58 protein-coding genes, 1 tRNA gene and 3 pseudogenes (1 of these 62 running past the window's edge) are annotated in these 54,752 nt (G+C 72.5%); 20 read left to right on the top strand and 42 right to left on the bottom strand.

The features are described 5' to 3' along the window. The 3 genes from QRN56_RS25635 to QRN56_RS25625 form a co-directional block, all read right to left on the bottom strand. Positions 1-516, bottom strand: partial view of a hypothetical protein gene (locus QRN56_RS25635; RefSeq protein WP_285108078.1) — the 5' portion only. Its footprint begins 387 nt before the window's first position; the window shows 516 of its 903 coding nt (coding positions 1-516); it begins with the start codon at positions 514-516; the stop codon falls past the left edge of the window. 55 nt (positions 517-571) lie between these two features. After that, positions 572-1,114 (bottom strand): RNA polymerase sigma factor, encoded by a 543-nt coding sequence (locus tag QRN56_RS25630; RefSeq protein WP_285108075.1) that lies wholly within the window; start codon positions 1,112-1,114, stop codon positions 572-574. A gap of 125 nt (positions 1,115-1,239) precedes the next feature. Beyond that, positions 1,240-2,850 (bottom strand): glycosyl hydrolase family 18 protein, encoded by a 1,611-nt coding sequence (locus QRN56_RS25625; RefSeq protein ID WP_285108073.1) that lies wholly within the window; start codon positions 2,848-2,850, stop codon positions 1,240-1,242. Positions 2,851-3,362: 512 nt separating this feature from the next. On the opposite strand from QRN56_RS25625, the gene QRN56_RS25620 reads away from it, so the two are divergent. Continuing rightward, a complete protein-coding gene (locus QRN56_RS25620) occupies positions 3,363-5,471 on the top strand; it encodes a helix-turn-helix transcriptional regulator (protein WP_285108072.1) in 2,109 nt (702 codons plus the stop codon). 3 nt (positions 5,472-5,474) lie between these two features. Here QRN56_RS25620 and dtd read toward each other — a convergent pair whose 3' ends face one another. The 8 genes from dtd to QRN56_RS25580 all read right to left on the bottom strand — a co-directional run bounded on the left by dtd (position 5,475) and on the right by QRN56_RS25580 (position 11,645). Beyond that, positions 5,475-5,900 carry a D-aminoacyl-tRNA deacylase gene (gene dtd / locus QRN56_RS25615; protein ID WP_285108070.1) on the bottom strand — a complete coding sequence of 142 codons (426 nt, stop codon included), beginning with the start codon at positions 5,898-5,900 and terminating at the stop codon, positions 5,475-5,477. Next, positions 5,897-6,952, bottom strand: a complete 1,056-nt coding sequence (locus tag QRN56_RS25610; protein ID WP_285108068.1) for an asparaginase — start codon at positions 6,950-6,952, stop codon at positions 5,897-5,899. Before QRN56_RS25610 ends, dtd begins: the two co-directional genes overlap by 4 nt. 8 nt (positions 6,953-6,960) lie before the next feature. Next, the gene (locus QRN56_RS25605; protein ID WP_285108066.1) at positions 6,961-7,287 is read right to left on the bottom strand and encodes a DUF2516 family protein; all 327 of its coding nucleotides are present in this window, start codon (positions 7,285-7,287) and stop codon (positions 6,961-6,963) included. 49 nt (positions 7,288-7,336) lie between these two features. Further along, positions 7,337-8,263: a permease prefix domain 1-containing protein gene (locus QRN56_RS25600; RefSeq protein ID WP_285108065.1), complete on the bottom strand. Its 927-nt coding sequence runs from the start codon at positions 8,261-8,263 to the stop codon at positions 7,337-7,339. Further along, complete coding sequence (locus QRN56_RS25595) at positions 8,263-8,604, bottom strand: PadR family transcriptional regulator (RefSeq protein ID WP_285108063.1); 342 nt, start codon at positions 8,602-8,604, stop codon at positions 8,263-8,265. The genes QRN56_RS25600 and QRN56_RS25595 overlap by 1 nt, the downstream gene beginning before the upstream one ends. Positions 8,605-8,671: 67 nt before the next feature. Beyond that, positions 8,672-9,787, bottom strand: coding sequence for an FUSC family protein (locus QRN56_RS25590; protein ID WP_350224611.1), 1,116 nt, complete (start codon positions 9,785-9,787; stop codon positions 8,672-8,674). A 33-nt stretch (positions 9,788-9,820) separates the two neighbouring features. Beyond that, complete coding sequence (ygfZ, locus tag QRN56_RS25585) at positions 9,821-10,972, bottom strand: CAF17-like 4Fe-4S cluster assembly/insertion protein YgfZ (protein ID WP_285108061.1); 1,152 nt, start codon at positions 10,970-10,972, stop codon at positions 9,821-9,823. 52 nt (positions 10,973-11,024) lie between these two features. Next, entirely contained in the window at positions 11,025-11,645 is a 621-nt protein-coding gene (locus QRN56_RS25580; RefSeq protein ID WP_285108059.1) for a heme-binding beta-barrel domain-containing protein, read from the bottom strand. A gap of 150 nt (positions 11,646-11,795) precedes the next feature. Here QRN56_RS25580 and QRN56_RS25575 point away from each other — a divergent pair, with 150 nt between their 5' ends. Next, complete coding sequence (locus tag QRN56_RS25575) at positions 11,796-12,155, top strand: DsrE family protein (RefSeq protein WP_285108057.1); 360 nt, start codon at positions 11,796-11,798, stop codon at positions 12,153-12,155. Between the two features lie 16 nt (positions 12,156-12,171). Here QRN56_RS25575 and QRN56_RS25570 read toward each other — a convergent pair whose 3' ends face one another. Together QRN56_RS25570 and QRN56_RS25565 are read right to left on the bottom strand one after the other, a co-directional pair. Beyond that, complete coding sequence (locus QRN56_RS25570) at positions 12,172-12,612, bottom strand: DUF4395 domain-containing protein (RefSeq protein ID WP_285108055.1); 441 nt, start codon at positions 12,610-12,612, stop codon at positions 12,172-12,174. Beyond that, entirely contained in the window at positions 12,609-13,058 is a 450-nt protein-coding gene (locus QRN56_RS25565) for a TlpA family protein disulfide reductase (RefSeq protein WP_285108054.1), read from the bottom strand. Before QRN56_RS25565 ends, QRN56_RS25570 begins: the two co-directional genes overlap by 4 nt. A gap of 232 nt (positions 13,059-13,290) precedes the next feature. On the opposite strand from QRN56_RS25565, the gene QRN56_RS25560 reads away from it, so the two are divergent. Beyond that, positions 13,291-13,950 carry a YceI family protein gene (locus QRN56_RS25560; protein ID WP_285108052.1) on the top strand — a complete coding sequence of 220 codons (660 nt, stop codon included), beginning with the start codon at positions 13,291-13,293 and terminating at the stop codon, positions 13,948-13,950. Positions 13,951-13,973: 23 nt separating this feature from the next. Here QRN56_RS25560 and QRN56_RS25555 read toward each other — a convergent pair whose 3' ends face one another. Then, positions 13,974-14,714: a hypothetical protein gene (locus QRN56_RS25555; RefSeq protein ID WP_285108050.1), complete on the bottom strand. Its 741-nt coding sequence runs from the start codon at positions 14,712-14,714 to the stop codon at positions 13,974-13,976. Between the two features lie 309 nt (positions 14,715-15,023). On the opposite strand from QRN56_RS25555, the gene QRN56_RS25550 reads away from it, so the two are divergent. Continuing rightward, the gene (locus QRN56_RS25550; protein WP_285108048.1) at positions 15,024-15,818 is read left to right on the top strand and encodes a winged helix-turn-helix transcriptional regulator; all 795 of its coding nucleotides are present in this window, start codon (positions 15,024-15,026) and stop codon (positions 15,816-15,818) included. Positions 15,819-15,871: 53 nt separating this feature from the next. After that, positions 15,872-16,819: an alpha/beta fold hydrolase gene (locus QRN56_RS25545; protein ID WP_285108046.1), complete on the top strand. Its 948-nt coding sequence runs from the start codon at positions 15,872-15,874 to the stop codon at positions 16,817-16,819. On the opposite strand, the gene nth is transcribed toward QRN56_RS25545, so the two are convergent. Continuing rightward, on the bottom strand, positions 16,820-17,587 hold the full coding sequence (gene nth, locus QRN56_RS25540; RefSeq protein ID WP_285108045.1) for an endonuclease III: 768 nt from the start codon (positions 17,585-17,587) through the stop codon (positions 16,820-16,822). A 218-nt stretch (positions 17,588-17,805) separates the two neighbouring features. On the opposite strand from nth, the gene QRN56_RS25535 reads away from it, so the two are divergent. The 4 genes from QRN56_RS25535 (at position 17,806) to QRN56_RS25520 (ending at position 22,304) form a co-directional block, all read left to right on the top strand. Continuing rightward, entirely contained in the window at positions 17,806-19,338 is a 1,533-nt protein-coding gene (locus QRN56_RS25535; protein ID WP_285108043.1) for an MmgE/PrpD family protein, read from the top strand. After that, complete coding sequence (prpB, locus tag QRN56_RS25530) at positions 19,338-20,243, top strand: methylisocitrate lyase (RefSeq protein WP_285108042.1); 906 nt, start codon at positions 19,338-19,340, stop codon at positions 20,241-20,243. The genes QRN56_RS25535 and prpB overlap by 1 nt, the downstream gene beginning before the upstream one ends. A gap of 26 nt (positions 20,244-20,269) precedes the next feature. Next, on the top strand, positions 20,270-21,385 hold the full coding sequence (locus QRN56_RS25525) for a bifunctional 2-methylcitrate synthase/citrate synthase (protein WP_285108040.1): 1,116 nt from the start codon (positions 20,270-20,272) through the stop codon (positions 21,383-21,385). A 241-nt stretch (positions 21,386-21,626) separates the two neighbouring features. Further along, the gene (locus QRN56_RS25520) at positions 21,627-22,304 is read left to right on the top strand and encodes a Crp/Fnr family transcriptional regulator (protein ID WP_108493397.1); all 678 of its coding nucleotides are present in this window, start codon (positions 21,627-21,629) and stop codon (positions 22,302-22,304) included. Between the two features lie 28 nt (positions 22,305-22,332). On the opposite strand, the gene QRN56_RS25515 is transcribed toward QRN56_RS25520, so the two are convergent. Continuing rightward, on the bottom strand, positions 22,333-23,271 hold the full coding sequence (locus QRN56_RS25515; protein ID WP_285108039.1) for a metallophosphoesterase: 939 nt from the start codon (positions 23,269-23,271) through the stop codon (positions 22,333-22,335). Positions 23,272-23,276: 5 nt separating this feature from the next. Continuing rightward, complete coding sequence (locus QRN56_RS25510; RefSeq protein WP_285108038.1) at positions 23,277-25,676, bottom strand: transglycosylase domain-containing protein; 2,400 nt, start codon at positions 25,674-25,676, stop codon at positions 23,277-23,279. Between the two features lie 109 nt (positions 25,677-25,785). Here QRN56_RS25510 and sp36 point away from each other — a divergent pair, with 109 nt between their 5' ends. From sp36 to QRN56_RS25495, 3 genes are all read left to right on the top strand, one after another. Then, positions 25,786-25,953, top strand: coding sequence for a Sp36 family protein (gene sp36 / locus QRN56_RS25505; protein WP_020017885.1), 168 nt, complete (start codon positions 25,786-25,788; stop codon positions 25,951-25,953). Further along, complete coding sequence (locus QRN56_RS25500; protein WP_285108037.1) at positions 25,950-26,417, top strand: RidA family protein; 468 nt, start codon at positions 25,950-25,952, stop codon at positions 26,415-26,417. The genes sp36 and QRN56_RS25500 overlap by 4 nt, the downstream gene beginning before the upstream one ends. 132 nt (positions 26,418-26,549) lie before the next feature. Continuing rightward, positions 26,550-26,626, top strand: a tRNA-Pro gene (locus QRN56_RS25495). Between the two features lie 105 nt (positions 26,627-26,731). Here QRN56_RS25495 and QRN56_RS25490 read toward each other — a convergent pair. Further along, positions 26,732-27,046 (bottom strand): annotated as a pseudogene (locus tag QRN56_RS25490) (tyrosine-type recombinase/integrase); the annotation flags it as partial. Between the two features lie 201 nt (positions 27,047-27,247). On the opposite strand from QRN56_RS25490, the gene QRN56_RS25485 reads away from it, so the two are divergent. The 5 genes from QRN56_RS25485 to QRN56_RS25465 all read left to right on the top strand — a co-directional run bounded on the left by QRN56_RS25485 (position 27,248) and on the right by QRN56_RS25465 (position 32,849). Next, on the top strand, positions 27,248-27,475 hold the full coding sequence (locus QRN56_RS25485) for a hypothetical protein (RefSeq protein ID WP_285108036.1): 228 nt from the start codon (positions 27,248-27,250) through the stop codon (positions 27,473-27,475). 396 nt (positions 27,476-27,871) lie between these two features. Continuing rightward, positions 27,872-28,219 carry a DUF4333 domain-containing protein gene (locus QRN56_RS25480; protein WP_285108034.1) on the top strand — a complete coding sequence of 116 codons (348 nt, stop codon included), beginning with the start codon at positions 27,872-27,874 and terminating at the stop codon, positions 28,217-28,219. 255 nt (positions 28,220-28,474) lie between these two features. Further along, on the top strand, positions 28,475-30,127 hold the full coding sequence (locus QRN56_RS25475) for an HNH endonuclease (RefSeq protein WP_285108094.1): 1,653 nt from the start codon (positions 28,475-28,477) through the stop codon (positions 30,125-30,127). A gap of 108 nt (positions 30,128-30,235) precedes the next feature. After that, positions 30,236-31,471, top strand: a complete 1,236-nt coding sequence (locus tag QRN56_RS25470) for an NAD(P)/FAD-dependent oxidoreductase (protein WP_285108032.1) — start codon at positions 30,236-30,238, stop codon at positions 31,469-31,471. 22 nt (positions 31,472-31,493) lie between these two features. Next, entirely contained in the window at positions 31,494-32,849 is a 1,356-nt protein-coding gene (locus QRN56_RS25465) for a DUF4232 domain-containing protein (RefSeq protein WP_285108030.1), read from the top strand. Here QRN56_RS25465 and QRN56_RS25460 read toward each other — a convergent pair. The 15 genes from QRN56_RS25460 to QRN56_RS25390 all read right to left on the bottom strand — a co-directional run bounded on the left by QRN56_RS25460 (position 32,846) and on the right by QRN56_RS25390 (position 46,456). Continuing rightward, entirely contained in the window at positions 32,846-33,478 is a 633-nt protein-coding gene (locus tag QRN56_RS25460; protein ID WP_285108028.1) for a hypothetical protein, read from the bottom strand. The two genes, QRN56_RS25465 and QRN56_RS25460, sit on opposite strands and share 4 nt — an antisense overlap. A gap of 47 nt (positions 33,479-33,525) precedes the next feature. Beyond that, positions 33,526-34,149: a hypothetical protein gene (locus QRN56_RS25455; RefSeq protein WP_285108026.1), complete on the bottom strand. Its 624-nt coding sequence runs from the start codon at positions 34,147-34,149 to the stop codon at positions 33,526-33,528. Between the two features lie 65 nt (positions 34,150-34,214). Beyond that, the gene (locus tag QRN56_RS25450; protein ID WP_285108024.1) at positions 34,215-35,327 is read right to left on the bottom strand and encodes a 3-deoxy-7-phosphoheptulonate synthase; all 1,113 of its coding nucleotides are present in this window, start codon (positions 35,325-35,327) and stop codon (positions 34,215-34,217) included. Between the two features lie 285 nt (positions 35,328-35,612). Beyond that, positions 35,613-36,344, bottom strand: a complete 732-nt coding sequence (locus QRN56_RS25445; protein ID WP_285108022.1) for a glutamine amidotransferase — start codon at positions 36,342-36,344, stop codon at positions 35,613-35,615. 31 nt (positions 36,345-36,375) lie between these two features. Then, complete coding sequence (locus tag QRN56_RS25440; protein WP_285108021.1) at positions 36,376-37,179, bottom strand: ABC transporter permease; 804 nt, start codon at positions 37,177-37,179, stop codon at positions 36,376-36,378. Beyond that, positions 37,176-38,159, bottom strand: coding sequence for an ABC transporter ATP-binding protein (locus QRN56_RS25435; RefSeq protein WP_285108018.1), 984 nt, complete (start codon positions 38,157-38,159; stop codon positions 37,176-37,178). Before QRN56_RS25435 ends, QRN56_RS25440 begins: the two co-directional genes overlap by 4 nt. Before the next feature lie 28 nt (positions 38,160-38,187). Beyond that, a complete protein-coding gene (locus QRN56_RS25430; protein ID WP_285108016.1) occupies positions 38,188-38,994 on the bottom strand; it encodes a hypothetical protein in 807 nt (268 codons plus the stop codon). Positions 38,995-39,005: 11 nt separating this feature from the next. Next, positions 39,006-39,791 (bottom strand): hypothetical protein, encoded by a 786-nt coding sequence (locus QRN56_RS25425; protein WP_285108014.1) that lies wholly within the window; start codon positions 39,789-39,791, stop codon positions 39,006-39,008. Further along, positions 39,788-40,729, bottom strand: coding sequence for an ATP-binding cassette domain-containing protein (locus QRN56_RS25420; protein ID WP_285108012.1), 942 nt, complete (start codon positions 40,727-40,729; stop codon positions 39,788-39,790). The genes QRN56_RS25425 and QRN56_RS25420 overlap by 4 nt, the downstream gene beginning before the upstream one ends. Beyond that, positions 40,726-41,100 (bottom strand): GntR family transcriptional regulator, encoded by a 375-nt coding sequence (locus QRN56_RS25415; protein WP_285108010.1) that lies wholly within the window; start codon positions 41,098-41,100, stop codon positions 40,726-40,728. Before QRN56_RS25415 ends, QRN56_RS25420 begins: the two co-directional genes overlap by 4 nt. A 155-nt stretch (positions 41,101-41,255) precedes the next feature. Beyond that, complete coding sequence (locus QRN56_RS25410; RefSeq protein WP_285108008.1) at positions 41,256-42,362, bottom strand: aspartate-semialdehyde dehydrogenase; 1,107 nt, start codon at positions 42,360-42,362, stop codon at positions 41,256-41,258. Position 42,363: 1 nt separating this feature from the next. After that, positions 42,364-43,641 carry an aspartate kinase gene (locus QRN56_RS25405; protein ID WP_285108006.1) on the bottom strand — a complete coding sequence of 426 codons (1,278 nt, stop codon included), beginning with the start codon at positions 43,639-43,641 and terminating at the stop codon, positions 42,364-42,366. Positions 43,642-43,768: 127 nt separating this feature from the next. Continuing rightward, entirely contained in the window at positions 43,769-44,542 is a 774-nt protein-coding gene (locus tag QRN56_RS25400) for a TSUP family transporter (protein ID WP_285108004.1), read from the bottom strand. 76 nt (positions 44,543-44,618) lie between these two features. After that, positions 44,619-45,533, bottom strand: coding sequence for an RNA polymerase sigma-70 factor (locus tag QRN56_RS25395; protein WP_285108003.1), 915 nt, complete (start codon positions 45,531-45,533; stop codon positions 44,619-44,621). Continuing rightward, entirely contained in the window at positions 45,530-46,456 is a 927-nt protein-coding gene (locus tag QRN56_RS25390) for an NAD-dependent epimerase/dehydratase family protein (RefSeq protein ID WP_285108001.1), read from the bottom strand. The genes QRN56_RS25395 and QRN56_RS25390 overlap by 4 nt, the downstream gene beginning before the upstream one ends. 101 nt (positions 46,457-46,557) lie before the next feature. Between QRN56_RS25390 and recR the strand changes: the two genes are divergently transcribed. Next, positions 46,558-47,163: a recombination mediator RecR gene (gene recR / locus QRN56_RS25385; RefSeq protein WP_285108000.1), complete on the top strand. Its 606-nt coding sequence runs from the start codon at positions 46,558-46,560 to the stop codon at positions 47,161-47,163. Positions 47,164-47,175: 12 nt separating this feature from the next. Then, complete coding sequence (locus tag QRN56_RS25380; protein WP_285107999.1) at positions 47,176-47,745, top strand: DUF5063 domain-containing protein; 570 nt, start codon at positions 47,176-47,178, stop codon at positions 47,743-47,745. A 3-nt stretch (positions 47,746-47,748) separates the two neighbouring features. Here the strand turns inward: QRN56_RS25380 and QRN56_RS25375 are convergent, their stop codons facing one another. The 7 genes and pseudogenes from QRN56_RS25375 to QRN56_RS25345 form a co-directional block, all read right to left on the bottom strand. Next, a complete protein-coding gene (locus QRN56_RS25375) occupies positions 47,749-48,900 on the bottom strand; it encodes an ABC transporter permease (protein WP_285107998.1) in 1,152 nt (383 codons plus the stop codon). Next, positions 48,897-49,817 carry an ABC transporter ATP-binding protein gene (locus QRN56_RS25370; RefSeq protein ID WP_285107996.1) on the bottom strand — a complete coding sequence of 307 codons (921 nt, stop codon included), beginning with the start codon at positions 49,815-49,817 and terminating at the stop codon, positions 48,897-48,899. The genes QRN56_RS25375 and QRN56_RS25370 overlap by 4 nt, the downstream gene beginning before the upstream one ends. A gap of 84 nt (positions 49,818-49,901) precedes the next feature. Beyond that, a complete protein-coding gene (locus tag QRN56_RS25365; RefSeq protein WP_285107994.1) occupies positions 49,902-51,338 on the bottom strand; it encodes a serine hydrolase domain-containing protein in 1,437 nt (478 codons plus the stop codon). Between the two features lie 90 nt (positions 51,339-51,428). Then, a pseudogene (locus QRN56_RS25360) lies at positions 51,429-52,030 on the bottom strand (nucleotidyltransferase domain-containing protein). 49 nt (positions 52,031-52,079) lie between these two features. Further along, entirely contained in the window at positions 52,080-52,538 is a 459-nt protein-coding gene (ybiA, locus tag QRN56_RS25355; RefSeq protein WP_285107992.1) for a riboflavin biosynthesis intermediates N-glycosidase, read from the bottom strand. A 91-nt stretch (positions 52,539-52,629) separates the two neighbouring features. Continuing rightward, positions 52,630-53,022, bottom strand: a complete 393-nt coding sequence (locus tag QRN56_RS25350) for a VOC family protein (protein ID WP_285107991.1) — start codon at positions 53,020-53,022, stop codon at positions 52,630-52,632. Further along, the gene (locus tag QRN56_RS25345) at positions 53,019-53,483 is read right to left on the bottom strand and encodes a MarR family winged helix-turn-helix transcriptional regulator (protein WP_285107990.1); all 465 of its coding nucleotides are present in this window, start codon (positions 53,481-53,483) and stop codon (positions 53,019-53,021) included. The genes QRN56_RS25350 and QRN56_RS25345 overlap by 4 nt, the downstream gene beginning before the upstream one ends. Before the next feature lie 77 nt (positions 53,484-53,560). Here QRN56_RS25345 and QRN56_RS25340 point away from each other — a divergent pair, with 77 nt between their 5' ends. Beyond that, a complete protein-coding gene (locus QRN56_RS25340) occupies positions 53,561-53,737 on the top strand; it encodes a hypothetical protein (protein ID WP_285107989.1) in 177 nt (58 codons plus the stop codon). 7 nt (positions 53,738-53,744) lie between these two features. Here QRN56_RS25340 and QRN56_RS25335 read toward each other — a convergent pair whose 3' ends face one another. After that, positions 53,745-54,161, bottom strand: a complete 417-nt coding sequence (locus tag QRN56_RS25335) for an NUDIX hydrolase (RefSeq protein ID WP_285107987.1) — start codon at positions 54,159-54,161, stop codon at positions 53,745-53,747. Further along, positions 54,158-54,752, bottom strand: a pseudogene (locus tag QRN56_RS25330) (DNA polymerase III subunit gamma and tau); the annotation flags it as partial. The gene QRN56_RS25335 and the pseudogene QRN56_RS25330, both read right to left, overlap by 4 nt.

Raw genomic sequence — 54,752 nt, 5'->3', positions numbered from 1 at the left:
GAGCCTCGTCGCGGAAGCCAGGTCGCCGCCCGCGTCGAGCGGCTGCACCCCCTCGGTCGCGGGCTCCTCGGGCGCCCCCAGGACCGAGGTCGGCTCGTCGTCCGTCCGGGACTCCGCCTCGCCGGACCCGGAGTCGGAGTCGGGCGCGGACTCGGCCGCCGCGCCGACGTCCTTCGCCGTGGTGGCCGTCTCCGGCCCGGACCCGCCCGCCAGGTAACCGCCGCCGCCCGCCGCGACGATGCCCGCCACGGCGGCGGCGACCAGCCACGGCGTCCGACGGCGGTGCCGCCGCACGGCGACCTCGTCCACGCGCGTCGTCCCGACGGGCTCTCGACCGGCGGTCTCCCGCCCCGACCCGGGCCCAGCCCCGGACCCCGACCCCGACCCCGACCCCGAGATCAGCGCGTCGACCTTGGCCCGGAGCACGCCCTCGACCGGTTCGGGCGCACGCTTCGCGGGGTCAGCCGCCGTCAGGCGATCGAACGCCGGGTCCTCCGGTCGCTGGTGCTCGTTCATCGCTGTCCCTCCGTGCCGTGCCCGGCTCCGCGCCGTCCACACCCTCTACATGTGCTCATGCGTCCACCGCTTGCTCGTGCGCGTCCCACGCGTCGCGCAGGCGGGCCCGGGCACGGGACAGCGCGGCGTCTGCGCCGCCGCGGGAGATGCCCAGCACCTGGGCGAGGTCGTCGCCCGACAGCCCGTCCCAGGCGACGAGCAGGAGGATGCGCCGGTCGCGCGCGGACAGCCGGGACAGGACCTGGCGCACGGCGTCGTCGTCGACGGCGAGCGTCGCGGGGTCCACGTCGTCGGGCTCGTCGGGAACGATCGCGACCGGCAGGGCGCGCATCTTGCGCCGGTGGTTCGCCAGCACGTAGCCAGCGGTGCGGTAGAGCCAGGGCAGCGCCGCGGCGTCGGGCACGTCGTCGCGCCGGCGCCACGCGGTGGCGAGCACCTCGGCGGCGAGGTCCTCGGCGTCGGAGGCGCGGCCGCCGTCGGGCAGCCGGCGCACGAAGTAGGAGTAGAGGGCGCGCGAGTGCGCGTCGAAGAGCGCGCCGAACCAGGCTTCGTCGTGCTGCGGCGGTTCGTCGTGCGGGGCGCCGGGGCTGTCGTCCACGACCTCACTCTGTCGCGGGTGCCGGGATCCTTGCACCCCCGGACACAGGAGAACCCTGTCGGGACTGGTCCGTCCCGCCGGGGTTCTCCGTCAGCGTGCCTCAGGGCACCTCGGTGCGCCTCGGGTCAGCAGGCGCCCAGGTCCTGCCACACGCCCCACTCGCCCGTGGTCCCGGGCGTCTCGCCCTGGGTCCACCACTTGGCGCGCCACTCGTGGCCGCCGTGCGAGACGGTGTTGCCGCCCACGTAGACGGAGGACGCGGCCCAGGCGGCCGAGGTGCAGGCGTCACCCGGCGGGTCGGTCGGCGGGTCCGTGGGATCCGTCGGCGGGTCGGTCGGGTCGGTCGGACCGCCGCCGCCCTCCACGGGACCCGGGGTGCCGGAACCGAGCACGTTCCACAGCGCGCCGGTCAGCGCGCCGGAGCGGTCACCCGAGAGGTCCCACCACATGGCGCCGCCGAGCCCCTCGGACCGGATGTACTGCGCCTTCTTGGCGACCGACTGGTCGTTGTCGTAGGACCACCACGTGTTGCCGTCGTGCCGCCAGGCGGCGCCGAGGTTCGCGTCGTAGTACCCCGTGCCCACGTTCTTGATCACGTCGTAGTCGTTGATGCCGGCCTCCCACTGGCCGGGAGCGGCACCGGTCGCGGTGCCCCACGCCGCGGACGACGTCGCACCGGTCCAGCCGCGGCCGTACATCGCGAGGCCGAGGCCGAGCTGCGCGGGGTCGATCCCGGCGTCGGTGTAGGTCCGCACGGCGAGGTCCGCGCTGAACTGCCGGGCCTCCTCCCGCGGGTCGGCGGGGTCGTGGTAGAGGTTGCCCTGGTGGCCGGTGAGCGCCGGGTCCCACGCGCCGTGCAGGTCGTAGCCCTGGACGTTGCCGAAGTCGAGGTAGTCGAAGATCGCCGGGTCGTTCCAGCCGCCGTCCTCGATGTCGGCCGGGTTGGCGGGCAGGAACGCGGAGAGCTCGTAGTCCTTGCCCGTCGTCGCGCCGAGGGCGTCGAGCTGCTCCCGGAACTCGGCGAGCAGCAGCTTGAAGTTGCGCGCGTCGTTGACCTCGTCGACGTGGTTGCCCACGTTGCCGTTCTGCGAGCCGGGCCACTCCCAGTCGATGTCGAACCCGTCGAAGACGCCGGCGGCGGCGCCGGTGCCACCGCGGCCGTCGATCACCGGCAGGTTGCCCTTGATGAACATGTTCACGCAGCTCGACACGAACTTCTCGCGCGAGGCGTCCGTCGCGGCCGCCAGCGAGAAGTTCTTGGACCAGGTCCAGCCGCCGATCGACATCAGGACCTTGAGGTCCGGGTGCTTGGCCTTGAGCTGCTTGAGCTGGTTGAACGACCCGGCCAGGGGCTGGTCCCAGGTGTCGGCGGCGCCGGACACCGAGTTGGCCGCCGTGTAGCCCATGCCGTAGTCGGCCCAGGCGTCGCCCGCGCCGTCGGACCCGTTGGGCCCCTCGCCCTGCGCCTTGTTGGCCTCGAAGCACTCGAGGTTCTGGTGGTGGATGTTGGCGAACGCGTAGTTGATGTGGGTCAGCTCGTCGGCCACGCCGGACGTGTCGATCTGCTTGACCTGGTAGCCGCGCCCGTACACGCCCCACTGCGTGAAGTAGCCGACGCTGCGGAAGCCGTTGATGGCCGAGGTGCTCGCACCGGCGGCCTCGGCCTCGGCCGCGTTCGCGTCCCGCAGGCCCACGCCCGCCACGGCGGCGGAAGCTGCCACCGCGAGGGCGGCCACCCCCGCGAGTATTCGTCGGGTGGTCTTACTGGCACCTGATAGCGGTTGGTACGTCGAGTCCATCGTCTTCCCTCTCTGGTCCGGTCGTCGATCCGGCAACGGTGGTCGCGCTGGTCACGCTCCGTTAAAAGTAAGGAAACCTGCGTTAACGGGAAATAAGGGGATTCCACACGGTGGGACTACGTAGTGATACGGGACGGTCGACGCCGGGTTGTTTCGGTGTGAAACCTTCGCCACCGAAACAACTTCGTGCGGTATCAGGTACCCGGGCGGCACGAGGAGGGGCAGGATCCCAGGACCGGGGCCACATCGCAGCAAAAGTCGCACGCTCAGGTTGATGCGGGTGAAACGTGTGGAGGTCATACTTGCGAGCACCGTGAACGAATCCGGGAGGCTCGACGATGACCGCGCTGCCGCAGCAAGTCGTTTTTCCGCTCCCCCTCGGTGACCGCACCGTGGCCCCTCACGTCGCGTGCGAGCTCACGCGCGTGGTGGGTGACGAACCTGGATGTGTGGACCAGACAGCACGGATGCTCGACGAGGAGCATCTGGTGGGTACGGCGCTGATGCCGGACCCGCTGCCTGCCGCACGCGCGGTCCGCGAGGCCGTAGGCCCGCTCGGCCTCGACGACGACGCACGCCGTGTGCTGCTCGTCGCCGCAGTCGCCGTGGTGGACCGCACCGAGCTGTTGCTCGCCGCGTCGGGCACAGACATCGACACCCTCATGGCCGGCCCAGCCGGCCGCCACCTCCATCTCGTGGGCGGCCGGTTCCGCTTCCACCATCCGCGCGTCCGGTCGGTGGTGCACGACGACGCCGACCTCGCCTCCCGCACCGCCGCGCACGTCGCGCTCGCCGAGGTGCACCGCAAGGCCGACGAGCCGCTCATCGCGATGTGGCACACGGCCCTGAGCACGCTCGCGGGCGACCCGCTGCTCGCGGACGGCCTGGTCGAGCTCGCCGAGCAGCACCTCGCGCGCGGCGACGTCCACCGCGCGCACGAGGTGGCGCGCGAGGCCGCGAGCCACGGCACCGACCGGGTGCGGTCACGCGCCTTCGCGGTGGCCGGGCGGGCGGCGCTGTGGGCGGGCCACGTGCACGACGCCGTCGTGTACCTCCGCCGCGCGACCAGCCCCTCGGACGCCGGCTCGTCCGCGGCCGGCGCGCCCGACGCCGCCCGCTCGCTCGGCATCGCGCTGGCCCTCCTGGACGGCCGGCCCGACGCCGTCGTCCCCGAGGACGCCGCCGGACCCGACCGCGCCGCGATCGCCGCCGCCCGCAAGACGATCCGCCTGCTCGACGGCGCGCCCGGCGAGGCCGCCGCGATCCTGTCGGAGGTGGCCGAGCTGGCCCCGGCACGCCAGCCGGGGTGGTGGTTCGACGGTCCGGACGAGGCCCTGACGCCGCTCGCCGAGGCGCACCTCCGGGTGGCGCAGTCGTACCTGGCGCTGCGGCTCGGCAACATCACCGAGGCGGCCTCGGTGCTCGACGACGCCGTCGAGCGCCTGCCCGTGGCCCTCGCCTTCGGCGGCCTCGGGATCGCGCTCGCACGCCGCCTCGACCTGGTCCGGGACGGACACCTGCGCCGGGCGACCACCGCGCTGGAGGCGTCGGTGCCCGGCCAGGTCGCGCCGGTGGTGCGGGCGGCCACCCTCGGCGACCGGGCCCAGACCGCCGTCTTCGACGGGCGCTGGGTGGAGGCCGCGACCCTGCTCGGGCTCGCGGCCGAGCGCGGCGGCGACGAGCTGCGCCGCCTCTGGCTGCCCACGCCCGACCCGGTGGAGCTGCTGGTGCTCGCCGGGCAGGACCGGGCCGCGCGCCGTTCGCACGAACGCCTGCGGCTCCGCGTGCTGCCGTCCGTGGGCTCCGACCCGGGCGGCGGCTATCCGACCGGGGCCGGCCACACCGGGACCGGGCACGCCGGCCACACCGGTCCCGGGCTCGCCGGGCCCGGCATGTCGGGCGGCGGCTTCTCGGGCGGCCCCATGCGGCGCCGCCGGCTCGACCTGGCGCGCGCCGAGCTCGCGCTCGCCGACGCGTCCGGCGTGAACCGGGCGCGCGAGCGCGCCGTGGAGGCGTCGCTGCGCGTGGGCTCCACCTTCGAGCGGGGTCTCACCGAGCTGGTCGCCGCCCGCTCCTTCGCGCGGCTCGGCCTGCCCGGCGACGCCGCCGCGCACCTGCTCGGCGCCCACGAGCTGTTCGAGGAGTCCGGCGCCAAGGCGTGGGAGCACATCGCCGAGCAGGCGCTCACCACGCCGGGGTTCGTCCGCGAGGCGCCGGGCCAGGCAGGCTCGGCGCCCGGCGACGGTCGCGCCGCCGAGGCTCCCCCACGGCCCGACGTCGGCCGGCCGCGGCGGGAACCGGCGGGGCCGGTGCCGACCGAGGCACCGGGCGAGCCGGTCGTCGACGCCGGGGAGGAGCTGTGCGGGCAGTGGACCGACCTGCTCACCGAGCGGGAGCTGGACGTCGCGCGGCTCGTGGTGCAGGGCCGGACCAACCGGCAGGTCGCCGCGAACCTCTACGTGTCGGTCCGCACCGTTGAGGTGCACCTGGGGCGGGTCTTCCGCAAGCTCGGGGTGCGCTCCCGCACGGAGCTGGCGGTGCTGGCTCTGCGCGGGTAGGCCTCAGGCCTCCAGGAGGACGGTCACCGGACCGTCGTTGACCAGCTCCACCTGCATGTCGGCGCCGAACCGGCCGGTCTCGACCGTCAGGCCGCGCTCCCGCAGCGCGGCCACGACGGCGTCCACGAGCGGTTCGGCGACCGGCCCGGGCGCCGCCTGGTTCCACGTGGGGCGGCGCCCCTTGCGGGCGTCGCCGTACAGCGTGAACTGGCTGACCACGAGCACCGGCGCGCCGATGTCGGCCACCGACTGCTCGTCCTGGAGGATGCGCAGGTCGGCGATCTTGCGGGCGATGGTCTCGACCTGGGCCGGGCCGTCGTCGTGCGTGACGCCGACCAGGGCCAGGATGCCGGGCTTGTCGATGGCGCCCACCACCTCGCCGTCGACCACCACGGACGCGCGGGTGACGCGCTGGAGCACCGCCCTCACCGGCGGCCCTCCGCGTACTGGTCGGCGAAGACGGCCCGGACCTCGCCGACCGGCCGGCCGCCGCCGAGCACCGGCACGCGGCCGAGCCCGTCCAGACCGCCGGGGTACACCCCGGGCAGGCCCGCGGCGCCCGCGGCGCGCAGCGCGGCCGCGAGGATCGCGGGACGCGCCCGGGCGGAGCCGTCGAGCACCTTGAACGCGATCGCGGAGCCGTCGGGCAGCCCGGCGGCGTAGACGCCCTCGGCGCCGTCCTTGGCGACCAGGCCCGGCACGGCCTGCATGGCGAGCGTGACGTCGCGGCCCGTGCCGCCCACCATGTCGGGGTGCGCGGAGATCGCGCGGGCGGCCCGCGCCTCGTGCGAGCGGACGTCCTCCGTCGGCGCGGCGCCCAGGGTCGAGAAGGCGCGCGCCAGGCCGAGCAGCGTCGTGGAGAACAGGGGCGCCCCGCAGCCGTCGACGGTGGTGTGCATGACGAGCTCGGCGTCGCCGGTCATCTCGAGGATGGTGCTGCGCACGGCCCGCTGCAGCGGGTGCTCGGGCGACAGGTACGTCTCGATGTCCCAGCCCTGCGTCAGGCAGGTCGCGAGCATCGCCGCGTGCTTGCCGGAGCAGTTCTGCGCGAGCGGCGCCGGGCCCGGCCCGCCGTTGTGGGGCGCGACGTGCCACTCGAGCGCGGCCGGCGGGTAGAGCGGCAGGTCGGGCGTGTTCTGGAGCGCGCCCGAGCCCAGGCCCACGGAGCCCAGGATCTGGAGCACGCCCTCCAGGTGGAACTGCTCGCCGTTGTGGCTCGCCGAAGCCAGCGCGAGCAGACGGTCCGGCAGCTCCAGGCCCGCGCGCAGCATCGCGAGGAGCTGCAGCGGCTTGAGCGACGACCGCGGCCAGACCGGCGTGGTCGGGTTGCCTACCTGGAGCACCGGCCGCCCGGACGGGTCGAGCACCACGAGGTGCCCCAGGTGCACCGACTCCACGAGGTCGCCGCGGATCACCTCGGCCAGCGGCGCGGCGTCGTCGAGCACCGCGCCCGACGTCGACGCCGCACGGCCGACCGCCATGGGCGCCGTCACCATCCGCCCTGCGGACCGCGCGGCTTGTTGCCCGTGCCGTACGGCTGCAGGCGGGGGCGCACGTCGGCCCAGTAGACGATGGCCGGGACCACCGCGATCACGTTCAGGAAGGAGCTGGCCGTGATGAAGCTCGGCGGCAGCCCCAGGAGTCCGAAGACGGCGGCCACGCCGAGGATCGCGAGCCAGATCGGCTTCGAGAGCTTGCCCTCGGACGTGTAGGCGTGGGCGGGACGACGGATCGCGTCGACCAGGGCGATGACCTGGGCCGCGAAGACGATGACGCCCAGCACGATGAAGACGAACGTTTGGAGAGCTCCGAACACAGGACGAGCCTACGGCAACCGGGGCGGCGTCTCGCCTGGTCCGGACGACTCAGCCGGCCTGGCGCGCGTCGTCCTCGTGCCTGGCCCCGAACAGCATGGTGGCGAGCATCAGCATGAACACCACCCAGCCGAGCACGCCGGGCAGCCAGACCCAGGACCAGCTCACAGTGGTGCCCACGACGAGCGCGGCGACGCCGGTCAGGCTCCATACCACGACGGTGTAGATGCCGAACCGCGCGGCGGCCGCTGGGTCGCGGTCGAACCGGGTGCCGGCCTGCGCGTGCACGGACTCCTCCGCGAGCGCCCACTGCTTCTTCCGGTTGGTGGTCGTCGCGGCAAGCCACGAGAGCAGCACCACGCCCGCCACAAGCACGAGCCCGTCCAGGACGAGCCACCCGTTCGTCCCGCCGAACAGGTGCACCAGGGCGAGCAGCGCCCCTACCAGCACCAACCCCCAGCCGACGCCGAACAGCGCGGCACGCCGGCGGGGCACCGGGTGGCTGGCCGTTGTCTCCTGGCTCAGCGAGCCGCCCACGATCCAGCCGAGCGCGCACCCGGCGACGAGCGCGAGCACCGTGGGCAGCAGGGGCCCGAGGTCCCGGTGCGCGTAGCCGACGGCGGCGAACACGGTGCCCACCACGCTCGCCGCCAGCACGATCGACATCAGCACCACCGCCGCGACGAACGCCCCGGACGCCGGCACCCGGTTCCGAGTCATCAGCTCGAACGCGGACGGCGCTGGCCGCTCCGCCGCGCGCGGGCCCGCGTCCGCCTCGTCGACCAGCGCGCGCACGTCGCCGAGCTCGGCGACCGCGCGCCGCGCGGCGTCGTCGGGTGCCACGCCGCCGGCGGTCAGCTCGGCCACGCGGTCCAGGAGGTTCGCGCGGATCTCCTCCTTGAGGTCCTGCACGTCGGGGGTCGTCGGGATGCCCGCGAAGGCTTCGTCCAGCAGGCGGTGCACCGAGGTGTTCGTCATCAGGAACCTTTCAGGTCGAGGAGGGAGTCGATGGTGCGTCGCGTGGCCACCCACGCGTCCACGTTGCGCCGGTACACGGCACGCCCCGCGTCGGTGATGCGGTAGTACTTGCGGCGTCCGCCCTGGGACTCGTCGCCCCAGTAGGCCTCGACCAGGCCGTCCTTCACGAGCCGCCGGTAGGCCGCGTAGAGCGTGGCCTCCTTGATCTCGTGGTCGCCGCCGGTCGCGTCGCGGATCTGCTTGTAGATCTCGAAGCCGTAGCGATCCCGGACGCGCAGCACGCCGAGCACGATCGTGTCGGTGTGCCCGCGCAGGAGGTCGGCGGCGAAGGGGTCTATCACGCCAACTACTGTATCTGATCAAGTACCTGACGACAACAAGTTCTGTGCACAACCTGTGGACAGGCGCCTACAGCTCGGGCAGCGCCGCGCGCGCCTCGCCCGGGGTAGCCCCCGTGGCCTCCAGCGTGTCGACCACGGGCGAGCGCAGCAGCATCACGAGGGACTGCACCTGCCAGTCGCCCTCGCCCACGGTCCGCGGGTCCACCTGGGCGGCCACGGTGGTCAGCACCTCGCGCGCCCGTGCGGCGTCGCCCCCGGAACCGACGTCGGAGGCGAGGAGCCGCACACCCGACGCGAAGCCCTCGACCAGCCCGGCGACCGGCCGCACGTCGTGCTCCCCCTCGACCACCGGGAGCACACGGCGGGCCAGCACGCGCACCGACCGCATCGTCCGGTCCACGAGCACCGCCTGGTCCTCCAGGCGGGCGAGCTCGCCGCGGTGGATCCGCCCCACGGAGATCCGCGCCAGCTCGCGCGCGTCGCGCGCGGCCTCCTGCCACTCCGCGAGCACCGGCTCCGAGGCGCGCCCGCGCACGAGGGCCGCCCGGACGTCGTCCGCGTCGTCCGAGCGCAGGCCACGGGCGAGCGTCTCCAGGGTCTCTGCGAGCTCGGTCACCGCCTGCTCGGCGAGCGCCCGCGGACGCCGCCGGGTGTCGCCAGGCGTGAGCAGCGCGACCATGAGCGCGACGGCGCCGCCGACCAGGGCGTCGGTCCACCGGCCGAGCGGCCCGCCGGAGACCTGGGGCAGGCCCACCACGATGATCGCCTGGACGCCGGCCTGCGTGACCAGGAGCGCGCCCCGGTCGATGAACCGCGCGGCGACGGCTGAGATGAACAGCACCAGGCTGAGCTGCCACCAGCCCGAGCCGATCAGGTGCACGATCAGGTCGCCCATGGCGACGCCGACCGCCACGCCCACGGCCATCTCGGAGACCCGGCGCACGTCCCGCTGCGCGGTGAACCCGAGGAGCACCCACGCCGCGACCGGCGCGAAGAACGGCTGCTCGTGCCCCAGCACGTACCGCGCGATCAGGTACGCGACACCGGCGGCGAGCGACGCCTGCGCGATCGGGATGAGGCTCGCCCGCGCACGGGTCCAGCCCTGCCGCAGCCGGGTGCGCAGCATGAGCGTGCGCATGGCCTTGCGCCACATCTCGTCGGCAGGGCCGGGCAGTGAGGTCACGGTGGCATCCTGCCATCCGCCCTCACGCGTGCGTCAGATGAGGCTGGCCGGGCCGCGCAGGCCCGGGGTGAGCGGGCCGTGGGACTCCGGGCGGTCCACCGACATGCCGTCGCCGGGCACCACGATCTCCTGCGCCGCCGACACCTCGATGCCCTGCCCCGAGACCTCGCCGGACACGATGAGCTCGGTGTCCTCCGGGACGTTCCGCTTGAGCACGGCCAGGCCGATCGGGCCCAGCTCGTGGTGGCGCGCCATCGAGGTCAGCGTCCCCACGACCTTGCCCGGTGCGCCGTCCGACGCCGGCAGGCGCACCTCGGCGCCGGCCTCCGGGAGCAGGTGCTGCGAACCGTCGAGGTGCAGCATGACGAGCCGGCGCGGCGGGCGGCCGAGGTTGTGCACGCGCGCGACCGTCTCCTGGCCGCGGTAGCAGCCCTTGTTGATGTGGACGGCGGTACGCAGCCAGTCGAGCTCGTGCGGGATGGTGCGGCCGTCGACCTCGCGGGCGAGCCGCGGACGCCAGGCCTCGACCCGCAGGGCCTCGGTGGCCCAGGTGCCGGCCAGCGGCCAGCCCGCGGCCTCGCGGGCGGCGACCTGGGCCTCCAGCTCGGCGCGCGGCACCAGCACGAGCCGCCAGGGCCGCATCGCGCCGGGGTGCTCGCTCTCGGCCGGACCGTAGCGCGTGCCGCCGCCCACGACGTTCGGCCAGGCGTCGTGCCAGGTCACCGGCTCGCCCTCGGCGCCCTCCGCGGCCACGGGCTCGCCGATCGCCGCCCACTCGTCGGTGGCGTCCGTGATCTCGACGCGGAGCATGAACTTCATGCGGTCGAGCCAGCCGGCCAGGGCGGGCGCCGACTCGCGCTCGGTGATCAGCCAGGTGGCCTCGCCGTCGTCCACCACGCCCGCGGCGTGCTCGACGTGGCCCTGCGGCGACAGCACCAGGAGCTCGGTGCTGGTCCGGGGCGCCAGGCCGTCGAGCTGCTGGGACGTGATCGAGTGCAGCCAGCTCAGCCGGTCGGGGCCGGCGACGCGGACGATCCCGAGGTGGGACTGGTCGACCACGGCGCCGCCGCGCGACAGCGCGCGCTGCTCCGCCGTCGGGTCGCCGTAGTGCCAGGCGACCCCGGCGTCGGGCCCGGCGGCGGCGACCGCGCCGCGCCGGCTCAGCAGGGGGCTCTCGTAATCCATGCTCACCTCAGGTGCAGCGTCGTGGACGGGCGGGGCATTCCCGCTCGCGTGATTACTGCCGGTCCAGCTCCGCCGACGCGTACGAGCGCAGCGGCTCGCCGAACGCGGCGAGCTCCTCCACCCACAGCAGGCGGCCCTGGACCAGGCCGTACAGCCGCTTCGACGCCCGCACCTCGGACGCCGTCGACGTCCGCGCGATCGCGTCCGAGGCCAGGTCGATCCGCCCGTTGCCCACGGCGCCGATGTAGACGGTGATGCGCCCGGAGGCGTCGGCCGCGAGCACCTCGAGCGCGTGCTTGTTCTCCTCGAGGCCGTCGGGCCGGTCCGAGGACACGCGCCAGTAGCCGGTCTCCGTGGACCACACCGTGCCGGCCTCGGCCACCTCGGCCTCCGGCGCGTCCGCCTCGGTCGGGTCGCCCTCCGTCGGGTCCGGCACGGGGGCGGGCCACTCGCCGTCGGCGGGCAGCTTGTCGGGGACGACGCTCTCCAGCACCCGCAGCGTGGACTCGAACCGCAGGTACGGGCCGCCGTCGTGGTCGAAGACCAGGTCCTGCACGAAGGTCTTCTTGCCGATGCCGGGGTAGTCGATCACACCCTCGCCGCGCCAGCGGCCGACCAGCCAGGCCAGCGGGTACACCTCGGGCGAGAGCCCGTCGGGAAAGGTGAACGTCATCAGCGCTGGCCGGTGTACAGCTTGTAGACGACGTAGCCGGCGAACCAGGCGACCGCGACTGCGACCGCCACGATGAGGCCGGTGAAGATGAGCTCAAGGGCGTGGATCGACATGGTGCCGATCCTAACGTCCACGGCCTACAGTCGGCCCATGCGCCCGCTCGTGATCAAGACCACCTCAGGCCTGGACCGGCCCGAGGCCACCAACCAGGCCTTCACCGTCGCCGCGGCGGCCGTCGCGTCCGGTGCGGAGGTGAGTCTCTGGCTCACCGGTGAGTCGGCCTGGCTCGCCCTGCCCGGCCGCGCGGCCGCGCTCGAGCTCGAGCACGCGACGCCCCTGCCCCAGCTCATCGAGGTGGTCCTGGGCGCGGGCACGGTCACGGTGTGCACGCAGTGCGCGGCGCGCCGGGACATCACCGAGGCCGACGTGCTGCCCGGCATCCGGATCGCGGGCTCGGCGCTGTTCACCGAGGAGATCCTGCGGGACGACGCCCAGGCGCTGGTCTACTGACCGTCCTGGACCGCGCTCAGGCGCGGACCAGGCCCGACCGGCGCAGCAGCAGGTAGAGCTCGCACCCGAGGCACAGCCCGACGACAGCGTTGAGCGCCGCCGCGACGAACGCCGCCGCGGCCGCGATCGGCACGGCCGGGAGCACCCCGAGGAAGCCGAGGATCACGCCCACGCCGGTGACGAAGAGGCCCACGCCCTGCGCGAAGCGCGGCGGGCGGCGGTCCTCCATCTCCGTGGGCGGGCTGAGCCGCGGCCGCACGAACCGCTTGTAGAGCAGGCCCTGCCACGAGCCCTCGGCGCCGCGGATCGTGCCGAGCAGGAAGCTCAGCATGATGAACGTCAGCAGCCACAGCCCCGCGGTGCTCGCGCCCAGCAGCACGACGGCGGCCAGCAGCACCGCGGTGATGCTCGCCCCGACGCGCGGCCCTCGCGGGTCGATCCCCTTGCTCACGCTCATGACTGCCCTTCCCCGTCTGCCTGGACCGCCGCCGCCGGAACCCGGCTCAGCGCCTGTCGCGCCTGCGTGTCGGACACCACGCCGCTCATCCGCGCCACCTCGCGCCCGCCGCCGTCGACCACGAGCACCGTGGGCGTGCGGAGCACGCCGAGGGTGCGCACCAGGTCGAGGTGGTCGTCCACGAGCACCTCACGGTGCCCGACGCCGGGGCTCGCCCCGGTCAGACCGCCCAGGACCCGGGAGGTGGACCGGCACGCGGCACACACCTCGGCCGAGAACTGCACGAAGGTCACCCGGTCCGCGAGCGCGATCCCCGAGGAGGCCCAGTCGATCCCGACGGGCGTCTCGCGGGGCGCGCGTACGGCGCCCTGACGTGCCGACCACCACACGCCGAGCGCGGCGGTACCGAGCACCAGGACGACGAGCGCGATCACCTGTCCCAACATTCGCCCCACCCTGCCGTGCCTCGCTCGTCCAGACAAGTCCTCGTCCGCGATATGGATCCACCATGAGGCCGGTCACAGTGCGGGCCTCTGACCTTCTCGGGTGCCCGCCCACATGATTCCCTGGTCTGCACAACCAGTCGGAGCAGTATTTCTCGTGCCGAAATGCCACCCGAGCCGGCGACCCCCCGGTGGTAGCGTGCATGCATCCGCATATATAGGAGAATTGTCTAGGATGGAAGTTTTGCCAACTCGTACGTGGAATGGTCTGACCATCCCGGCGGCCGGGGTGTACCAGATCGACCAGAACCACAAGCGGCTCGGCTTCCTCGCCATGCACATGATGGTCAGTCCCGTCCGCGGCGAGTTCGCCGAGGGCGAGGCGACGGTCACCGTCGGCGAGGACCCGCTCGCCTCCCAGGTCACGTGCACCATCCAGGCGGCGTCGGTCGACACGCACGTGGACGAGCGCGACACCCACCTGCGCAGCGCCGACTTCCTGGACGTCGAGAACCACCCGACCATCGAGTTCCGCAGCACCGGGTTCCGGATGCGGACGCAGGTGGACCCGATCTTCTCGTGGGCCCGGCTCAAGGCGGGCACCGCCGGCCGGCGGCCGCACGACCCGATGCAGGCGGACGGCTCGTTCACCAAGTTCGTCATGGACGGCCTGCTCACCGTGCGCGGCGTGACGCGCCCGGTCACCCTGGAGTGCGAGTTCGGCGGCGTGGGGCACGACCCCTACGGCCAGGACATCTTCGGCTTCCACGGGAGCTGCGAGATCGAGCGCGAGGAGTGGGGCCTGCTCTGGAACGTCGCGCTCGAGGCCGGCGGCGTGCTGGTGGCCAAGAAGGTCCGCATCGAGATCGCCGGCGAGATGATCCGCCAGTCCTGACCGCGGCCCGCCCGGGGGTCACCTCAGAGGATGACCATCCGGCCCACGACGAACACGAAGATGCCGCACACCGCGACGGGCAGCGCGCTCGCCGAGAGCCCGGCCAGCCGCGCGCCGCGGGCGGGCAGCCGCTCCAGCAGCAGGTGCAGCGCCCCGACGACGACTCCCGCGACCAGACCGCACCACAGCCCGCTCACGGTGTCGATGTTGGGCAGCAGCGTCCCGGCCGCGCCGCCCACCAGCACGGCGGCGACGGCGGAGATGCCAAGCGCCACCCAGCCGCGCACCGGCAGCGCCGCCACGGCGGCGGCCACCGCGAGCGCCACCGCGCTCGTGACGACGAGCGCCGCCCCGGCGTCGGATCGCGCGGCGGCGATCCAGCCCGAGGCGGCGATCGCCGCGACGACGCCGGCCACGGTGCCCGACACGGACTCGGTGAGCTGGGGGCGTCCGTCACGGCGCAGCATCTGCGCGATGAAGGCGAGCACCACCGCGCCCGCCAGCACCATCGGCAGGTGGCGCAGCACGGGCTCGCCCTGGGTGAGATAGGTCGCGGCCGCTCCCCCGACGCCGCAGAGCGCCACGACCACCCTCGTGCTCCCCGAGGCGGGCAGGCGCAGCAGCGACGGCCAGCCCAGCGCGACGAGGACCGCCAGGACCACGGCCGCGCCCACGAGGGGCAGGGGCCGGGGCTGGACGTAGGACGCGGCGGCGACGAGGGCCGCGAGCGCGGCGGTCGTCACGGCGCGGGTGGAGACGGACACGGCTCAGAGTTTTCCAGAGACTTACCGAGTTGCCTCAATCGCGGCCCGGGGTGCCGCCGTTCCGGGCCCGCACAGGCCTGTTCCCGGGCCTTCTCCCGGGCCTGAGCGAGACGAGCAACACCCGCGTCATGCGAACGTCACGGGTCCTGACCAGCATGGTGGTGTCCAGGAAAAGGGCGTGTAACATGCACGCAACAAGCAACAGGGCAGACTTCCGCAGAGCCAGTTGGACGCGACGGGACGTCTCGCTTCAGCGAGACCCGAGCCAGGGACGGTAGCAGGACGCCGGTTCCGAGAGGAGGTGCGTCAATGGCAGAGCTGTTGATCCTCACGCCCGCCACCGGCGGGTCGGCCGAGGTACTGCCCGCACTGGGACTGCTGTCCCATCGGGTGCGGGTGCTCCCGATGGAGCCCTCCGCGCTCGTCGACGCCCCCGACGCGGACGTCGTGCTGCTGGACGCCCGCCGCGACCTCGTCGCGGCCCGCACCACGTGCCGCCTGCTGCACGCCACCGGCCTGACGGTGCCGCTCGTGCTGATCCTCACCGAGGGCGGCCTCACGGTCGTGACCCACGAGTGGGGAGCCGATGACCTCCTGCTGGAGTCCGCCTCGCCCGCCGAGGTCGAGGCCCGGCTGCGCCTGGTGGTCGAGCGTTCGGCGCGCGGCCCGGCCGAGGAGTCGCAGCAGGAGATCTCCGCGGGCGAGCTCGCGATCGACGCCGGCGGGTACACCGCCCGGCTGCGCGGCCGCCCGATCGACCTGACCTACAAGGAGTTCGAGCTCCTCAAGTACCTGGTGCAGCACCCGGGCCGCGTGTTCACGCGGGCCCAGCTGCTGCAGGAGGTCTGGGGCTACGACTACTACGGGGGCACGCGCACGGTCGACGTCCACGTGCGGCGCCTGCGCGCCAAGCTGGGCCCCGAGCACGAGCAGCTCATCGGCACGGTGCGCAACGTCGGCTACCGGTTCGACCCGCCCAAGGAGCGTCCGGTCGAGGACGTGCCGGCGCCGGAGGCGACCACCGCCCCGTCGTCCGACGCCAAGCCGGCCGACGACCAGAACGGCGGCTCCGCGGGGAAGCGCGTGGCGCAGACCGGCCACTGAGCCGGGCACGGGGTGCCGCGCAGACCGGGCACCGAGCGCGTAGGTTCATACCTGTGACCGCACTCTCGGCCAGACCGGCCGTCCGCTCGGCAGCCACCAGCGACTACACGTGCGCCCTCGTCGAAGGGCCGTGGCGGCACGAGTTCGTCTCCTCGGGCGGTTCGCGCTTCCACGTCGCGACCGCGGGCCCGGAGAGCCGCTCCGCGCCCCTGGTGCTCCTGCTGCACGGCTACCCCCAGTTCTGGTGGTCCTGGCGTGCGCAGATCCCCGCCCTGGCGGACGCCGGCTACCGCGTCGCGGCGATGGACGTCCGTGGTGTGGGCGGCTCGGACAAGCCGCCGTCGGGCTACGCGCTGACGGCGCGGGCGGCCGACGTCGCCGGCGTCGTGCGCTCGCTCGGGCGGGAGGAGGCAGTCGTGGTGGGGCACGGTACGGGCGGCACGCTCGCGTGGGCGGTCGCGGCGCTCCACCCGGGCACGACGTCGGCCGTCGCCGCGCTGGCCAGCCCGCACCCGGCCCGGGTGCGCCTGCGCAGCACCGCCGCGTTCACGCCGGCCGCGCTGCGCGAGCTGGCGTACCTCCAGGTCCCCACGCTGCCGGAACGGGCGCTCATCCAGGGCGACCTGGTGCGGCGCACGCTCGACCTGGGCGCGGCCGCTCCGCTGCCCGACGACGTCGTTGACCGGTACCGGGCCGTCATGCGCATCCCGTTCGCGGCGCACTCGGCCGCCGAGGCGCTGCGCTGGGTGGTCCGGTCGACGCCCCGGATGGACGGGCGCCGGTTCGGTACCGCGCTGCGCCGCCCGCTGGACGTGCCGGCGCTGCAGCTCCAGGGCGCCCGGGACGGGTTCCTGCGGCACGAGCGCGCCGACGTGGACGCCAACGCCGTCGTGTCCGACCTGCGCTACGAGCTGCTGCCCGGGGCCGGCCACTTCCTCCCGGAGGAGGCGCCGGAGCGGGTGAACGAGATCCTGCTGGGCTGGCTCGCCCGGGTGGCCTAGCTACTTCAGCGGCAGGCCTGCCAGCGGCGAGCGCTCCGGCGCCGGGCGCACGAGCTTCGCCGCCTTGTCGGGGTCGGTCTCGCCCGCGCCGTACGACGGGCACAGGTGCTTGATGCTGCACGCCCCGCACGCCGGGGTGCGCGCGAGGCAGACGCGCCGCCCGTGCCACACGAGGTGGTGGCTGAGCATGGTCCATTCCTTCTTCGGGAAGAGCTCACCCACCTCGGCCTCGACCTTGACCGGGTCCTCCTCTGCGGTCAGGCCCAGGCGCCGCGCCAGCCGCCCGAAGTGCGTGTCCACGGTGATGCCGGGCACGCCGAACGCGTTGCCGAGCACCACGTTCGCCGTCTTGCGGCCCACGCCGGGCAGCGTCACCAGGTCCTTCAGCCGTCCCGGGACCTCGCCGTCGAACCGCTCGACGAGCGCCTTGCCCAGGCCGATCACGGCCCTGGCCTTGGCCCGGAAGAAGCCGAGCGGACGCAGGATCTCCTCCAGCTCCTCCGGGTTGGCCTCCGCGTAGGCCTGCGCGTCCGGGTACATCACGAACAGCTCGGGCGTGGTCTGGTTGACCCGGACGTCGGTGGTCTGCGCGCTCAGCACCGTCGCGACCAGCAGCTCCAGCGGCGTCCGGAAATCCAGCTCGGCGCGGGCGTCCGGGTAGGTCTCCCCGAGCACGCGGTTGATGCGCCGCGCCCGGCGCACGAGCGCCAGCCTGGTCTCCGGCGCATCCTTGGACTGACGTTCGGGCTCGTGCTCGCTGACGGTCACGTCGCCACAGTAACGACCCCCACTGACATCCGGCCCGGGAACTCCGTCAGCGGGAACCTGGCGCGGGGTTGGCCCGTGTACCTAGGACGCGGAGTATGAGAAGGTCAAGGGCGCACCCGCCGTCCACCAGCCGAGCGGTCGCGACCCGATGCCCGCCCTCCGGTCCGGGCAGCGCCCCGGACCCCACGACGGTCCACGTGAATCGAGGAAGAGTCACCATGCCGTACACGCACCACCTACGCGTCTACCCGTCCGCCGAGCCGCTCAAGCGCACCGACCAGCTCGCCTGGAAGCTCGCGGAGCTCGCCACCGACACCGTCGAGCCCACGGCCGAGGTCACCGACATGGTGATCAACCGCGTGATCGACAACGCCTCGGTCGCGGCGGCCAGCCTGACGCGTGGCCCCGCCGTCGCCGCCCGCTCGCAGGCGCAGGCGCACCCCTACACCCCCGGCTCCACGGTCTTCGGCCTGGACGCGGAGGCCACCAGCAGCCCCGAGTGGGCGGCGTGGGCCAACGGCGTCGCCGTCCGCGAGCTCGACTTCCACGACACGTTCCTCGCCGCCGAGTACTCGCACCCCGGCGACAACATCCCGCCGATCCTGGCCGTGGCCCAGCACGCCGGCCGCTCGGGCCGGGACCTGGTCCGCGGCATCGTGACCGGCTACGAGATCCAGGTGGACCTGGTCCGCGCGATCAGCCTGCACAAGCACAAGATCGACCACGTGGCGCACCTCGGCCCGTCGGCGGCGGCCGGCATCGGCACGCTGCTGGGACTGGACACCGAGACGGTGTTCCAGGCGGTCGGCCAGGCCCTGCACACCACCACGGCCACGCGGCAGAGCCGCAAGGGCCAGATCTCCACCTGGAAGGCGCACGCCCCGGCCTTCGCGGGCAAGCTCGCGGTCGAGGCCGTGGACCGCGCCATGCGCGGCCAGACCTCCCCCGAGCCCATCTACGAGGGTGAGGACGGCGTCGTCGCGTGGCTCCTGGACGGGCCCGGTGCCGCCTACGACGTGGTGCTGCCCGAGCCCGGCGAGGCGCGGACCGGCATCCTCGACACGTACACCAAGGAGCACTCCGCGGAGTACCAGGCGCAGGCGATCATCGACATGGCCCGCGCGCTGGGCAACGAGCGCCCCGAGCTGCGGGACCCCGCGAACGTCGCCTCGATCGTGCTGCACACCAGCCACCACACCCACCACGTGATCGGCTCGGGCGCGAACGACCCGCAGAAGTACGACCCGACGGCGTCGCGCGAGACGCTCGACCACTCGGTCCCGTACATCTTCACGGTCGCGCTGCAGGACGGCGGCTGGCACCACGTCGGCTCCTACGCCCCCGAGCGCGCGCAGCGGCCCGAGACGGTCGAGCTGTGGCGCAAGGTCACCACCGCCGAGGACCCGGAGTGGACGCGCCGCTACCACTCGACCGACCCCGCCGAGAAGGCGTTCGGCGGCCGCGTCGAGATCACGCTCACCTCGGGCGAGGTGGTCACGCGCGAGATCGCCGTGGCCGACGCCCACCCCCTGGGCGCCCGCCCGTTCGCCCGCGCGAACTACGTGGCCAAGTTCCGCACGCTGGCCGCGGGCATCCTGTCCGACGCCGAGATCGACCGGTTCCTCGACCTGGCCGAGCGCCTGCCGGAGCTCACGCCCGCCGAGGTCCGCGAGCTCACGATCGTCGCCGCTCCCGGCGTTCTGGACGCCGTCCAGGCCCCGACCGGCCTCTTCGAGCTGGGCAGGCACTGATGCTCTACTCGCACCTCACCGCCGCGGCCAAGCGCCGGGCCTTCCGCGAGGCCCTCGCCGGGCCCGAGATCCTGCGGCTGCCGGGCGCGTTCAACCCGCTGAGCGCCAAGCTGATCCAGGACAAGGGGTTCGACGGCGTCTACGTCTCCGGCGCCGTGCTGTCGGCCGACCTCGGCCTGCCCGACATCGGCCTCACCACGCTCACCGAGGTGGCCGGCCGGGCCGGGCAGATCGCCCGGGTCACCGACCTGCCCGTGCTCGCCGACGCCGACACCGGGTTCGGCGAGCCCATGAACGTGGCCCGCACGGTCCAGACCATGGAGGACGCCGGCGTGGCCGGCATCCACATCGAGGACCAGGTCAACCCCAAGCGCTGCGGCCACCTCGACGGCAAGGAGGTGGTCGGGCTCGGCGACGCCGTCCGGCGCATCCGGGCCGCCGTCGACGGCCGCCGCGACCCCGACTTCCTCATCATGGCGCGCACCGACGTGCGCGGCACCGAGCCGGGCGAGCGCGGGCTGAAGCTCGCGATCGACCGGGCGAAGGCCCTGGCCGACGCCGGGGCGGACGCGATCTTCCCCGAGGCGATGAAGGACCTGAAGGAGTTCGAGGCGGTGGCCTCGGCCCTCGACGTACCCGTGCTCGCCAACATGACCGAGTTCGGGAAGTCCGAGCTCTTCACGGCCGAGGAGCTGCACAACGCCGGGGCGCGGCTCGTCATCTATCCCGTCACCCTGCTGCGCATCGCGATGGGTGCCGCGGAACGGGCGCTGGACCAGATCTCGGCGTCGGGCACCCAGGCGGACCTGGTGCCGCAGATGCAGACCCGGGCCCGGCTCTACGAGCTGACGGACTACGCGGCCTACAACCACTTCGACTCGAACGTCTTCACCTACCAGCCCTGACTTAGTCTCGACACGAAGGAGTGCGCATGACCGAGACCACGGAGATCCGCAAGGGTCTGGCCGGCGTCGTCGCCGACACGTCGGCGATCTCGAAGGTCAACCCGGAGACCAACTCGCTGCTGTACCGGGGCTACCCGGTGCAGGAGCTGGCCGCGAAGAAGTCCTTCGAGGAGGTCGCCTACCTGCTGTGGCACGGCGAGCTGCCGACACCCGCGCAGCTCACCGAGCAGACGGCGGCCGAGCGCGTCCACCGCGAGCTGCCGGACAACATCCGGGACGCGATCCTGGAGCTGCCCACCGACTGCCACCCCATGGACGTGTGCCGCACCGCGGTGTCGATCCTGGGCGCGCACGACCCGCAGGCCGAGGACTCCTCGGTCGAGGCGGAGCTCGCCAAGGCGCTGCGGCTGTGGGCGGTCCTGCCCGCTGTCGTCGCGCTGGACCAGCGCCGCCGGCGCGGCCAGGAGATCGTGCACCCGCGCGAGGACCTGGGCTACTCCGCGAACTTCCTGTGGATGACGTTCGGGGAGGAGGCCGAGCCCGCCGTCGTGCAGGCGTTCGAGGCCTCGATGGTGCTGTACGCGGAGCACTCGTTCAACGCGTCCACGTTCACCGCGCGCGTCATCACCTCCACGCTCGCCGACCTGCACTCGGCCGTGACGGGCGCCATCGGCGCCCTCAAGGGCCCGCTGCACGGCGGCGCGAACGAGGCCGTGCAGGCCACGTTCGAGGAGATCGGCTCGGCCGACCGGGCCGAGGCCTGGCTCGACGACGCGCTGGCGCAGAAGAAGAAGATCATGGGGTTCGGCCACCGGGTCTACAAGAGCGGCGACTCGCGCGTGCCGACCATGCGCGCGGTGCTCGGCGACCTCGCCGCGCACTACGGCAAGACCGAGGTGCTCGACCTGTACGAGACCCTCGAGAACGCCATGGTCAGCCGCAAGAACATCAAGCCGAACCTGGACTACCCCGCCGGTCCGGCCTACCACCTGATCGGGTTCGACACGAACATCTTCACGCCGCTGTTCGTGGCCTCCCGGATCACCGGGTGGACGGCGCACGTCATGGAGCAGCGGGCCGCCAACTCGCTCATCCGGCCGGTGTGCGAGTACGTGGGGCCGGAGCAGCGCGAGGTGCCCTGACGACGTTCCCAGGACGCCCGTTCCGAACTCCCAGGTGACACCCCTAGGATTTATGGACGGGCGTCCTACTTCGTGCTGGGCAAAGCCGACATCCCGCATGAGGCGGACGATCGCGTCGGGCTGCACGCCACGCGGACGCCACGAGAGACACCGATGACCCGGCAATCTCGTGACATTGAGGCAGACTGAGAGGTGGAAAAGACTGATGGACGAAAGTCCCCGACACGTGAGGACACCACTGGTGGACGACGAAGTCGTACTCTCTGCCCCCCTCTTCGCGGACATGGAAGGCGAGGAGACGCGCGCGCTCTTCGAGTCCATGGTGCCCGTGGAGCTGGTCCGGGGTGACGTGCTCTTCCGCGAGGGCGAGCCGGGCGACCGGCTCTATGTCATCGCGCAGGGCAAGATCAAGCTGGGCCGCCGGTCGAGCGACGGCCGCGAGAACCTGCTGTCGATCCTGGGCCCGGGCGAGATGTTCGGTGAGCTGTCCCTGTTCGACCCGGGTCCCCGCACGGCGTCGGCCTCGTCCGTCTCGGACTCCGTGGTCTACGAGCTGCGTCACGACTCGCTCGTGAAGTGGATCGCGGACCACCCCGGAGTCGCGACCCAGCTCCTGGGTGCCCTGGCGCGCCGGCTGCGGCGCACGAACGAGACGCTCGCCGACCTCGTGTTCTCCGACGTCCCCGGCCGTGTCGCCAAGGCGCTGCTGGACCTGTCGACCCGGTTCGGCGAGCCCAACGACGACGGCATCCGCGTGGCGCACGACCTCACGCAGGAGGAGCTGGCACAGCTCGTCGGCGCCTCGCGCGAGACCGTGAACAAGGCCCTGGCCGACTTCGCGACCCGCGGCTGGGTACGCCGCGAGGGCCGGGCCGTGGTCCTGCTGGACCTCGACCGCCTGGAGCGCCGCGCCCGCTGACCCGTTCGCCGGGGTAGAACCGCTGGTTCTACCTCGGCGCCGCCGTCAGCGTCATCAGCGTCGCCTCCGGGCGGCACGCGAAGCGCACCTGGGCGTACGGCGACGTGCCGGCGCCCGCAGAGACGTGCAGCCACGTCGAGTCCTCGCCGCCCTCGCGGTCGGGGCGCGGGCCGGGCCAGCCGTGCAGGCCGGACGCCCGGCCGCGGTCCAGGTCGCAGTTGGTCACCAGCGCGCCGTAGTACGGCAGGCAGAGCTGCCCGCCGTGGGTGTGGCCCGCGATGATCGCGTCAACGCCGTCGTCCTTGAGCTGGTTCAGGACCCGCTGGTACGGGGCGTGCACGACGCCGAGGCGCAGCACCGCGTCCTCCTCACCGGGCACGCGGCCCGGCTCCGGCATGACGTCGAGGTCGAGGTGCGGGTCGTCCATGCCGACCAGCCCGATGGTCCGCCCGTCGCGGAGCTCCACGAGCCCGCGCCGGTTGTCCAGGTCCACCCAGCCGGCGTCGGTGAACGCCTTCCGGAGCGACTCGGTGGGCAGCGGGATCTTCTCGCCGCCCTCGATCCGGGCGTCCGGCAGCAGGTACCGGGCGGGGTTCTTGAACGACGGCGCGTAGTAGTCGTTCGACCCCATGACGAACGCGCCGGGCACGTCCATGAGCTGGCCCAGGACGTCGAGCAGCGGGGCGAGCGACTGCTGGTGGCCGAAGTTGTCGCCCGTGTTGATCACCAGGTCGGGCTCGAGCGCGGCCAGCGACCGGACCCAGGCCTGCTTGGTGCGTTGGCTCGGCGTCAGGTGCAGGTCGGCGGCCTGCAGGATCCGGACGGGCCGCTGCCCCGGGGGCAGCACCGGCACGGTCACCCGGCGCACGCGGAAGAGCTTGGTCTCCACGTGCGCGTAGGCGATTCCCGCGACGGCGATGCCCCCGACGATCCCGAGCGCCCTGCCGACGTTACCCAGCGTCCCCATGCGGATCAGTCGTTCCCGCCGGGGCCGCCGCCACCACCGTTGTCGCCGCCGCCGGGGCCTGCGTCGCCGCCGCCACCGCCGGTTCCGGCGTCGCCGCCGGTGTCACCGCCGCCGGTGCCGTCGCCGCCCTCGTCCGAGCCCGCGTCGCCCTCGTCGCCGTCGTTGCTCTCCTCCGTCTTCGGCGGGGCCGGAGCCTTGCCGACGAGCGCGGGGGCGGGAGCGGGGAACGCCGTCGGGGGCAGGTCGGCCATCGCCTGGTCCATGTACCGGCGCCACGTCGGCGCGGCGATCGTGCCGCCATACATCGGGCCGGCCTTGGCCGACGTGCTGTACCAGGACATCGACGGCAGGTACACGCTCATGTGCGGCACGTTGCCGCTGGCCTCGCCCACCCAGACCGAGGTGGAGAGCTCGGGGGTGTAGCCGGTGAACCAGCTCTGCATCGCCTCGTTGGTCGTGCCGGTCTTGCCCGCCACCGGACGGCCGTCGGCGAGGCCGGGGGCGATGTCCCAGGCCGTACCGAACGGACTGGTCTGGAAGACCTTGGTCATGGCGTAGGCCACCGTGTTGGCGACCTCGGGCTCGAGCGTCTGCTTGCAGTCGGCCGACGGGACCGGGACGTCCTTGCCGTCGTGGTCCTTGACCTCCAGGATCGCGACCGGGTTGCAGTAGGTGCCGCCCGATGCGAACGTCGCGAAGGCGGACGCCTGGTTGATCGGCGTCGAGGCCTGCGTACCGAGCGTCATCGACGCCAGCACGTCGATGTCCGCCTGCTGCGGGTTGTCGATCGTCCGGAAGGTCGGTGCGCCGTCGCGCGTCAGGCCCGACGTCATCGGCCGGAAGCCGACGTCCCAGGCCGTCTTCTGCACGTTGCACAGGTCGAGCTGCTGCGACATCCGGGCGTAGACCGTGTTCAGCGACTGGAAGGTGCCCTGGAGCACGCTCACCGAGCCGCTGGCGGACCCGTCGACGTTCGACACGTTCCAGGGCTGGTGCGTGAAGGCGTGCACGCAGCCGTTGGCCTGGAACGCCGTCTCGTAGGCGGAGAAGGCGTTGGCGCTGACGCGGTCCTGGAGCGTGCGGCCGCTGCGCAGCCACTCCGCCAGGACGAACGGCTTGAAGTTGGAGCCCACCTGGAACCCGCGCGAGTTGCCGTGGTTGTAGTCGGCCGAGTAGTTCTGCGCCGTCGTGCGCGCCGCAGGTTCGGCCCGCGCGTCGTACGGCACGTTCTGCGCCATGGCCTTGATCTGCCCGGTGCCCGGCTCGACCGACGTGACGGCCGCCTCGAGGTCGTAGGCGTTGTCGGCCGGGACCGCCTGGCTGATCGTCTCCTCGGCGGCCTTCTGCATCTTGAGGTCCAGCGTGGTGACGATCCGCAGGCCGCCGCGGTACAGGAGGTCGTACCGGTCGTCCCTGGTCTCCCCGAACTCGGGGTTGGCCATGATCTCCTTGATCACGTAGTCGCAGAAGAACGCGGCGCCGCCCGCCGAGTCGCAGCCGACCTCGATGGGCTGCACGTCGAGCGTGTCCTCCAGCTTGGTCGCCATCGCCTCGTCGCGCTCGGCGGTGGAGATGTAGCCGAGCTGCCACATCTTGCCGATCACGAGGTTGCGACGCACCGACGCGTCCTCGGGGTTGGCGACCGGGTCGAACTGGCTCGGCGCCTTGGTGATGCCGGCGATCGTGGCTGCCTCGACGACCGAGAGGTCCTTGGCGGACTTGTTGAAGTAGTGCTGCGAGGCGGTCTCGACGCCGTACACGCTCGTGCCGAACTGCGCGATGTTGAGGTAGCCCTGGAGGATGTCGTCCTTCGACATCTCCTTCTCGAGCGCGATCGCGAGCTTCGCCTCGCGGAGCTTGCGCGTGAGCGAGTCCTCGCGGGCCTCCAGCACACCGAAGGTGTCGCCGGCGCGGTCGGCCTCCTCGATCAGCACGTTCTTCACGTACTGCTGCGTCAGGGTCGACGCACCCTGGGTGTCACCGCCGCCGAAGTTCTGCACGGCGGCGCGCGAGATGCCCTCGGGGTCGACGCCGCCGTGGGTGTAGAAGCGCTCGTCCTCGATCGCGATGACGGCGTTCCTCATGTTGGCCGACACCTTGTCGAGCGGCACCACGATGCGGTTCTGCGCGTAGAACGTGGCCAGCTTCGTCTTGCCGTCGCTCGCGTAGATCTGCGACTGCTCCGACAGGGGCCCGGGAACCAGCTCGGCGGGCACCTCCTCGAACACCTCGACACCCGTGTCGACCGCCGTGTCCATGCCGGACGCCAGCGGGATCACCAACCCGGCGGCGATCACACCGCCGGCACCGGCGGTGAGCACGAATGCGAGAAGAAGTCCGATGAGCTGAGCCGCGGGTATGGTCCGAGTGATCCGGCGCGGCTCGCGAGGGTTCGCCATGGCCATGCGCCCAGGTTACGGGGTGTCACTGACAGGGCGCGCCGAAAACCTGCCCGGCCGGTGTGCAGGTCTCGTGGGGAATCGCCGTCGCCGATCGCGGGCTAGCATCGTCGGCATGGCAACGAAGTGGGAGTACGCGACGATCCCCCTCCTCATTCACAACACCAAGGCGATCCTCGACCAATGGGGCTCGGACGGCTGGGAGCTCGTGCAGGTGGTCCCCGGACCCGACGGCACCGGTCTCGTCGCCTACCTGAAGCGCCCCACGGGCGGTGACGCATGAGCCACGAGCAGCGTCTCGCCGAGCTGGGCATCAAGCTCCCCGAGGTGGCGGCCCCGGTCGCGGCCTACGTGCCGGCCGTGCAGACCGGCCGCTACGTCTACACGTCCGGCCAGCTGCCCTTCGCCGAGGGTGCGCTCCAGGCCACCGGCAAGGTCGGCGAGGGCGAGGGTCTCGTCTCCCCGGAGGACGCCGCTCGCTACGCCCGCACCTGCGCGCTCAACGCGCTGGCCGCCGTCCGGTCGGTCACGGGCTCGCTCGACTCGATCTCCCGGATCGTCAAGGTGGTCGGCTTCGTCGCGAGCGACCCGTCCTTCACCGGCCAGCCGGGCGTGATCAACGGGGCCTCGAACGTGCTCGGCGAGATCTTCGGCGACGCCGGCCTGCACGCCCGCTCCGCCGTCGGCGTGGCAGTCCTCCCGCTGGACTCGCCGGTCGAGGTGGAGCTCGTGGTCGAGCTCGCGTAACGCTCTCGCAGCGGCCCGGAACGGGCGTGACCGGAGCCACTACGGATTCGGTTTCCGTTCCGGGCCATGCGTCGGCTATTCTGAGCAGGCTTCCGCGGAAGGGCTTCGTGCCTGATGCGCGGTGGACTCCATCGGGGTGTGGCGCAGCTTGGTAGCGCGCTTCGTTCGGGACGAAGAGGTCGCAGGTTCAAATCCTGTCACCCCGACCAGTGGATCATGGCCCTGACCAGCATTTATGTTGGTCAGGGCCATTGTCATTCCCTGACACCGAGGCTCAAAACCCTCCGCTGCTGCACGAAGTGCTGCACTACGCATCAGCGCGTCACCCCGTCGCCGGGCATCCTGAACAGCGGTTCCATGTGCCAGTCGGGAGCGACGACCTGCACACTGAAGACCTGATCCATCACGGTCGCGCCGGTCTGTATCACGGGCCGCAGCTCGTGCCGGTAGACCCGCTCAGTCGTGGTCGTATCGGTGTGGCCGACGAGGCGGGCAATCTCTTCGGTGGGTGTGCCGCCCGCTGACATCAGCGAGACGAATGAGTGCCGCAGTTCACGAGGCGTCCAGTCCTCCGCGACGACACTCGGCACCAGGCGGAGCGCCGACCGAAAGGCACGACGGACGTTCGCGGCGTCAAGGCGCGCCTACGGCGCGCACCCGGTCGGCGGGCCGGGGCCCCGCGATGGGGCCCCGCGCTCCGGGCGCTTCGCGCCCTCTGCGCACCCCACCGCACCCCACCCCGCAGACCGGGTACAACAGCGGAAGGCCCGGAGACCGAGTAGGTCTCCGGGCCGATTCGGTTCCACGACGGCAACCGCTACCGTCCCCCCATGACACTCGACCAGGTGCTCGCCATCGTCTGGGGGGTAGGTGCGATCGCCATCGGCCTGCACGCGGCCCTGAACAGCGAGGCCAATGCGCGAGCAGCGCTCAAGCAACAGGGCAGCGACCCCGACGAGTCAAAATTCCAATGGATGTACCCGCTCACACGCACCCTGGGATGGATCCTGGTCCCTTTTGGCTTCGCGGCAGCGGTTCTGGGGCTGCTCGGGCTCTGAGCTGACGCCTGCTGGGTGGTCCCCATTTGCCTCCGGCCGGCACCGCAGGAATCAAGAGGATCAGGGACCCCGAGCCAGGAGATTGATGGGACACAAACCCGCGAGGCCATCACCGAGGATCGCGTGCGCTGCTGCATGAACTGCTGCACGCAGGCCACGACCAGGAGCGGACGCCAGCGAACAGCAACGGGCGGAATCCTCCGCGTGGGAGAGCAAGAACCCGACTCAGAATCGCTTCGGGACGAAGAGGTCGCAGGTTCAAATCCTGTCACCCCGACCATATGAGAGGCCCTCCGACCAGCAGAAATGCTGTGTCGGAGGGTCTTTTTTCTTAGTGCTGCCGGGGCGCGACGGGAGGCTTGTCGCGCCGACGAGGCTCCCGGTAGACATGGGCCCGTGACAGACCAACGCCGCGCTGCCAGCACCGTCACCGCGACCTCCCTGACCGTGATCGCCTGTTGCGCCCTGGCGATGACCGTCAAGGTGTTTGCCGGAAGCCCCTTCGAGATCGACCAGCCCAGGGTCTTGGAGCAGAGGGCCCTGGAGCAGTACGTGGTCGACGCGGTGCAGTACGGCGCCCCCAGGACCGTGACCAAGGACGACGTCACCTGCCCGGCGTCCGTCGTCGTCGAGGTCGGGCGCACGTTCGAGTGCGATGCCCGGGTGGTCGACGACACCACGTCGACCACGGTCACCGTCGAGATCGTGGACGAGCTGGGCAACCTGTACGCGACCGCCGACTGAAAGGCCCCACCGTACGCAGCGGACGCCATGGCCGTTCCTGACGCCGTTGCCCTCGCCGCCGGTTCTGCCCGTGGCAGACAGGGCTGCTTTCGACGAGCGATGCGAACGCGCGTGTCATAGGTTGATGGCATGAAGCGTTCGAGGGTGGTTCCGGTGCGGGTGGGCGATGGGTCGCCTGCCGGATCGGTGCTGCCCGGGGCTGGTGCGACGTCCAACGGCGTCGTGCCTGCCGGTGGTGGCGCCGACGCCACACCCATGGATGCTGCCCGTGTGCGAGAGGTGCGTCGGATGCTGGCGGGCATAGCTCTGCCAGGGACCGCGAGTGCAGACGCTCGCTCGGACCGGAGTGCACCGCGCGCGCAGGCGGAGTGGGTGGATCTGCTCGGTGAGCTGGAGGCGTTGAAGAACGCGGTCACGGCGACGCAGGCCCGGCTGGCCGTGGTGTTGGACGAGGCGACCAAGGCCGACGAGGCCGTGCACGGGATCCGGGCGGAGCGGCAGGGTCGTGGTGTGCCGAACCAGGTCGGTGCTGCGCTGCGGGTGAGCCCGCATGCGGGTGCCGGGTTCCTGGGCACGGCCCGGGTATGGGTCGCGCAGATGCCGCACACGTTCAACGCGCTGCGCTCGGGGGTGTTGTCGTCGTGGCGGGCCACGCTCCTGGTCCGGGAGACCTCCCACCTGTCCCTGGAACACCGCGCCCTGGTCGACGAGGAGATCTGCGGACCGCAGCACCTGGCCGAGCTGGCCCGGATGGGCACACGCCGCCTGATCGCACGCATCAAGGAACTGGCCGCCCAGTTGGATGTGCACGCGTGCGTCAAGCGCAACGCGAAGGCGGTCTCTGAGCGGCAGGTGTCTGTGCGTCCGGCTCCCGACCTGATGGTCTACCTGACCGCCCTGGTGCCCATGGCTGAGGGCGTGCAGGCCTACGCTCAGCTCAAGGCCCACGCCGAGACGACCAAGACGGCCGGGGACGTGCGTGGGGTCGGTCAGATCATGGCCGACACCCTGATCGAACGCGTCACCGCCCGTCAGCCTGGCCACGCGGGTGATGTGCCGGTCACGATCAACCTCCTGGTCTCCGACCAGACCCTCCTGGCCGGCGGGAACGAGCCCGGTGTGGTGCTGGAGGGCGCCCCGGCGGGTGTGGGCACGGTCCCGGCGCCCGTGGCACGTCACCTGGCCGCGCATGCAATCGACACCGACACCGCGTGGCTGCGCAGCATCTACGTCAACCCGCACGGCAGGTTGCTGGCCAGCACGTCGACGTCAAGGTTCCACCCCCAGGGCCTGGCCGCGCTCCTGCGCGCCCGGGAGCAGGGGATCTGCGCCACGACGTGGTGTGATGCCCCGGTCCGGCACCTGGACCACGTCACCCCGCACGCCGAGGGCGGCCCGACCAGCCTGGACAACGGGCAGGGCCTGTGTGCCCGGTGCAACCATGCCAAGCAGGCACCGGGTTGGTCGCAGAAGACCACCCAGATCGACGGCCGGGATGCTGTGGAGACGGTGACACCGACGGGGCACACCTATGTCTCGGTCGCCCCCACACCACCCGCACCGGTCACGACCGGCAATGCAACGCCGGCTCATGGTGCGCTGGTTCGCACCACAGTCCGCGACGCGATCCCGGTCCCTGACACGGCGCCCGCACAGGGCGGGGCATCAGCACCCGAGCGATCCACCACCCCAACCTGGACCCCGGCCGTCAACATGACGGGACCGAGCAACGGCCGCACACCCCGCAGCCGCTACCAGATCGGCTGCCACACCAACCCCCGCAACGCCCCGATCCCGTACCGACCAGGCACACGAAACCACCGCCGTCCGACAGCCCGCCCGGCCCCACCACCGGCCCGGCTGCATGGAAGACGCCGGCCCGACCTCTCCTGGGCTCACCCCACCTGAACAGCGAGCCCGCCCTCCGCACGCCCGGGAACTGGTGCCCGCATCCCTCTCGGGTGCAAGACTGATCGCCTACCCCAAGCCCGGGAGTCCGAGCCCAGGAGGAGTCCTATGAACCCGTACGTTCTGGTCGGTGGTGGGCTGACAACTGCCCGCGCGGCGGAGGCGCTGCGCAAGGAGGGATACCGCGGCGATCTCGTGGTCGTCACCAGCGAGCCCCATCATCCGTACGAGCGCCCGCCGCTGAGCAAGGACTACCTGCGCGGCGAGGCGGAGCGCGACGTCGTCTTCCCGCTGGACGAGACCTGGTACCGGGAACACGAGGTCACCGTCCGCACCAACGAGACCGTGGTCGGGCTGAACCCCGACGGGCACACGCTGACCCTGTCCGACGGCGCCACGCTCCCCTTCGCCAAGCTGCTGCTCGCGCCCGGGTCCACGCCGCGGCCGCTCGATGTCACGGGCACCGATCTCGCGGGCGTGCACTACCTGCGCACGATCGACGACTCCGACCGCATCTCCAGCATGCTGCTCGAGGCATCGCTGGAGGGAGTGGGCCGGGTCGCCGTCGTCGGCGACGGCTGGATCGGGCTCGAGGTCGCGGCGTCGGCCAGAACCCTCGGGCTGGACGTCACGATCGTGGGCCGCGGGACGCATCCGCTGGGACGCGTGCTGGGGCCCGAGATGGGCGACTTCTACGCCGGGGTCCACGCCGAGCACGACGTGCGCCTGCTGCGCCGGACGTCGGTCTCGGGGTTCCAGGGCGCGGAGGGCCGGGTCACCGGGGTCGACCTGTCGGACGGGACGCGGATCGGTGCCGACGTCGTCGTCATCGGGGTCGGCGCCACCCCGAACATCGGGCTCGCGGAGGTCGCCGGGCTGGACCTGCGGGCAGCGTCGGAGGGCGGCGGCATCGTGGTCGACGGCACGCTCGCGACGTCGCACCCGGACATCTTCGCCGCGGGCGACGTGGCCAGCATCCCCTCGCCGCACTACGGGCGGCCGCTGCGGGTGGAGCACTGGGCCACGGCGGAGCGGACCGGCGCGCACGCCGGCCGCGCGATGCTCGGCGCCACGGATCCGTTCGACCGGCTGCCCTACTTCTACAGCGACCAGTACGACGTCGGCATGGAGTACACCGGCTGGGTGGACGTGCCCGGCGGGTACGACGACGTGGTGATCTCCGGCGACCTGAGCGCCCGCGAGTTCGTGGCGTTCTGGCTGCTCGACGGACAGGTCGTGGCCGGGATGGCCGTGAACGTGTGGGAACAGATGGACCGTGTGGAGGAACTGATCAGGTCTCGGAGGAAGGTTCCGCGCGAGGAGCTGGACGCCTTCGTGGGCTGAGGTCCGGTGGGACGATCTCGGGGTGCCGCCACTCCGCCGGGTCCTGCTGCTCGCCACCGCGTCCGCGCTCGTCCTGGCAGGGTGCACCCCGGGGCCGCCGGACGAGATCGAGTCGGCCGCGGAGGCGGTGCGCGCCCTGCCCGGCGTCGCCGACGTGGCGGTGACCCGGACGTTCGGGCCTGAGCCCGTCCAGGGCAACTTCGGGCAGCGAAGCGAGACGCGGCCGAGCACCGTGCGGGTCGAGGTCGCCCTGGCGGGGGCGCTCGACCCGGAAGGGGCGGGCGAGGCCGCCGGCACGGCGCACCGGCTCCTGGCGGGGGCGGCGAGGGACATGGACGAGAACATCACCGTGACATCGGACTTCGTCGGGCCGGGCCTCACAGTGAGTGCCGGGCCCGACACCGCGGCCGACGTCGTGGTCGACGCCGTCGAGGACGGTTACGGCCTGCTCGCGGCAGGAGCCACGACCGTCGGCCTCGGACTGGGCGCGGACGGCGGCTCGGACCCGCTCGCCGCGACCGCGCACGTGGTCGCGGCCTCTCCGGACGACCTGGTCGACATCGCCGAAGCGGCCGACGAGCTGGACCGCCGGGTCGAGCTGGAGGCCCCTGGCGCCCGCTACCGGTCCGCGGCCCGCGTGCCCGACATCGACACGGTACGGCTGCTGGTCGCCGCGGCGGGCCGGCCGGGTGTCCAGGACGCCACCTACCTCGCCCAGGAACGACGGCTCACGCTCCAGTCCGATGCCGAGCCGGGCGCCCAGAGCCTTGCTGACCTGCGACGTTGGCTCGAGGCGCAGGACTTCGCCACGGCGGACAACCCGTTGGCCTACACCGTCCTGGACGCCGGGTACACCGAGACGACCGGCTGGGTGTCCGGCGCGGAGCCCGCTCCGCGCCCCACCGAGCCGGCCGGTGGTGCGACCCCCTGGCCCGACGACGACGCCGCCCCCAACTGCACGGGGCAGGACCTGGAGGTCACGCTCGGCGTCGTGGACTCGGCAGCGGGCACGCGGGGTGTCTCGGTCCGGGCCCGCAACGTGTCGGGCCGGCCGTGCGCCGTCGAGAGCGTGCCCGACCTCGTCTTCGAGAACGAGGCCGGGCAGCCCCAGGGGAACGTCACGGTCCAGCCGTCCGACCCCGGCGTGGTCCCCACCCGCGTGGTGGTGCCCGACGGCGGGGCCGTGCTCGCCCCGCTGCTCTGGCACACCATGTCGACGGCCAACGACCCGGACACCACCACGACGATCCAGGTCACCCCGGTCCCGGACGCCGACCCGGTGCCGCTCGACGCGACGACGGACGGCACCCGGGCGACGGGGCTCGACATCCTCGACGGTGCGGAGGTCCGCGTCGGCCCCTGGACGCAGGGCGACTAGTCCTCGCACGCCTCCTGCAGCGCACGGTCGAGGCGGCCGGCCGTGGGCTCGAACCCGCCGACGGCGATCTTTCCTCGCAGCGGCAGGGGCAGCTCGCGCTCCACACCGAGCACGTGGACGGCGAGGTCCGCGGTGTCGAACATCATCCAGCCGTCGGATATCGGGAGGTCACCCTGCGGATCGACGATCCACATGGTCGCCTCACGATCGGGCGGGATGACCACCCGGTCCGAGGTCTGCGAGCGTTCCGGCGCACCGTCCGCGGGATTCTTCAGATACAGGTAGTCCTCCAGGAAGTCGTCGGCCATCGGCTCGAACCGGAACACGTCCGGATTCGTGCTGATCACCGTGACCGGCCACCGCGAGGAATTCCGCACCGTCTGCACCAGCACGACGTCCTCGTCCGTGCCGAACATCACCCAGGGATCCTCCCCGGGGACGCAGTCGGGCAGGGTCGCACCGTTCCCGGTGCTGCTCCCCGAGCCCAGCTCCACCACGGCCGTCCGAGCCGCGATCTGCCAGGCCGCGACCCCCGCGACCAGCGCCAGGGTCACCGCAGCACCCACGATCCGGGCAGTCCTGCGCGGCCGCCCGACCTCCGCCGACTCCACCTCTGCACCGCTCGTCATGGCCGGACAGTAGGTGCGAATCGCACCGGCAGTCCACCAAAACGCCCTCAGGCGTCGCACGCCTCCTGCAGCGCCGCGCCGAGCTGGTCGCCGTCCTTGCCACCGCCGACGTAGAGCGTGCCGGGAAGCTGGAGCGAGGACTCGCGCTCGACGCCGAGCGTCCGCAGGGTCACAGGCGCCTCGTCGAACGAGTACCAGACGCCGGAGTCCTGGACGCTGCCACGCTGCGGGTCCACGATCCACATCGTGACCTCACGCCCCGGCGGGAGCACGACCTGGCCGGAGGTGTCGGCGGGCTCGGCGCCGTCGGCGGACGAGACCGCACTGTGGTCATCCGGATCGTCGCTCAGCGCCTCGAACCGGTACACCTCCGGATCGGAGCTGGTCACCGTGACCGGCCACCGCGACGGGTTGCGCAGCGTCTGCCCCACGACCACGTCGTCGCTGGTGCCGTACACGGCCAGGGCCATCCGCGGAAGGCAGTCCGGGAACGCCATGCCCCCGCTCAGGGTGACGCCCTCCGCCACGATCCGGGTGCTGCGGGCCGCGTACTGCCAGACACCGATGCCGGCAACCAGCGCCACCACCACGACGGCCGCGCCCACGATCCAGGCCGTGCGCCGGGAACGCCGACGCCCAGGTTCTTCCCCGACCCCACCCGTGTCCACCATCCCCACAGGATAGGGCGACACAGCGACACCGGCCGGGCACAGGGCCCGGCCGGTGCCGAAGGGGATCAGCCGCGCCGCTCGCGAACCGCCTTGGCGAGGTCGCGGAGCAGGTCCTCCGTGGTGTCCCAGTCCATGCACTTGTCGGTGACGGACTGGCCGTAGGTGAGCTCCGACAGCGGGCCCGGCTGCTGCGCGCCGGCCTCGATGAAGCTCTCCATCATGAGGCCCGTGATGCCGTGCTCGCCGTCGGCGATGCGGTTGGCGATCTCGTGCACCACGCCCGCCTGGCGCACGTGGTCCTTGCCCGAGTTGCCGTGGCTCGCGTCGACGATCACGCCGTTCTCGACGGCGCCGCCGAGTCCGGAGGTGCGCGCCACGCGCAGTGCGGCGGCGACGTCCTCCGGGGAGTAGTTGGGCCCCGACCGACCGCCGCGCAGGATCACGTGGCAGTCCGGGTTGCCCGTCGTCTCGACGGCGGCGGCGCGGCCCTCGGCGTCGGCGCCGAAGAAGGTGTGCTCGCTCGCGGCGGTGATGCAGCCGTCCACGGCGACCTGCACGTCGCCGTCCGTGGCGTTCTTGAACCCGACCGGCATCGACAGACCGGAGGCGAGCTGCCGGTGCACCTGCGACTCGACGTTGCGGGCGCCGATGGCGCCCCAGGTCACCGCGTCCGCGACGTACTGCGGGCTGGTGGGCTCCAGGAACTCGGCCGCGGCCGGCACGCCGGCGTCGAGCACGCCGAGCAGCACCTCGCGGGCCAGCCGCAGGCCGTGGCGCACGTCGTGCGACCCGTCCAGGTGCGGGTCGTTGATGAGGCCCTTCCAGCCCACCGTGGTGCGCGGCTTCTCGAAGTACACCCGCATCACGACGACGAGGTCGTCGGACAGCTCGCGCCGGAGCGTGGCGAGCCGGGCGGCGTAGTCGAGCGCGGCGACCGGGTCGTGCACCGAGCACGGGCCGACGATCGTCAGCAGCCGGTCGTCCTCGCCGGTCAGCACGTCGCGCACCTCACGGCGGGACGTCGTCACGAGGTCGCTGCGGGCGGTGCCGAGCGGCATCGCCTCCAGCAGGCTCCGCGGGGCGGGCAGCGGGTCGAGGGCGCGGATGCGCAGGTCGGAGGTGCGGGTACCGAGGTCGGTCGTCGCCTCGGTGCTGGGTTCCGCGGGGGTGATGCTCATCGGGATCGGGGCTCCTGGTTGGCGGGGTCTGGTTCGAGGAACCGGACGGCCCGCCACCGACTCCTGGTCCGGAGCGGCCCGTCTCGGTAAAGACGAAGGGCCTGGACGCGATCGGCGTCCCAGGCCCTGGCTCCGGGTGGAAAGTTGGTCAGGCGTACGCCCGCCGAGCTCCACCAGGAGCCGACGTAAAGCGCCAATACCAACGGATGTCCACGGCCAAAACGGTAGCCCCACCCCCGGCGACTGTCCACCGGATCCCAGGATGCGGTCGATCACACCCCGCCGCTACCTCGCGTAACGCTCCACGAACGCCCGCGTGATGCGCATCGGCTCGGTCACCGACACGGCGACGCTGTGTTCCCGCACCAGGTCCGCCTCCTCGGGCGGGAAGTAGCCGTAGTCGCGGTAGACGGCGATCCGCTGGGCGATGCCCGGGCCGTCGAGCTCGGGGTGGAACTGCGTGGCGTACAGGTTCTGCTTGACCCGGAACATCTGGACCGGGCAGCCGGCCGACGACGCGAGCAGCACCGCGTGGTCGGGCAGCTTGCGCACCGCCTCCTTGTGGCCGACGTACGCGGCGAACGACTGCGGCATGCCGGCCAGCAGCGGGTCGTCCGCCGCGTCCGGGGTGAGCTCGATGGTCACAGGCCCCACCGGCTCGGCATAGGTCGCGTCGATCACCGCGCCCTGGTGCGCCCCGAGCGTGCCGACGCCGTAGCAGGCGCCCAGGAACGGGAAGTCGCGGGCCACGATCTCGTCGAGCAGCCTCATGAGCTCGGCCTCGACGCGCCGCTGCACGGGACCCTTCCGCTCCGCGGGATCCGAGGAGTTGAAGGGTCCCCCGCCGACGATGACACCGGAGTAGTCGTCCAGGTTCACGGGCGGCAGCGGGTCGCGCTCGAGGCGCACCCGGTGCAGCTGCTCCGGCGCGAGTCCCCCGTACTGCCGGAACGCCTGGTACTCACCTTCCGCGGCGAGGTCCTCCGCACGCGTCGCGAGCAGCAGAAACGGCTTCATGACACGAGCGTAGGGGACCTCTGACCAGGGGTCACGTCCAGCGGAAGAGCTTCACGCCGAGCGGGAAGAGCACCACCGTCCAGGCGACCAGGACCAGCACCTGGGCCAGCGGAAAACCCTCGGTGCCGAACCAGCCGACGGTCAGTCCCTGGGCCGCCGCGCCGAGCGGGAGGTAGAGGCCGATCGTCTCCATCCAGTCGGGCATCACGGACAGCGGCACCCACACGCCGGAGAACATCAGGGACGGGAAGTAGATCAGCATGCCCAGCCCGGACGCCGTGGCGCCCTTCTCCGCCCGCGCCGCGACCAGCAGCCCCAGCGAGAACATGGCGGTCGTCGAGAGCACCAGCACGAGCAGCACCGTGAGCGGATCGGCCGCGAACGGGACGCCCAGCACCAGCATGCTGCCGACCACGGCAGCGCTCGCCGACACGATCAGCGCCAGCACGTTGATCACCATGTGGGCGCCGATCAGGTTCTGCGGCGGCATCGGGGTGGTCGACAGCCGCTTCAGGATGCCCTTCTCGCGGAACGTGGCGAACTGCACCGGCATGGTGGTCAGCGCGATGGTGCCGACCGCGAGGGCGAGGATGGTCGGCAGGTAGCTGGTCACGCCAGGCGCCTCGTTCCAGGGCGGCGGCGCGTCGGTCATCGGCTTCGAGAAGTCGGGGATGGCGAGCCCGAGCCCGAGCAGCAGCAGGCTGGGGAAGACCAGCGCGAAGAAGACGCCGGTCGGTTCGCGGAGCCACACCTTGAGCTCGGTGGCGAACAGCGTCCCGAAGCCGCGGGCGCGCAGCCCGGCCCGGCCGACGACGGCGGTCTGGACGGCGGTCATGCCGCCACCTCCTCGTTCTCCTCTGCCCGGTACTCACGACCGGTGACCTGCACGAACACGTCCTCCAGGGTGCGTTCGACGGTCCGCACGTCGTCCGGGACGACGTCGGCGGCCGCGAGCGCCTGCACGACGGCGAACAGCACCTTGCGCGTGCCGGTCACCTCGATCTCGTCTCCTGCCGGCACGACGGCGGCGACGTCGTCGTCCCGCTCGGAGAGGGCGGTGAGCAGCCGGGCCGCGCGGGCGCGGGCGGCGGCGTCCGCAAACCGGAGCCGGACGCCGCGGTGGCCCTCGAGCCCTTCGATCAGGGCCGCCGGGGTGCCCTCGGCGACGACGCGGCCGGCGTCGATGACGACGAGCCGGTCGCAGAGTCGCTCGGCCTCGTCCATGAAGTGGGTGACGAGCAGCACGGTGACGCCGGAGTCGCGGACACGTTCGACGAGGTCCCAGGTGGCGCGCCGGGCGGCGGGGTCGAGGCCGGTCGTGAGCTCGTCGAGGATGGCGACCTGGGGCCTGCCCACCAGGGCGAGGGCGATGGAGAGCCGCTGCTTCTGCCCGCCGGACAGCTTGCCGAACTGCTGGTCGCGCTGCGCGGTCAGGTCGAGCAGGTCGAGCAGCTCAGCCGAGTCCGCCCGCTGCGGGTAGAAGGAGCCGAAGACGTCGAGCGCCTCCCCGACGGTGATCTTGTCGTGCAGGGCGGCCTCCTGGAGCTGGACGCCCACGTGCTCGCGCACCGTCGTGGGGTCGGCCTGCGGGTCGTGGCCGAGGATCCTGACGGTTCCGCCGTCGGCGTGCCGGAGCCCGGCGACGCACTCGACCGTGGTGGTCTTGCCGGCGCCGTTGGGGCCGAGGATCCCGAAGATCTCGCCGCGGGCGACCTGGAAGGACACGTCGGCGACGGCGGTCTTGGGGGCGGCGCCGCGACCGGCTCCGGGGTAGGCCTTTCTGAGGTGGCTGACTTCGACGACTGGGGACGTCATGGTCACTCCTTCGGGGTCGGGTCGGGGGTCAGGCGGCGCGTACGGGCGCCGTGCGCAGCAGGGCGCGGAGCACGACGGCGGCGAGGACGGCGGCGAGCGCGGCTCCGCCGAGGCCGATCAGCAGGGGCACGAGGCCCTCGGCCGGGGGCACCTCCGCGTGCTCGATGTCGGGCACGAACTGGATGTTGGCGATCGTGCCCACCACACCGCTGCGGGTCGCGAGGTCGGCGAGCACGGCGGGCAGGGCCAGCGGGACGATCAGGAGCGTCCCCCAGGCCCCGGTGTGCCTGAAGCCGATGCCGATGCATGCGCCGACGAGGATGTAGGTGGTGAGCACGAGGGCCTCGGCGGCGGTGGTGCCGAGCACGGTGAGGGGCGAGTCGAAGGGCAGCGCGCCGAGCCGGCGCCAGGTCATCCCGAGCGACGTGCTCAGCAGGCGTTCGCCCAGCAGGGCCAGGGTGGTCACGACGCCCCAGCCCGCGCCGACGACGACGGCGCCGCGCACCACGCCCTCGGACATGGACCGGCGGCTGCCGCCGGCGGCCACGTGGAGCGTGAGGATGCCGGAGGACGCGAGGACGCCGAGCGCGATCATCGGCCAGCGGGCGGCGCCGAGGGTCGCGTCGAGCGCGCTGATCTCCAGGTCGTTGCCGGCCGCGGCGTTGCCGACGGTGATCCCCACGGCGTAGAGCGCGTAGACGCCCCAGAACCAGAGCCCGACGGTGACGCCGGAGCCGCGGAGCCGCCGGACCACGGCCGCGACGCCGCGCAGGTGACCGGCCCGGGTCAGGTTGATGCGGCCCATCGTGGTCTCCTCGATGGTCGGTGTTGTCATGGTCGTGCCCCTCAGACGGACGGTCGCAGCGGTATGGAGCGCAGCGGCGTGCCGAACAGCCAGGCCGCCAGCGCGACGGCGACCGCGCCGCCCGCGAGGCCCAGCAGCACGCCGGCTCCGCCGTCGAGCAGTCTCTGCGGGCCCACGACCAGGGCGGTGACGCCCGTGTGCGTGGCCACGTCGACGAGCGCCGCCGGGACGAGCGCGGCGAGGGCGTAAAACGTGCCCCCCACGATGCCGAGGCGGTAGTAGCCGGCCGAGATGGCGGCGCCCACCAGGTAGTACGTGGCCGCGACGAGCGTCTCGGCGACGAACGTCAGGGCGATGCCCCCGTAGCCGTCGACCGGCAGCCCGAACTCGCGTGCCCAGGTCAGGTCCAGAGCGGCGAACAGCGCGCGTTCGGCGACCAGGTAGAGCGCGGTCACCGCACCGATCAGCATCCCGCTGACGAGGGCACCCTGGACGGTGCCGGTGGTCATGGTCCTGCGGGTGCCGCCGGCGGCGACGTGCAGCCGGAGGTACGCGGCGGGGACGATGATGCCGAGCACCATCACGAACCAGCGGGACGAGCCGCCCATCTGGGCGTCGACGATGCCCTGGTCCAGTCCCGAGCCGTACCGCACGTTGCCCAGGATGACCGCGACGGCCACGACGGCGAAGATCGCCCAGTACCAGCCGCCGATCGTGCTGACGACGCGAAGAGTGACGCCGGCCGCGCGGCGGGCGCCGCGCCGCTCGGCCTCGCGGACCCGCGTGTCCCGCGCGGGAATCGTCACCGCCGACGTCGTGGCGCTCATGATCGCCCCGGACCGGTCAGGCGGACGAAGAGGTCCTGCACCGGGACGGCGCCCACCTCGACGCCCGCACCACGGGCGGCGGTCAGCTCGTCGTCGTCCAGCATGCCCTCCAGCGTGACCTGCACGGTCGCGCCGAGCTGCTGGCGGTGCAGCACCCGGCGCTCCCCCGCGATTCGCTCGACGGCGTCCTTGGAGCCCGTGAGGCTGAACCCGCGCGCCCGCATCTGGTCGGCGGACTCGGCCAGGAGCACCCGCCCCCGGTCGATGACCACGACGTCCTCGAACAGCCGCTCGACCTCCTCGACCAGGTGGCTGGAGAGCAGGATCGTGCGGGGGTGCTCCGCGTAGTCGGCCAGGAGCTCGTCGTAGAACGCGTACCGGGTGGGCGCGTCCATGCCGAGGTACACCTCGTCGAAGATGGTCAGCGGCGCGCGCGTGGCCAGGCCGATCGTGGCGCCGACCGCGGAGCGCTTGCCGCGCGACAGGGCCGACGGGTTCTTGCGGACGTCGACCTCGAACAGGTCGAGGAGTCGCTCCGCCGTCTCCGCGCTCCAGTCCGGCCGCATGTCGGCGTAGTACTTGAGCGAGGTGGAGACCTTCTCGTCGGTCATCAGGTCGCCGCTCTCCCGGACGAGCTGGGTGCCCGAGGTGACCCACGGGTTCTCCCACGGGTCCTCCTCCTCACCCTCCGGCCCGACGAGGACGGTGCCGCTGGTGGGGCGGGTGAACGCCGCCAGCAGGGAGAGCATGGTCGTCTTGCCGGCGCCGTTGCGGCCGAGCACCCCGGTGATGACCCCGGGCCGGATCGCGAGCGTGGCGCCGTCGAGCGCGGTGCTGGCGTCGTCCCGGACCATGGTGCCGTTCGGCAGCACCCGGTGGCTCCTGCCGAAGTGGACGACGACGTCGTCCAGCCGGGCTCCGAAAGGTGCGGTCGTCATGACTCCTCCGTGGTCCGCTTACGGGCGCCGAGCACGTAGGCCACGACGTCGTCGGTCGAGATCCCGAGGATGTCCGCCTGCTGCAGCGCAGGGGCCAGGACCTCCTCGAAGTAGCGCCTGCGATGGTCCTCGAGCAGGCGCTCCCTGGCCTGCGGCGCGACGAACATTCCCAGGCCGCGGCGCTTGTAGAGCACGCCCTCCTCGACCAGACCGGCAAAAGCCTTCTGGGCGGTGGCCGGGTTGATGCGGAACGTCGTCGCGAACTGTGTGGTGGACATGACCTGTTCCTCCTCCTTCAGCTCACCGGCGAGTACCTGCGCGCGGATCATCTGCGCGATCTGGATGTAGATCGGCTCGGGCCCGTCGAACACCGGCTCACCCCCTCCGTTGGTTCATTACTTGACTAATGAACCATAGATGCACCGGTCGGCGCAAGCATCTCGGGGAAAGTCGCCCGGACAACACGGAGGGGCGGGGCAGACACGTGTCTGCCCCGCCCCTCCGGCGGCGGTCGTGCGGGCGCGACCTACGTGTCGGCCGCCTCCGCGGCGTCGAGCACCGCGAGCTCCGCCAGGTCGTTCGCGATGAGCTCCGCGATCTGGATGGTGTTCAGCGCCGCCCCCTTGCGGAGGTTGTCGTTGCTCACGAACAGCACGAGGCCGCGGCCGTCCGGCACGGACTGGTCCTGCCGGATCCGGCCCACCAGGGACGGGTCGGCGCCGGCCGCCGCGAGCGGCGTCGGGACGTCGACGAGCTGGACGCCCGGGGCGTCGGCCAGCAGCTTGCGGGCCTCGTCCGGGCTGATGGGCCGGCCGAACTCGGCGTGCACCGACAGCGAGTGCCCCGTGAACACGGGCACGCGCACGCACGTACCCGCCACGGCCAGGTCGGGCAGGCCGAGGATCTTGCGGGACTCGTTGCGGAGCTTCTGCTCCTCGTCGGTCTCGCCCGAGCCGTCGTCGACGAGGTTGCCGGCCAGCGGCAGCACGTTGAACGCGATGGGCGCCGCGTAGATCGCGGGATCCGGCAGGTCCACGGACCCGCCGTCGCGCACCAGCCCCTCGATCTCCTGCCCGACGGCGGCGCGCACCTGCCCGGCGAGCTCGGCCACGCCGGCCAGCCCGGAGCCGGACACCGCCTGGTAGGTCGCGACGCGCAGCCGCTCCAGCCCGGCGGCCTGCGCCAGGGGCGAGAGCACCGGCATCGCGGCCATCGTGGTGCAGTTCGGGTTGGCCACGATGCCCTTGACGGCGTCCCCGATCGCGTCGGGGTTCACCTCGGAGACCACGAGCGGCACCTCGGGGTCGCGCCGCCAGGCCGACGAGTTGTCGACCACGAGCGCGCCCGCGTCCGCGAACCGGGGCGCGTGCTCGCGCGACGTGCCGGCGCCGGCGGAGAAGAGCGCGATGTCGATGTCGGCGAGGTCGTCGGTCGAGGTGGCGGCGACGTCCTCGACGGGCACGTCCACGCCCGCGAACGGGAGGGTGGTGCCCGCCGAGCGGGCCGAGGCGAAGAACCGGATCGCCGCCACGGGGAACTCCCGCTCCTCCAGCAGGCGGCGCATCACGGCACCCACCTGGCCGGTGGCGCCGACGACGGCGACGTGCACGCCCTGGTCAGAGATGGCAACCATGTCAGCGCCCCGTTCCCGCGTAGACGACGGCCTCGCCGTCGGACGCGTCGAGCTCGAAGGCGGTGTGCACCGCGCGCACCGCGTCGTCCAGCGAGTCGGCGCGGGTCACCACGGAGATCCGGATCTCCGAGGTGGAGATCATCTCGATGTTGATGCCCGCGTCGCGCAGCGCGCCGAACAGCCGCGCCGAGACGCCCGGGTGCGACTTCATGCCGGCGCCCACGAGCGACAGCTTGCCGATCTGGTCGTCGAACTGCAGCGAGTCGAAGGCCAGCTCACCCTGCACGGCGGTGAGGGCGGCCATGGTGGCGGGGCCGTCGCCGTCGGGCAGCGTGAACGAGATGTCGGTGAGGCCCGTGGCCGCAGCCGACACGTTCTGCACGATCATGTCGATGTTCGCGCCCGCGCCGGCGACGACCTCGAAGATGCGGGCGGCCATGCCGGGCACGTCCGGCACGCCGATCACGGTGATCTTGGACTCGGAGCGGTCGTGCGCGACACCGGAGATGATCGGGGCTTCCATGGCGTTCTCCTTCGACTTCTTCTCGGCCGCGACCACCCGCGTGCCGTCGTGGGCGCTGAACGAGCTGCGCACGTGCACCGGCACGCCGTAGCGGCGCGCGTACTCCACACTGCGCAGCGCCAGCACCTTGGCGCCGCAGGCCGCGAGCTCCAGCATCTCCTCGTAGGAGACCTGGTCGATCTTCCGGGCGGCGGGGACGATGCGCGGGTCTGCGGTGAACACGCCGTCCACGTCGGTGTAGATCTCGCAGACGTCGGCGTTCAGGCCGGCCGCGAGCGCCACGGCGGTGGTGTCCGAGCCGCCGCGGCCGAGGGTGGTGACGTCGTTCGTGGCCTGGGTGACGCCCTGGAAACCGGCCACGATCGCGACCTGGCCCCGGTTCAGGGTCTCGCGGATGCGGTGCGGCACGACGTCGACGATCCGCGCCCGCCCGTGCACGGCGTCCGTGATGACGCCGGCCTGCTGGCCCGTGTACGACTTGGCCTTCACGCCCAGGTTGGTGATCGCCATCGCGAGCAGCGACATGGAGATGCGCTCGCCCGCGGTGAGGAGGATGTCGAGCTCCCGCTGGGGCGGGAGCGGGGTGATCTGCTGGGCGAGGTCGAGGAGCTCGTCGGTGGTGTCGCCCATGGCGCTCACCACCACGACCACGTCGTTGCCCGCTCGCTTCGCCTCGGCGATCCGCTTGGCGACGCGCTTCACGCTGCGCGCGTCCCCGACCGAGGATCCGCCGTACTTCTGCACGACAAGTGCCATGCGCCTGCCTTCCGTTGCCGGCCTCCGTCTGTCTCAACGGCCCGCCGGGTGGTTGGGTTTGCGGATCGATGGTACGACGGCGGGCATCTCGGACGCCGAGCCGTTCACCGTGCGGGACGGCGCCGTCCTACCCTGCGAAGACGTCCCAGGCGAGGCGGGCGATGAGGGCCCCGACCACGACGACGAAGACGACCCGGACGAACCGGGAGCCCTTCGCGACCGCCATGCGGGCACCGATGTAGGCGCCGAGGATGTTGGCCACGCCCATCCCGAGCCCGAGGGCCCAGATGACGGCGCCGCTCGGGACGAAGAAAAGCAGCGCGCCCAGGTTGGTCGCGAAGTTCACGATCTTGGCGATGGCCGACGCCGGGAGGAACGAGTATCCGAGGAAGCTCACCAGGCTGATCACCAGGAACGTGCCGGTGCCGGGGCCGAGCAGCCCGTCGTACGCGCCGATGAGCAGGCCGATCAGGGCGGCGATGCGCCGGTGCCCGTTGCCGACCCACCGCAGGTTGTCGTGCTGGCCGACGTTCGGCTTGAGCAGGGTCCAGGCCAGCACGCCGACGAGCACCACGAGGATGATCGGCTTGAAGAGCTGGGCCGGGATGTGCGACGCACCGACCGCGCCGCCGAACGCGCCCACCAGGGCCGCGAGCGCCATGGGCCCGGCGGTGCGCAGGTCGGGCTGGACCCGCCGGTAGTAGGTGATGGCGCTGGTCGAGGTGCCCATGATGCTGGCGAGCTTGTTGGTGGCCAGGGCCTGGACGGGGCTGATCCCTGGCACGAGCAGCAGCGCGGGGAGCTGGATGAGCCCGCCCCCGCCGACCACGGCGTCGACCCATCCGGCGGCGAGACCAGCGAGCAGGAGCAGGACGACGGTCAGGAGATCGAGTTCGGGCACGCATGCATTCTGCGCGAACCTCGCGCTTCGTCCCGACCCGTCTCGTACCCGGGAGGCGTCCCGTTCGCCCGGAGGCTCAGGACCGGTGCTGTCGCATGAGCTCCCAGGCGTCGGCGACCGGGCCGACGTGGCGGAGCATGTCAGGGTTGATCACCGACCGGATCACCTGGATCCTCCCGCCGACGACGTCGAGCGCCAGCACGTTGATCACCTTGCCGTCGGCGTCGCGGATCACCGCGCCCGGCTGCCCGTTCACCTCGTGCGGCTCCGCGGACACACCCGCGCCGGCGAAGCGCTGACCGAGCCCGCCGAGCATCCGTGCGACGTTGTCGACGCCCACGACCACTCGCATCCACTGGGGTGCCTTGCCGCCGCCGTCGCCGTAGACCTCGACGTCGGCCGCCAGCAGTTCGCGGAGCCCGTCGACGTCGCCGTCGACGAGCGCGCCGAAGAACCGCCCGGCCAGCTCCTCGCGCTCCTTGCGGTCGACGTCGAACCGCGGTCGCTCCTCGTCCATGTGCCTTCGGGCCCGCGTGGCGAGCTGCCGGCAGGTCGCCTCGGACCTCCCGACCACGCCGGCGATCTCGCGGAAGGGGAATCCGAACACGTCGTGCAGCACGAACACCGCCCGCTGCTCCGGGCTGAGCCGCTCCAGCACGAGGAGCGCCGCCATGGACACCGAGTCGGCGAGCTCCGCCGTGCGCTCGGGATCGGCGTACGGGGCCGAGGCGTCGTCGGTCAGCAGGGGTTCGGGGAGCCAGTGACCCACGTAGGTCTCGCGCCGCACCCGCGCCGAGCGCAGCACGTCGATCGAGACCCGGGTCACGATCGCGCACAGGAAGGACTTCAGCGACACCGGCCGGGTCTCGCTCGCGTGGTAGCGGATCCAGGTCTCCTGGACGGCGTCCTCCGCCTCGCCGACGCTGCCGAGGATCCGGTAGGCGATCGAGAACAGCAGCGGTCGCAGGTCCTCGAACTCGTCGACGCTCACGCACTCACCTCCGCGACGTGCCGGAATCCCTGGCGCCACGACGGCCAGGCGGGCTCCCAGCCGAGCGCCCGCTTGGCGCGCTCGTTGGACGAACCACGCGTGCGGGTCAGCATAGAGACCGCTACGTCGCCGGCCACGAGCCGGACCAGCCACAGCGGCAGCCGCAGGGGCGGCTTCGCGCCGACGCACCCGGCCAGATAGGGCAGCCACTCCGACGCGGGAGCCGGCTCGTCGTCCACGACGTTGAACACGCCGCGCACGTTGTTCTCGAGGGCGAGCACGGTCGCCTTCGCTGCGTCGTCGAGGTGTACCCACGACATGTAGCCGGTGCCGCCGCCGGCCAGCGGGAACTGGCGCTTGTGCAAGATCTCGGCCATCGCGTCGTCGGGGTCACCGTAGAAGCCGCCGTACCGCAGCACTGTGCCGTCGACCGCGCGCACGGCGGCCTCGAGGTGCCGGATCGCGGCCAGGCTCTCGCGCTGCGCCGCGGGCGGTGCGGGGTCCAGCGGGTCGTCCTCGTCCTTCACCCAGCCGCCGGTGCGCTCGTTGGTCCAGCCGGTGTAGCTGCCCGCCACGACGTGCGACACGCCTGTGGCCTGAGCAGCGGCGACCAGGTGGTCGATACCCTCCGTGCGGAGCCGGTTGGTGATCGCGAACGACCGGTCGAACTGCTTGGTCGAGATACCGCCGGCGAGAGCGGTCATCTGGTGCACGACCGCGTCCGGGCGCACGGTCGCGACCGCCTCGCCGACGACGGCGGCGTCCAGGCCGTCGACGACGATCGCGGTCGCGCCGAGGCTCTCGATCAGGGCGATCTTGGCCGCGCTCGTCGTGGTCGCGGTCACCTGGTGACCACGCTGGACGAGCTGGCGGATCAGTCGGGGTCCGATGGCGCCGGTGCCACCGGCCAGGTAGACGTGCATCGTTCTCACCTCTCGTCGCTGTTGTGGACGATCCCGAGACGATATGCCGGCGCGAGAAGTGACAGCCCGCATGTCGGTGCCGACCCGTAGGCTGACCTCTTGTGTACGAAGGCGCGGTCCAAGACCTGATCGACGAGCTCGGCCGGCTTCCCGGCGTCGGGCCCAAGAGCGCGCAGCGCATCGCGTTCCACCTGCTGGCCACGGACAACCACGAGGTCAAGCGGCTGGTCGACGCACTCACCGAGGTGAAGCTGCGCGTGCGGTTCTGCGAGCTGTGCGGCAACGTGGCCGAGGCCGAGCGGTGCCGCATCTGCCTGGACCCGCGGCGCAGCGACGAGGTGATCTGCGTCGTGGAGGAGCCCAAGGACGTCGTCGCCATCGAGCGCACCCGGGAGTTCCGCGGGCGCTACCACGTGCTCGGCGGGGCCATCAATCCCATCGAGAACGTGGGCCCGGACGACCTACGGATCAGCGAGCTGCTGGCCCGGCTCGCGGACGGGACGGTGCAGGAGGTCATCCTCGCCACCGACCCCAACGTCGAGGGAGAGGCCACGGCGACCTATCTTTCCCGACTCATGGCCCACATGGGAATCACTGTCTCGCGGCTGGCCTCGGGTCTGCCCGTGGGTGGAGACTTGGAGTACGCGGACGAGGTGACGCTCGGTCGCGCGTTCGAAGGCCGCCGTGTCATCGGCAACGACAAGTAGGTGGGGATCACGATGAGCGAGATCACGCCCGGGTCGGACCTCCGAGAGGTCGCAGACCAGGTGTCCACGCAGGCACGGACGTTCCTGTCGACGGTGACCCAGGTCGCCTCCGGCGGGATGCCCGGGGCGGAGCTCTCGCTGCTCGTGCTGGCGGCGTCCGACCTGCTGGCCGCGGGCGCACGGCTCGCCGCGATCGTGGACGTGGTGCCCAAGGAGCGCTACGAGCCCGACGCCGGACCCGACACCGACCTCGACCCGCTGCGCGAGGCCCTGTCCAAGATGTTCGACGGGTTCGACGACTACACCGAGGTGGTGGACCCCGTGCTCGGCGAGGACGTCGGGTCCGCGTCGCTGTCGGGCGACCTCGCGTGCGTCGCCGAGGCCCTGGCCAAGGGCCTGCAGCACTTCGACAGCGGCCACGAGCTCGAGGCCCTGTGGTGGTGGCAGTTCTCGTACTTCTCGCTGTGGGGCGAGCGCGCGGCCTCCGCGCTGCGCGTGCTGCAGGTGCTGCTGGCGCACCTGCGCCTGGACGTGGAGGACGACGTCGCCGCCGAGGCGGAGTACGACGCCCTCCACTCCTGACGGTCAGGCGACGCGGGTGCCCTGCGGGAGCTGCGCCGTCGGTACGCGCAGGCGGTTGACCGCCACGATCACGCCGGCGGCGCCGAGCAGCAGGTCGAACCCGAGCCCCCACGGCCAGACGAGCTGGTCGGTGACCTCGACGGGCTCCACGGGCGACTCGGCCTGGACGGTGTCGCCGTCCATGACGTAGCCGCTGCACCAGTCCTGCGGCCCGTCGTCGCCGGTCCGCGCGTACCGCACGCCGTACTGCAGCACGGCCAGCATGTTGCCGTCCTCGGAGAGCGCCTCCGGGTCGCCGTTGAGCGGCTGCGCGTCGGCGACCACCACGAACGGGTTGGGGGCGAGAAGCCACCAGGTGCGCTCGCTGTGCCAGACGTCGACCTCGTGGGTCTGCCACTCGCACTCGGGCGCCGTGGTCTCCTCCCAGGTGTAGCCGGGCTCGACGTCCCACACCCTGATGTTCTCGGTGGTGGTGGTCGCGGGGACGAGCAGGCCGAACATGATGGGCAGGACCGCGGTGATGCCGCCCACCGTGAGGTAGGTGAGCACGGCCGACCCCGAGGTCTTGGAGACCACGGCCGAGAAGCCCAGCCCGATGGCGCACACGACGCCGAGCACGAGCGCCAGCATGAGCACCGTGGTGAGCAGCGCGAGCCAGGACACGCCGCCGCCGACCAGCGCCCACACCAGGAACGGGATGCTGGCGACGAGGAACGCGAGCGCCGCGATCCAGGCCGCGGCGAGCTTGCCGAGCACGATCTCCGCGGGCGACAGCAGGGTCACCTGCAGGGTCGCGAGCGTCCCCGCGTTCCGGTCGCCGTTGATCGCGCCCGACGACAGGGTCGGCGCCACCAGCAGCCCGAGGAACAGGACGAACCCGACGACGATGCTGTAGACCATCCCGCCGAACGACTCGTCCGAGCTCTGGTCGCCCGAGATGATGGCGAAGGCGCCGGTGGTCAGCATCGTGATCACGCCGACCACGACGAACCACACGATCAGCGCGGTCTTCCACCGCGTCGAGCGCACGCGCTGCCGCAGCTCCAGCACCGTGACGGTGCGCAGGCCGTGCCACGACAGGGACCAGGTGCCGCGTCCGGCGGGCACGCCGCCGTCGGCCGGCGCCGGCTCGGCCACTTCCAGGTCAACGCTCATCGCCGCTCCTCCTCAAGGGCCAGGTAGGCCTGCTCCAGCACGCCGCCCGCGGGGGCGAGGCTCGACACGTCGACGCCGGCCTCGACCGCGGACCGCAGCAGCGCCGCGGCGGCGGCGTCGCCCGCCAGCTCCACGAGCACGGCGGGGCCGTCGGACTCCCGGCGGTAGGCCGGGCCGTTCTGGTCCAGCCAGGCCGTGAGCGCCTCGGGGTCCAGCGCGGTCAGGCGCCACTCGCGCGGCCGGTCGCCGTCGGCCACCGACTGCGTGGCGACCGTGCGCCCGCGCGAGATGAACACGGCGTCGTCGGCCATCTCGTCGAGCTCGGTGAGCACGTGCGAGGAGACCAGCACCGTCTTGCCCTCGGCCGCGAGCCGGCGCACGAGCACGCGCAGGTCCACGCGGGAGCGCGGGTCCAGCCCGGAGGCGGGCTCGTCGAGGAGCAGGACGGCGGGGTCGTGCACCAGGGCACGAGCCAGGCCGAGGCGCTGCTTCTGGCCGCGCGAGAGGACGTGCGCGGGCTGGTCGGCGAGCTCCGACAGGTGCACCAGCTCCAGCAGCTCGCCGGCGCGGGCCTGCCCAGCCGCCGCGTCCATCCGGTACGCCGCCGCGACCGTCGTCAGCACCTCGCGCGCGGTCAGCGAGTCCCACGTGCCGAACACGTCAGGCATCCAGCCGGTGCGCGAGCGTGCGGCGTAGTTCTGGGTCACCGGGTCCGCCCCGGCGATGCTGATGGTCCCCGCGTCGGGCGTCAGCAGCCCCGCGAGCATCAGCAGGAGGGTCGTCTTGCCCGACCCGTTGGGACCGATGAGCGCGGTGACGCGGCCTGGTGCGGCGACCAGGTCGACGTCGGCCACGGCGTGGACCGGCCCGAACGAACGCCGCACGCCCTGCGCGCGGATACCACCGTCTGGTGTCATGCGGGGACACTAGCGCGAGTCGCCCACACGGGCCGTCGACCCCGGGGATGAACCAGGCGTACGACCAGGGGATGACGCCGCAGGTCAGTCCCGGCGCGCCCGGCCCTTCACGCGCAGCAGCTCCCGCTCGCCGAAGGCGACGTTCTGGTCGATCGTCACCGCCACGTCGTCGCCCGCGAACCGCAGCTCCAGGCGCCACTCGAACGGCGTGCCGAGGAACACCAGACGACCGCGCAGCGTGGACTCATCGGTCCAGGCGGCCGCGGTCGCGACGTCGGCCGGGGCGCCCCGGAACGGCCAGCTCCCCGGGACCCACTCCCCGTGCCCGAACCGCAGGACCCGGTCGGGCCCGGCGGTGGGCGTGAACGTCACCTCGGTGCGGCCGTCCGCGGCGCGGCCCAGGGCCAGCGCGCCGACGTCCCGCTGGTTCTCCTCCAGCTCGAAGGTCACGCCGCGCAGCGCCTCGACCAGCGGCGACGACGGGGCGCCGGCCGGCGTCGGCAGGGCCTGCTCGAACGGGACCGCCTCCGCGCCCGGCACCGCCTGACCCGGGGCGACCCAGGCGCCGTCGGGCAGCAGGGTGTCCCAGACCACGTCCAGCACGGACTGCAGGTCCGAGAGGCCCGAGGTCATGGTGAGCACCAGGTCCTTCTCCGGCCAGACGACGATGTACTGCCCGAACGCGCCGTCGGCCCGGTAGGCGCCGTGGCGGCACTGCCAGAACTGGTAGCCGTAGCCCTGGTTCCAGTCGGGCCAGTCGTGCGGGCCGTTCGGGACCTGCGCGGCCGTCGCCGCCGCCACCCACTCCGCGGGGACGAGCTGCTGCCCCTGCCAGACGCCGCCCTGCAGGTAGAGCTGCCCGAACGCCGCCATCTCCTCGGTGGTGACCGACAGCCCGAACCCGCCCACGTCGATGCCGTCGGGGTCCTGCTCCCACGTGGCGTGCGTGATGCCGAGCGGCGCAAGGAGGCGGGGCGTCAGGTAGTCGAGCAGGCGCTGCCCGGTGAGCCGGTGCAGGATCGCCGACAGCAGGTAGGTCGCGCCCGTGTTGTAGACGAAGCGCGTGCCCGGCTCGTGCTCCACGGGCTGAGCCAGGATCGCGCGCGCCCAGCCGGCGCCCGGCAGGGAGATCGTGCGGTCGATGCCCTCCATCGTCGAGGCGCTGTGGCCCGTCGTCATGGTCAGCAGGTCGCGCACGCGCATGGCACCGAGGTGCGGGCCCGGGTCGGCGGGGGCGTCGTCCGGCAGGAGGTCGACGACCCGGTCGTCCAGGGTCAGGAGGCCCTCGTGGACCGCGATGCCGACCGCCGTGGACGTGAAGCTCTTGCTCACCGAGAACATGACGTGCGGGCGGGCGGCCGTGTGCGGGTGCCACCAGGCCTCGCCGACCACGCTGCCATGGCGCAGCACCATGACGCTGTGCACGTCCTCCAGGGCGTCCAGGCGGTCGACCAGACGGCGCAGCGCCGCGGGGTCGAGCCCCTCGGCCTCGGGGGTGGACCGGGGCAGGATCCGCGACATGCTGGAGCACGTCCTTTCGCTCGGCGACGCGACATTGTCGCGGACCGGGCGCGACGACGGAAGGCCGGGCTCGGCATGCGATACGGCCGGCTACCCGACGGGCTGGGGAACGCCGCCGACCAGCCGGCGGAACACGTCGTCCGCGAGCGACCAGGCGTGGTCGCGGGTGCCGCCCGTCCGCAGCGGCCCCGGCGCCGACAGGGCCGCCCCCGCCCGGCGCAGCACCGCCTCGACGGCCGCGCGGACGTCGTCGGGCACGGAGGAGCCCGCGACGAGCGCCGGCAGGTCCATCGGCGGCGTCGCCGCGCCTTCCCGCACGCGCATCCAGCGCAGCGTGACCGCCGGCCGCAGGGCGTAGAGGAACGTCTTGGCCGCCCCGGTCGACTCGTACAGACCCAGGCTGTTCCTGCCGACGTGCAGGTAGTGGTTCGTCAGGGTGCTTTGCGCACGTCCCAGCCGTTGACGTCGAAGACCTTGTCCAGCGGCGTCTCGATCACGTCCCGGCGTGCGCGCAGGCCCAGGTAGTCGTGGGCGCGGCGCACGGAGATGAACCGGCAGTCGTGGTCCGAGTCCGGCGACGGGAACCCCCAGGCGCGGCTGCCGCTCTCGATCGCCCACAGGACGCTGACGCCGTACTCCTGCTCGACATGGTCCAGGCGCGCGTCGACGGCCCGGACGACGTCCGGGTCCATCGTGTCGGGGATGCTGCGCATCCCCGGACCGTAACGGCCGGACGCCGGCTCAGTCCTGGTCTTTTCGGAGCCGCTCCCGGGCCTCCATCAGGGCGAAGCCCAGCAGGTTGAGGCCCCGCCATGCCGCCGGGTTCTCCGCGTTCTCGTTCTGGGCACCCATCCCGATGCCCCAGACGCGGTCGCGCGGGCTCGCCTCCACGAGCACCCGGGAGCCGGTGCGTACCAGGTACTCGCGCAGGTCCGGGTGGGCGGCGAACTTGTGCTCGTTGCCGCGCACCACGATCTCGAAGCGCTCGCGCACCCACACCGCGTCGTCGAAGTCGCGGACCGTGCGGCCGGCGGCCTTCGCGAGCGCGGGGTTGGGAGCGTCGACGGCCGCGCGCTCCGCCTCGGGGTCGCCGAACAGGCGGGCCTTCTGCGCCATCATCCAGTGCTCGGCGGTGCGGTACCGGACACCGTCGACCTCGAACGCCGCCTCGAACCACTGGCTCAGGCTGCCCCTGCCCACGCTCCCGTCCGGCTCGGGCCGATGCGGGCCGGAGTGTCGTGGTGTCGGGCATGCCGGGAAGTGTGCCAGGAGCCACTGACACGCCCGCAGGTCAGCCGGCGACGACCTCGACCTCGTAGCCGTCCTCGTTCTCCAGGTAGGCCGCGTAGTGGTCGGGGCCGCCGGCGTGGGGATGCCTGTCGGAGAAGAGGAGCGCCCAGCCGTGCGCGGCCGCCTCCTCGACGAGCCGGTCCACCTCGCCGCGGGTGCCGCCGTGGAACGCGAGGTGGTTGAGCCCAGGCGCGAGGCGGTCGTGCGGTCCGGCGCCCTGAGCCGGGCTCTGCTCGACGACGACGTAGGTGCCGTCCAGGATCCAGCTCACCCCGGCGGACCAGCGCTGGTGCTCGGTGTAGCCGAGCGTGGTCAGGAGCCAGCCCCACGACCGTTCGGCGAGGGCGAGGTCCGGGACCCAGAGCTCGACATGGTGCAGGCGTCCGCGGGTCATGGGGCGGCCGCCGCGATGACGCGGGTGAGGCTGCGGTGGAGCAGCCCGAGCTCCTCGGCGGACATGCCCAGGCGCTCCATGATGGCAGGCGGCACGCGCAAGGCCTGCTCGCGCAGCGCACGCCCCTCCTCAGTGAGCTCCACGGCGAGGGCGCGCTCGTCGCGCGGGTCCCGGCGCCGGGTCACGTAGCCGATCGCCTCGAGCCGCTTGAGCAGCGGGGACAGGGTGCCGGGGTCGAGCTGCAGCAGCCCGCTGAGCTGCTTGACCGACAGCGGCGACCGCTCCCACAGGGCGAGCATGACCAGGTACTGCGGGTGCGTGATGCCCATCGGTTCGAGCAGCGGCCGGTACAGCGCGATGACGCTGCGCGAGGCGACGGCCAGGGCGAAGCACACCTGACGGTCGAGAGCCAGCAGGTCCTCGGGGTCGGGCGCGACGTCGGCGCGGGACGTGACGGTCATGCGGCTCCTCTCGGATCTTGACCAGCGTAACAGTTGGTGTGCAAACTATTGGTACACCAAGCAAATGGAGGCAGCACATGCGCAACCGCGACGGTCTGACCCTGGGCTACCGCGTCCTGTGGCGGCTCAACTGGCTGCTCCTGCACGTGGCGGGACCGGCCGAGCAGTCCGAGGACCGGGACCCCCGCCGTCGGCTGGAGCGCGAACGCGCCGAGCGCGTGGCCCGGTACCGGGCGCAGCAGGCCGAGAGCTGACCGGACCTCAGTGCCCGGCGGCGACCAGCAGGTCGCGCGACAACGGCGCGATCGGGTAGCTCGCCACCGGGTCCGCGGGGTCGATCCACACGAGCTCCTCGAGCTCCGCCCGGACCGCGATCTCCGCGCCGGGCCGGAGGCGCACCCGGTAGGCGTGGGCGTCGACGACGTGGTCGGGCTCGTTCGCGGCGGGCGCCCCGAACCGGCCGAGGCTCTCGACGTCGGCCGGGTCGAGCCGTAGCCCGACCTCCTCCTCGAACTCCCGGACCAGCGCTGCCAGCGGCTCCTCGCCCGGCTCGATCTTGCCGCCCACCTGCATGAACGCCTCGGTGCCCCGCTTCCGGACCAGCAGGTGCCGCCCGTCGGCCCGCTCCACGACGGCCGCGACGATGCGCAGCGTCGTGATCCCGTCGTCCTTGCTCATGCCTGCTCCACGATCTCGTCGATCACCGTTCCGCCCAGCACCTGCACCACGAGCGACACCCCGGCGAGCCCGCCCGAGACGATGTCCGGGTCGTCGTCCGAGGGCTCGTCGTAGTACTCGGACGTGTCGGTCGGCGGCGTCGCCTTCGAACCGGTCGAGCCCGTGCTCCGCGGCTCGGCGGGCGCGCCGTTCGCGGCGGCCCGGGCGCGGCGCTCGGCTGCCTGCCGGAGCGCCTCACGCGCACTGACCGCACCCGACATCGGTGGCCCGGCCGGGGGCGGAGCCTGGTCCTCGTAGACCGGCTCGGGCTCCGGCATGTCGTAGTCCGCGGGAGGCTCGGTCGCGCTGGCGCCCGACAGCCAGGCCTGGTCGGCGGCGCTGGCCGCGGACGGCGGTGCGGAAACGGGTCGCGACGGCTCCGGACGACCGGCCTCGGGGCCGGACGGCTCGGGCCGCGACGGCTGGGGGCGCTCGGCGACGGCGACGGCGCCCTGTGCCGGGGCACCGGCCTGGCGTGCGCCGGTGGCCGCGGCGGGGCTGGTGGCCGCGGCAGCGCTCGACGGCGCCGCCGGCGCCGACACCGTGGCGACG

This window comes from Promicromonospora sp. MEB111, assembly GCF_030209445.1.
Lineage (GTDB): Bacteria > Actinomycetota > Actinomycetes > Actinomycetales > Cellulomonadaceae > Promicromonospora.
The sequence above is the reverse complement of the archived record's forward strand: the minus strand, read 5'-3'. Positions and strand labels throughout refer to the sequence as shown.

Coding starts and splice junctions, on each gene's coding strand:
- sp36 (WP_020017885.1), top strand. CDS start 25,786: ATGGCAACGAAGTGGGAGTACGCGACGATCCCCCTCCTCATTCACAAC.
- QRN56_RS25450 (WP_285108024.1), bottom strand. CDS start 35,327: ATGAGCATCACCCCCGCGGAACCCAGCACCGAGGCGACGACCGACCTC.
- QRN56_RS25405 (WP_285108006.1), bottom strand. CDS start 43,641: ATGGCACTTGTCGTGCAGAAGTACGGCGGATCCTCGGTCGGGGACGCG.
- QRN56_RS25500 (WP_285108037.1), top strand. CDS start 25,950: ATGAGCCACGAGCAGCGTCTCGCCGAGCTGGGCATCAAGCTCCCCGAG.
- QRN56_RS25460 (WP_285108028.1), bottom strand. CDS start 33,478: ATGACGAGCGGTGCAGAGGTGGAGTCGGCGGAGGTCGGGCGGCCGCGC.
- QRN56_RS25390 (WP_285108001.1), bottom strand. CDS start 46,456: ATGCACGTCTACCTGGCCGGTGGCACCGGCGCCATCGGACCCCGACTG.
- QRN56_RS25365 (WP_285107994.1), bottom strand. CDS start 51,338: ATGTCGCGGATCCTGCCCCGGTCCACCCCCGAGGCCGAGGGGCTCGAC.
- QRN56_RS25340 (WP_285107989.1), top strand. CDS start 53,561: ATGCGCAACCGCGACGGTCTGACCCTGGGCTACCGCGTCCTGTGGCGG.
- QRN56_RS25510 (WP_285108038.1), bottom strand. CDS start 25,676: ATGGCCATGGCGAACCCTCGCGAGCCGCGCCGGATCACTCGGACCATA.
- QRN56_RS25430 (WP_285108016.1), bottom strand. CDS start 38,994: ATGACAACACCGACCATCGAGGAGACCACGATGGGCCGCATCAACCTG.
- QRN56_RS25570 (WP_285108055.1), bottom strand. CDS start 12,612: ATGAGCGTGAGCAAGGGGATCGACCCGCGAGGGCCGCGCGTCGGGGCG.
- ygfZ (WP_285108061.1), bottom strand. CDS start 10,972: ATGGATTACGAGAGCCCCCTGCTGAGCCGGCGCGGCGCGGTCGCCGCC.
- QRN56_RS25440 (WP_285108021.1), bottom strand. CDS start 37,179: ATGACCGCCGTCCAGACCGCCGTCGTCGGCCGGGCCGGGCTGCGCGCC.
- QRN56_RS25535 (WP_285108043.1), top strand. CDS start 17,806: ATGCCGTACACGCACCACCTACGCGTCTACCCGTCCGCCGAGCCGCTC.
- QRN56_RS25420 (WP_285108012.1), bottom strand. CDS start 40,729: ATGACGACCGCACCTTTCGGAGCCCGGCTGGACGACGTCGTCGTCCAC.
- QRN56_RS25455 (WP_285108026.1), bottom strand. CDS start 34,149: ATGGTGGACACGGGTGGGGTCGGGGAAGAACCTGGGCGTCGGCGTTCC.
- QRN56_RS25350 (WP_285107991.1), bottom strand. CDS start 53,022: ATGACCCGCGGACGCCTGCACCATGTCGAGCTCTGGGTCCCGGACCTC.
- QRN56_RS25410 (WP_285108008.1), bottom strand. CDS start 42,362: ATGGTTGCCATCTCTGACCAGGGCGTGCACGTCGCCGTCGTCGGCGCC.
- QRN56_RS25515 (WP_285108039.1), bottom strand. CDS start 23,271: ATGGGGACGCTGGGTAACGTCGGCAGGGCGCTCGGGATCGTCGGGGGC.
- prpB (WP_285108042.1), top strand. CDS start 19,338: ATGCTCTACTCGCACCTCACCGCCGCGGCCAAGCGCCGGGCCTTCCGC.
- QRN56_RS25600 (WP_285108065.1), bottom strand. CDS start 8,263: ATGACGAACACCTCGGTGCACCGCCTGCTGGACGAAGCCTTCGCGGGC.
- QRN56_RS25380 (WP_285107999.1), top strand. CDS start 47,176: ATGAGCGAGATCACGCCCGGGTCGGACCTCCGAGAGGTCGCAGACCAG.
- QRN56_RS25485 (WP_285108036.1), top strand. CDS start 27,248: ATGACACTCGACCAGGTGCTCGCCATCGTCTGGGGGGTAGGTGCGATC.
- QRN56_RS25335 (WP_285107987.1), bottom strand. CDS start 54,161: ATGAGCAAGGACGACGGGATCACGACGCTGCGCATCGTCGCGGCCGTC.
- QRN56_RS25375 (WP_285107998.1), bottom strand. CDS start 48,900: ATGAGCGTTGACCTGGAAGTGGCCGAGCCGGCGCCGGCCGACGGCGGC.
- QRN56_RS25425 (WP_285108014.1), bottom strand. CDS start 39,791: ATGAGCGCCACGACGTCGGCGGTGACGATTCCCGCGCGGGACACGCGG.
- QRN56_RS25550 (WP_285108048.1), top strand. CDS start 15,024: ATGGCAGAGCTGTTGATCCTCACGCCCGCCACCGGCGGGTCGGCCGAG.
- QRN56_RS25470 (WP_285108032.1), top strand. CDS start 30,236: ATGAACCCGTACGTTCTGGTCGGTGGTGGGCTGACAACTGCCCGCGCG.
- QRN56_RS25370 (WP_285107996.1), bottom strand. CDS start 49,817: ATGACACCAGACGGTGGTATCCGCGCGCAGGGCGTGCGGCGTTCGTTC.
- QRN56_RS25525 (WP_285108040.1), top strand. CDS start 20,270: ATGACCGAGACCACGGAGATCCGCAAGGGTCTGGCCGGCGTCGTCGCC.
- QRN56_RS25565 (WP_285108054.1), bottom strand. CDS start 13,058: ATGTTGGGACAGGTGATCGCGCTCGTCGTCCTGGTGCTCGGTACCGCC.
- QRN56_RS25610 (WP_285108068.1), bottom strand. CDS start 6,952: ATGGCGGTCGGCCGTGCGGCGTCGACGTCGGGCGCGGTGCTCGACGAC.
- QRN56_RS25435 (WP_285108018.1), bottom strand. CDS start 38,159: ATGACGTCCCCAGTCGTCGAAGTCAGCCACCTCAGAAAGGCCTACCCC.
- QRN56_RS25580 (WP_285108059.1), bottom strand. CDS start 11,645: ATGACGTTCACCTTTCCCGACGGGCTCTCGCCCGAGGTGTACCCGCTG.
- QRN56_RS25345 (WP_285107990.1), bottom strand. CDS start 53,483: ATGACCGTCACGTCCCGCGCCGACGTCGCGCCCGACCCCGAGGACCTG.
- QRN56_RS25445 (WP_285108022.1), bottom strand. CDS start 36,344: ATGAAGCCGTTTCTGCTGCTCGCGACGCGTGCGGAGGACCTCGCCGCG.
- QRN56_RS25575 (WP_285108057.1), top strand. CDS start 11,796: ATGCGCCCGCTCGTGATCAAGACCACCTCAGGCCTGGACCGGCCCGAG.
- QRN56_RS25560 (WP_285108052.1), top strand. CDS start 13,291: ATGGAAGTTTTGCCAACTCGTACGTGGAATGGTCTGACCATCCCGGCG.
- QRN56_RS25475 (WP_285108094.1), top strand. CDS start 28,475: ATGGATGCTGCCCGTGTGCGAGAGGTGCGTCGGATGCTGGCGGGCATA.